Source organism: Streptomyces litchfieldiae (assembly GCF_031845365.1).
GTDB lineage: Bacteria > Actinomycetota > Actinomycetes > Streptomycetales > Streptomycetaceae > Streptomyces > Streptomyces litchfieldiae.
Genome location: NZ_JAVREL010000016.1, coordinates 113,998 through 168,888, shown reverse-complemented (window position 1 = coordinate 168,888; position 54,891 = coordinate 113,998). Strand labels below are relative to the sequence as shown.

Here is a 54,891-nt window from a genome sequence, read left to right as displayed (position 1 = left end):
CGCCTCGGCCGCGGCGCGGGATCCTGCTCGGAAGGCTTGCTGCTGGTCATACGGGCGATGCTCCTGTCGTGCCCGCCCACAATATCTGATCAATTCGGGGCGTCTCACCCAACGATGTCAGAGAGGGTTGAGCGGATCGGCGATCAGGCCCGGGGAGTTGACCGACACCTGGCTGCCGCCGGTGGTCCCGACGACGGTGCCCGCCGCGTTGGTCCAGGAGCGGCCCGCGTCGGTGCTGCGGACGTGGACCGTGTCGTGGTTGGTGAGCTTGCCTTTTAACCTGTGGGTGGCCTGATCGTGGTCGGTGTCGTGGTGGTGGTTACGCTCCGGTGGTGACTGGCGCTTGGTCTGATATGGATGTGTGGAGGCATGCTGATCTGCTCGTTGAGGAGGGGCGCCTGGTGATTGACCGTCCTGGCGGAACCTCTCATCCGGGGCACCCTGAGTTCGTCTATCCCGTGGACTACGGATACATCGACGGAACACGGGGTGGAGACGGAGAAGGCGTCGATGTGTGGGTCGGTACGGGACCGGCCGCGTACGTCACCGCCGTGGCGTGCACGATTGACCCGTTCAGGAAAAATGCCGAGGTCAAACTGTTCTGGCGCTGCACGCCCGAGCAGATCGACCAGGTCGAGGACTTCTACGCTCCACAGCCTCAGGCCGGACTGATCATCCGTCGGCCCGGGTTGTGATCCTCAGCCGGTGCGCCGTGGCTTGGTCCCTTGCTTGTGGTGGGTGGGGCCGCTGAACGCCTGTCCAGTGGCGAGGACTCTGCCGACGTTGTGACGGGTGGCGCGGCGCCGGTTCCTGGCTCCGGGCGGCGGCCGGGGCCGGACCGGGAAGGTTTCGGTGCACCGGCTGGGGATGCGGCAGTCGGGCGGATGTTCCTGAACCCCCGCCGGACCCGTGCTGGGGTAAGCCGTTCGGGCGGGGCCGGCTTCTCCCAGGGGTGCCGCAGGTCCTGGACGAGCGGCCGGGCGAGCCTGAGCTGGGTGTGTGCGGCGATGACGAGCCAGGTCCAGCGGTCGGCGGCTTGTGAGCTGCGAAGCTTCGGGACGGTCCAGCCCAGGGTCTGCTTCATCATGCGGAACGTGTGCTCGACGTCGAACCGTCGCAGGAACGCCTGCCAGCAGCGGTCGACGTCCGCTGTGGTGGCGCCGGTCTTCGACCACCACAGCCACAGCGGCTTCGGGGCGGCGCCGGAGGGCAGGTGGGAGACCTCCAGCCGGATCACCGTGCCCTCGATGATGGGCAGGTCGGCCGCGTGGTCGATCCAGGCAGCCCGGCGGGTCAGCCGCGGGTGGAGCCGGTCCCAGGCCCGGGCCGTCGCCTTGCCGTAGAGGCGGGTACCGGTCACGGTCACCACGCGCTCCGGGCCCCAGGTGTCGGGCAGGCCGAAGACGAACTCGCTGCCGTGCTTGGGCGGCCGGCCGACCTTGGGGTCGTAGACCCGCGGCGGCGTCGGCCGTCGCATCACACGGTCCGACCGCGTCCGGCCCAGGATCTCGACGGGCAGATCGGCCAGCAAGTGAGCCAGGCGCGGCGCGTCGTAACCGGCATCGACCACGACCAGGACATCTGGGTCGCCGTCCGTCCACTGGCCCGCGGTGACCAGCCGCTCGACGACCTCCCGGAGCTGCGCGGTGGTCACCGCCGCGACGTCGGCGCCGGGCGCCAGCCGCACGGCGTCCAGGATCGCCGTCCACGACGTCCGCCCGGTCTCCAGCGCGGCGACGACCGAGTACGGCCAGCCGGGGATCATCAGGTGCTTGTTCTCGCCGTATCCGTAGGTGTGGCAAAAGCACCGGTCAGGGGCGGTGTCCGCGTCGGGGCGCAGCCACGGGGAGACGTCCACCACCAGGACCAGGCGGCCGTCGGCCGCCTTCGGCAACGGCACGGAGACCAGGGCCCGCCGCAGCCGGCCCACGTCCACGCGTCCTTGGTTCAGCCCGTCGTACAAAGCGCCGTGCCCCCGGCGATGTTCCGGGGCCAGGGCAAGCCCGACCAGTGTCTTCACCGGCCCGTCTGCACACAGCATGGCGTCGGTGAGTTCGAACAAGGCGTCCGCACGCGCGGTCAGCGACGCGTACAGCTCGGCCCGGAAGCGTGACAGCAGCGCGAACGGCTCACGCCCGACGTCCTGATACAGCAGACTCACCCTCACGGCCTTCGTTGATTCGGTCGCCTCTGTGACGGAGCACAGGATCAGACGAAGGCCGTTCTCGCGTCCGGCGGATCCCTCCGCGAGTGATCAAGTTCGAGGGACCATTCGACCAGGGACGTTAAAAGGCAAGGTGAGAAGCTGTTTGAGAACCCGACCAGGGCACCGAATCGAAGGGCAGGCATGTGCACACTGCGTCTACTACAGTGCCTTGTGGGCCGTGACTGGCGCTGAGGTGGAGTACCACCGGGGAGCGGCCTGACGAGAGGTCGATGCCGTGCGCCTGGGCGAGTGGTCAGCAACGCCTGGGAGGCAATGATGTCTACGACTCGGACGGCCCAGCTCATGGAGGGCGCTGGCCTCGCCCGGCGCATCATCGAGGAGACCGCCACCAAGGCGGCCGAGATCTCACGGTTCACAGGGACCGCGCCTTGTCTGGCGACGGTGCTGGTGGGCGAGGATCCCGCCTCGGTCACCTACGTTCGCATGAAGCGGGCCCGATGCGCGAAGGCCGGCATCCAGTCCCGCCATATCCCTCTGCCCAGCACCACCACGACTGTGGAACTGGTTGACACGATCGCCGCGCTGTCCAGGGATCCGGGCGTGCACGGCATCCTGCTCCAGCACCCGTGTGGCCCACATATCGACGAGCGGGCGGCGTTCGAGGCCATCTCTCCGGAGAAGGACGTCGACGGGGTCACTATGCACTCCTTCGCCGCGATGAGCTTCGCACTGCCGGGCTTCGTGTCCTGCACACCCGGCGGGATCATGCAGCTGCTGGACGCGTACGACGTCGAACTCGCTGGCAAACACGCCGTCGTGGTCGGCCGCAGCGCCATCCTCGGCAAGCCGGTCGGGATGCTCCTGCTCGCGAAGGATGCCACGGTGACGTACTGCCACTCCCGCACCACGGACCTACCAGCGATCGTGCGCGAGGCGGACATCGTGGTAGCGGCCGTGGGACGGCCCCGGCTGATCCGCGGCGAGGACATCAAGCCCGGCGCGGTGGTGCTCGACGCCGGGTACAACCCGGGCAACGTCGGCGATGTGGACTTCGACGCCGCTCGCACCCGTGCCCGCTTGATCACGCCCGTTCCGGGTGGAGTCGGGCCGATGACCATCGCCGTCCTGCTGGCACAAACCGTGCAAGCTGCCGAGAACCAGCTCGGACTCCAAGAACGCTGAATCCAAACTCGGATCGACCCCGATGAGAGTCGGCGCCCACCGCCACGATGTCGATGATGACTGGTGAGACAGCCCTGTCAGGTACAGGGCTCGGGCGCCGGCTGATCGGACGGCGTGGGCTGGATCGGAGTCTTCTTCGTCCAGGCGATGGCGGTTCTTTTGCGGGTGAGGCGCCTGGTCATGAGGGTGATGAGGGCCCAGGTCAGGTGCGCTTCGGATTGCTCGGGCAGCCTCTCGTAGTCTCTGGCGTTGCGTCGGGCGTTCATCAGCCAGCCGATTGTGCGCTCAACGCGCCAGCGGCGGGGGAGAACGATGAAGCCCCTGGCGCCCTTGGGGCGGGAGACAGTTCGCAGGGTGAGCCAGAGGCGGTCCTCGGCCCAGCCGACCAGAGCGCCGGCGTAGGCGGAATCGGCCCAGACCTGGGTAATCTGCGGGTGGGTGAGACGAAGCCGCCAGAGGACTTCTTTGGCCGCGGGGCAGTAGCCCTCATCGGCGCGGCCAGCGCCGAACGTGGTCCGGCTGGACCCCGCCGACCTCGATGCGGTTCTCGTCAAGTCCGTTAGCGATCCGCAGACAGTTCCCGGCGAAGGCAAACTCCACCGCCACGGTTCCAGCCGCCAGGTCACGGCCTGCTGGCCGCCACTCAAGGAGCGCGACCTCGCGCAGTTCCTGGCCAACGAACGACTCAAGGCGCTCATCGCGCTGAGACCACTGGGGCGTCAGCTCGAACCACTCCCACCCGGCGATGCCCACCGCGGTGTCGATCGTGTCCCAGCCGATCGAGAGCTCGTCGAGCTTCCCGTGGCAGACCTCCACCTGGACGCCGTCGAAGTCCAGTACCACTGGGCAGTCGGAGAACCAGTCCCCGTCCTCGGCGAAACGCACCACGGCGAAGCCGGTCAACCGCCTACCGGCGAGCGTCGCCAGACGTGATCCGTGCGCCTGCCGAATCGCCTCGAACCCGACCAGGAAGGACGGCTCGAAACCGGAGATCCCCATGTCCACAGCCTGAGTCTCTCGGCCTTCTGTCCAAACGGCCAACACATATCGACCCGCAGGGATCCTCCGAGCCACTTGACGGATCGGATTCCACAGAAAGGGCGGGAAGTCCGCGGGCAGGCCCGCCATTTCGCCCCGTTGTCAACGATGTAGCGGATGGCGTCGACGATGGTGCGCCGCGGCCACTTCTCCGGCCTCCCGCCGGCCCTGGTCCGGCAGGCCGGGACCGGCAGGAGCGGCTCGATCAGTGCCCACTCCGCGGCGGTGGTGTCGGAGGGATAGCGGCGGCGGCGCACGTGCGGTTCACCGCGATCGGCGGGCGGTGACCAGCATGTCGAGCGAGGCGCGGACGCCGTTGAGCTGGGCGAGGACCAGGCGGACCCATTCGTCGTCCGGGTGCAGGGAGGCGTGCGGGGCGATCGTGCCGGTGATCAGCCGGCCGATCTCGGTCAGCTTCCGGCGGAAAAGCGCCCGCTCGTATGCCTTCAGCTCCAGCAGGTCCCCGCAGAACTGGTAGCCGTCCGCGTGGGTCCAGATCAGCGGGGGCAGGCCCTCGGCCGCGGCGATGTCCCTCAGCTCGGCCAGACCCCGGCGGAGCTGGGAGACCGAACGTAGTAGTAGCCGCTGCTGTGGGCGTCCATGACGAGGTGGAGCCGGCCGTCGGTGGGCGAGACCCCGGCGGAGATGACGTTGTGGGAGTTGTTGGCGCTGAGCGTGTGGCCGACGCGGACGGTGGCCCAGGTGGTGGAGCCGAGAGCGCGGCGGGCGACGACGGCGTTGCGGTCGCCGGTGTACCAGACGGCGTACTGGTGGCCGTTGTGGGTGAGCAGGCCGTTCTTCTGGAAGGCGTTGTTGTTGACCAGGCCGTCGTAGGAGGCGAAGTAGATGGCGGCAGGGTCGAGCAGGGTGCTGCCCCGGTGAGTAGCGAACGGGCCGGCCGCCGCGGCGGCGGCCGGGCGGTGGCCGGCCGGGAGTCCGGCCAGGGTGGCGGCGCCGAGGGCACCGCGGACGACGGTTCTGCGGCTCGGGGCGAGGGACATCGTGGGACTCCTCGTGGGGGATTCAGGCGCGTGAAAGGTTTCAACGAGCGCCCCTTCCCGGAAGGTAGGAGCGGAGGCGCGACGGGTCAAGGGTCCGGCCCGCTGACCGGCGCCGTTGTGCCCCGATGAGGGAACTACGCTGCGCTGCATGCGGATTGAGATACGCGAGATGACCGACGCGGATATCGAGGGGGTCGGGCGGGCCCGGATCGAGGGCTGGCGGCACGCCTACCGGGGCGTGGTGCCCAAGGACTTCCTGGACGGGATGCGGCCGGAGCTGTTCGCGGCCCGGCTGCGGGCGGCGCTGCCCGCCGAGCCGCCGGGGCGCGTTCACCTGGTCGCCGACCTGCGGGGCACCGGGGTGATCGGCTGGGCGCACCCGGGCACCTATCGGCCGGACGAGACCGTCGACAAGGAGGAGGAGGAAACGGAGAACTGGGGGGAGCTGTACGCCCTTTACTTAGTGCCCCGGTACATCGGCGCCGGGGTGGGCCGGGCGCTGCTCGACGCGTCCACGCGCTGGCTGGCCGGACAGGGGCACCGGCGGATGCGGCTGTGGGTGCTGCGGGAGAACGCCCTCGGCCGCGGCTTCTACGGGCGGTCCGGACTGGTGCCGGACGGTGCCGAGCGGTCGGAGGTCCTCGCGGGGGCCACGATCGACGAGGTCCGGTACTCCTGCCTGCTGACGGAGGAGGGCGCCATCCTGAAGTGACGCGCGCCACACCGAGAGAGGCGGACCCGGGGGTGGCGCCCCGGTTACCCGCGAGTTAGCCTGCTCATCAGAGCGGTTGTCCGCTCAGGCGGTTTGGTGACGCAGCCGTCAGGAGCGCCGTCGGTCCGGCGCTCGCCGCACGACTTCACCGGCAGGCCCCCGGGACGGGGCCGCCGCGGCCCCCTGCCGACAGCTCTGCTCGGCCTTGTCGTCACCCTGGAGTCCGCGATGGATGTCTCCGCCCCCGATCCACGTCCCGTTCCGCTGCCCACCGTCGCCGTCGTCGGCCTCGGTACCATGGGCACCGGCATCGCCGAGACCCTGGCCCGTTCCGGCCGCGGGGTCATCGGCATCGACATCAGCGACACCGCCGCCCGCCGGGCCGTGGCCGCCCTGGACGCCGCCACCGCCCGCTCGCTCGCGCGGGGCCGCCTCACCGAGGAGCGGCGCCGCGAGATCCTGGGCCGGCTGCGGGTGTTCTCCGACCTGCGCGCCGCGGCGGACGCCGATCTCGTCATCGAGGTGGTCCCCGAGGACTACGCGCGCAAGCTCGCCGTCCTCACCGAACTCGACGGCATCGTCAAAGCGACGGCCATCCTGGCCACCGGCACCAACGCGCTGCCCGTCACCCGCCTCGCCGCCGGCACCGCGCACCCCGAGCGCGTGGTCGGCCTGCACTTCTTCCATCCGGCCCCGGCGATGAAGCTGGTCGAGATCGTGTCCTGCGTCCTCACCGCGCCCAACGCCGTGGCCGCCGTCGCCGAACTCGCCCGTGACCTGGGCAAGGAGCCCCTGTTCGCCGGGGACCGGCCCGGACTCGTCGCCGATGGGCTGCTGTTCGGCTACCTCAACCAGGCCGCCGCCATGTACGAGTCGCGCTACGCCACCCGCGAGGACATCGACGCCGCGATGCGGCTGGGCTGCGGGCTGCCGATGGGCCCGCTCGCCCTGCTCGACCTGATCGGCATCGACACGGCGCGCACCGTTCTGGAAGCGCTGCACGAACGCTCCGGGGACCGGCTGCACGCCCCCGCGCCCGTGCTCGGCCAGCTCGCCGAGGCCGGGATGACCGGACGCAAGGCCGGCCGCGGCTTCTACACCTACCGGGAACCGGACAGCGCCGCCGTCGTGCCGGACGCCCTCACCCCCGGCGCGGAACCGGTCGCGGCCGAGCCGCGCCCGGTGGCGGCCGTCGGCGTCGTCGGCTCGGGCACCATGGCCGCCGGGATCGCCCAGGTCTTCGCCGGGGCCGGCTACCCGGTGGTCCTCACCGGCCGCGACCAGCGGAAGACGCTGGCCGCGCTGGACCGGATCGCCGCCTCGCTGGGCCGCTCGGTGGCGCGCGGCCGCCTCTCGGCCGGCGACCGCGACGCGGCCCTGGCCCGGATCGTTCCCGCCGGCTCGCTGGACGCGCTCGCCGACGTGAACCTGGTGGTCGAGGCCGTCGTCGAGGAACTGCCCGTCAAACAACGGCTGTTCGCCGCCCTGGACGGCGTCTGCCAGCCCGGCGCGGTGCTCGCGACCACCACCTCCTCGCTGCCGGTCATCGCCTGCGCGCGGGCCACCGGCCGCCCGGCGGACGTCATCGGCATGCACTTCTTCAACCCCGCTCCGGCGATGAAGCTGGTGGAGGTCGTGCGCACCGTGCTCACCGGCGACGCCGCGCACGCCACGGTCCGGTCCGTGTGCCGGGCCCTGCGCAAGCACCCGGTGGACTGCCGCGACCGCGCGGGCTTCATCGTTAACGCGCTGCTGTTCCCGTACCTGAACAACGCGGTGAAGATGGTCCAGGACCACTACGCCACGCCGGACGCCGTCGACACCGCGATGAAGCTCGGCGGCGGCTACCCGATGGGCCCGTTCGAGCTGCTGGACGCCGTTGGACTCGATGTGTCGCTGGCCATCGAGGACGTGCTGCACAAGGAGTTCCGCGATCCCTCGCTCGCCCCGGCCCCGCTGCTGCGCCAGCTCGTGGCCGCCGGCTGCCTGGGCCGCAAGACCGGCCGCGGCTTCCACGAGTACCCCGCGCGCGTCTGAGCACGTGATACGCGCGCGCACCGGAAGTGGCCCATGCAGTACGTTCGCTCCATGGCCCAGCCCGCGAAGACCGTTCGCCCACAGATCTCGTCCCAGCGCCTGAAGGTGCGCCGCCAGCTCGCGGCGGCGGCGATGGAGCTTTTCGCGACCAAGGGCTACGAGGCCACGACGGTGGACGAGATCGCCGCCACGGCGGGGCTGGCCAGACGCACCTTCTTCCGGCACTTCCGGTCCAAGGAGGAGGCGATCTTCCCGGACCACGACGACACGCTCGTGCGCGCGGAGGCGGTGCTGGAGGCCGCCCCCGCCCACGAGAACCCCATCGACACGGTGTGCCGCGGCATCAAGGAGGTCATGAAGATGTACGCGGCCTCCCCCGCCGTGTCGGTGCAGCGCTACCGGCTGACCCGCGAGGTGCCGGCCCTGCGGGAGCGGGAGATCGCCTCGGTGGCCCGTTACGAGCGGCTCTTCACCCGTTATCTGCTGGGCCAGTTCGACGAGAGCTCGCACAACGGCGACGAGCCGCTGCTCGCCGAGGTCGCCGCCGCCGCCGTGGTCACCGCGCACAATCACGTGCTGCGGCGCTGGCTGCGCCGCGAGGGACAGGGCGATGTGGAGGCCGAGCTGGACCACGCCTTCGCCATCGTCCGCCGCACCTTCGGTGCGCTGCCCGCCATCGCCGAGGCGGCGCCGGCCGCCGTCTCCTCCGCGCAGGGCGAGGTGCTGGTGACCGTGGCCCGGACCGACGCGCCGCTCAGCGAGGTCATGCGCACGATCGAACAGGCCCTGCACCACCGGTCGTAGCGCGGGCCGCGGACGTGTCGCGGGCGGGATCAGGCGCGGCGGGCCAGCAGGTAGGCCCGGCGGGTCTCGGCCTCGTGGGCGTAGGGGGCGCGTTCCATGCGCATCTCCACGGTGAACCCGGCCGTTCCGAGCAGTCCCGCGATGTGCGCGGGGTCGAGGAAGCGGAAGTCGACGTCCACCTCGTGCCCCCACCACTCGTCCAGGTGCCGGATCTCCTCGCCGACGTGGAAGGAGAGGAGCAGCAGTCCGGACGGGCGCAGGACGCGCCGCGCCTCACCGAAGGCGCGGCCGAGGTCGCCGGGACGCAGGTGGATGATCGTGTAGAAGGCGACAACGGAGCCGAACTCGCCGTCCTTCGCGGGCAGTTCCAGCAGGTCGCCGTCCCGGAACTCCACCTGCCCGAACCGGCTTCGGCGGCCTCGATCATGCCCGGTGACAGATCGATCCCCACCGTGCGCGCCCCGTTCGGCGAGCCAGGCGGCCACATGCCCCGGGCCGCAGCCGAGGTCGGCGATCGCGGCGTCCCGTTCGGTCTGTTCCAGGAGGGCGGCGAGAAGCCCGGTCCAGCGGCTTCCCGGCGAGCTCGTCGTGCAGCCGGGCCGCGTACTCCTCGGCCACGGTGTCATAGCTGCGGCGCACGGAGTCGTGCCGCGCGTGATCAGTCACGCGGGTCCTCCTGGGTGAGGTGGGTGACGAGGCCGGGGAGCGCGACGTCGATGGGGTGGTCGAACGCCTCGGCGGCCGCTTCGAGCGCGGACTCCCGCTTCGTTCCCGGCCACAGGTGGGTGAGCATGAGCCGGGCGACGCCCGCCTCGCGGGCATAACGGCCGGCCAGCCGTGCCGTCAGCAGATGGGCGGCGTCGGCGGCCGGCACCTCGTGGACGTAGGTGGCCTCCGACAGGAACAGGTCGGCGCCCCGGGCCAGACGCGGGATGTCGGGGCTCGGCCCGGTGTCGCCGGTGTAGGCGAACACGGCGTCCGGCGTGGTCAGCCGGATGCCGGCGTTGGGCACGAAGTGCGGCAGGAGCCAGGTGGCGGTCGTGAAGGGACCGATGTCGAACCGGTCGCCGGGCCGGAACTCGTGGAGGGTGTACGCGTCCGCGAGCATGCGCGGCTTGTCGAGCGCGAGAACGGCGTCGACCGCGCCGTGCGGGGCATAGACCGGCAGGGCGGGCGGCGGGGCCTCGCCCAGAGCCCGGGCGCGCAGCAGCGGGTTGAGGTCGGCGCAGTGATCGGGATGCCCGTGGCTGATCAGCACGGCGTCGACGGCGTCGACCGTACCGTGGTCGAGCAGACGCGGCAGCGTGGCGTACCCGGGGTCGATGAGCAGCCGGAATCCGGCGTACTCGACGAGGTAACCGCTGCACGCCTGCGCCGCGGTGGGCCACGCGCCACAACCACCCAGCACCGTCAGTCGCATGGCACCGGACACTAGCGCCGCGCCCGGCCCCGGGCAGGCGAATATCCGGCCGCCGGCAACGCCCCCCACTGCGCCACCTGGCATGGTGAACGCACCGGCAGCGTCTGGCAGTTACCGGCACCCGTTGTGGTTCCGCGGTGGGGAGCGGATCCTCGCGAGCCGGGGGCGGATGCGCGTCGTTCGCCGACCGCTCGACCGCGGCTGCCGCGCCGGGGCACCCCGCCGTGCCCCGGCGCTTTCAGCGGCGGCCCAGCACCTCCGCGACGCGGATGAACCCGTCCGTGCCATGGCCCAGTCCGATGACGCGGCGCGCCATGCCCTCCGCCGCCCGCATCACGCCCGCGTCTATGCCATGGGCCTCGGAGGTGTGGACGATGTGGGCCATGGACGACACCGCCGAGGTGATCGGATTGCCGTCGCCGGAGAAACTGCCGCTGTCCACTTCCTCCGCGAGCCCCTCGAAGATCGGCGGCAGGATCGCGCCGATGCCCTGGGCGAACGGGGCCAGCTCGCGCGCGGTGACGCCCTCCGCCCTCGCCACCGCCAAGGCGTGCGCATAGCCCGCCATCGCGGTCCAGAAGATGTCCAGCAGCGCGATGTCGTAGGCCGCCGCCCGGCCGATCTCCTCGCCGAGGTGGGTGTGGGTGCCGCCCAGCGCGTCCAGCACCGGCCGGTGCTCCCGGTAGAGCTCCTCCGGGCCGCTGTGGATGAACACCGCGTCCGGCGTTCCGATCGTGGTGGTCGGCGTCATGATGGCGCCGTCCAGGTACCGGATGCCGTGCCCGGCCGCCCAGGCCGCGGTGTCCCGGGCCCGGTCCGGGGTGTCGGCGGTCAGGTTCACCAAGGTGCGCCCCTTGAGCGCGTCGGTGACCGCGTCGCGCCGCACGATGGCGTCCGCCGCGTCGTAGTTCACCACGCAGATCACGGTCAGCGCGCTCGCGGCGACCGCCTCCTCGACCGATCGGGCGCCGACCGCGCCTCGTTCGACCAGCTCGCGGTCCCGGCCGGGCGTCCGGTTCCAGACGGTGGTCCGCAGGCCGGCGTCCAGGAACGCCCCGGCGAGGGCCCGGCCCATCGGCCCCAGACCGAGCACGGTGACGGCAGACTGTTCGGAGCGGGTGGACATGATTCAACTCCCGTGGAAAATCGACAAACAGTAACGAATGGGGCGAAGATGACGCGCAGTCGTGCCCAGGACACGAACGTCTGCGGAGTGACCGCCGCGATCGCCGTGATCGACGGCAAGTGGAAGACGGTTCTTCTCTGGCAGTTGGAGTCCGGCCCGCACCGCCCCGGCGAGCTGCGCCGACGGCTGCCGGGCCTCACGGAGAAGGTGCTGACTCAGGCCCTCCGCGAGATGGAGGCCGATGGACTGGTGCACCGGGAGGTGCACGCCGGGCTACCGCTGAAGACGGTCTACTCCCTGACCGCCTTCGGCCGCGAGCTCTCGGAGGCGTTGGCCCCTCTCTCCGACTGGGGCCATCGCCGCCTGGAGAAGCTCGCCGAGGCCCGATCGGCCTCCTGAACCATCGCCGTCCTCCGTCTCACACGATCCGGCGCGGCCCCGCGACCGCCCAGCACCAGATTCGCCCCGCCACCGCCCGGCGACAAGTACCCACAAAAAAGTGGCTACCGCCGGCGGCGCGGCGTCCGCCACGAGCGGCGCCGACGGGAGCGCCCGGTGTCCGAGAGGGCGCGGGCGCCCAGCTCACCGGCCGGGCGCCAGGGGACGTCGGAGGAGGACAGCGGGCTCTTGCGTTCGGCCTGGGCCTTGATCTCGTAGTGGGATTCCTGGGCGGACGAGTGGTACAGCGAGTCGTAGGTCCCGACGATCACCTGGAACGCGTCCCTGGCGGTCCCCCGGCGCCGGACACGGGCCGCGAGCCAGCCGAAGGAGCCCATGACCACGGCGAGGCAGCCGGTGATCACCAACAGGGAAACCAGCTCGTTCACGTCGTCATCTCTCCCTCGGCGGCGGCCCGTTGATAACGGTGCGGCGGATCCGCACGATGCCGGCGTCCAGGTCCACCTGGACGGGCGGCTCCTCGGCCGGCCGGACGCATCTGCGGACCCGCTCCTGCTCCATGGCGCGCCGCAGCGCTTGTGATCCGGGATCGCCCTCCCGCATGAGGTCGGCACCGATGGACGACAGTCCCTTGCCCTTGCGCCAGTGGACCCAGCCCCGCGCCTCCATCGCCAGCAGCAGACGGTCGGCCAGGAAGACGGCCGCCGCGCTCCCGGCGACGAGCCACGCCGCGTGCACCATGCCCCTCAAACGCGCACGGGCGCGCGCGGGTTCCGCCAGAGGTACCGAAGCGCGCTCAGGAAGTCGCCTTGAGTCGTGCCTCGGCCTCGGCCGGGGTGTCGTAGCAGCCGGGGCGGGCCACAAGGACGGAGTCGAAGTAATAGCCCTGCGCGTCGTCCGGTTCGTCGTCGGCCGCGAACGGCCGCCAGAGGCTCAGCAGCAGGTCGGGGGCGATGAACGAGGCGTCGTCGTCCGGGTCTTCCTCGACCCTGGTGTGTGCGCGCAGGAGCGTGACCACCTCGCGTGCCGGCGGCCCGAACACGTCCACGCCGCGGAAGCCGACCCGGTCCGTCGGGGTCTCGGGGCGCCCGATCTCGATCGCTATCAGCTCGTCGCGCACGCATTCGATGCTGATCATCAGCCCGCTCGGGCGGAAGACATGCTGCCCCGGCCGGTCGGAGGACGAGGGCGCGGCGGGATCACGAAGCGAGTCCAGGGCGGCGCCGGCCTCGTGCCGGGACATCCCGATCCGCAGCGGGCCGACGCCGGTGGGCGGGGCGAGGTGGAAATCCATGCGGGCATGATGCCAAGCGGCACTGTCAGCGGGGGTTTCACGGGGACGCCTCGCCCCGCAGAACGGAGTGGGCGGCGCCGAGACGTTCGGTGTCCGCGCGGTCCGAGCCGTCGCCGGAGACCGCGTCGGCCCAGGTGAGCAATCGGGACAGCCGGCGGTCCGCCGCGGCCGTGACGACGCGGGGTTTTCCGAGGACGACGTCTCCGCTGGTCCCGTCGATGGTGATGAGCACGCCCTCCGGAACGGTGTGCTCACCCGCCCGCACGCGGGCGTTGGGAACGTCAACGGTGAGTCGCGCGGCCGCGACGACGGCGGGTTTGCCCATCGCTCGCGCGACCACGGCCGCGTGGCTGGCCGGGCCGCCGCTGGCGGTGACGACTCCCGCGGCGGCGGCCAGGCCGTGCAGATCGAGCGGGGAGGTGTGCGGACGGACCAGGATGACCGGACCGTCCATGGCCATCCGGGCGGCGCTGTCGGCCGTGGTCGCCACCCTGCCGGTCGCGACCCCCGGGCAGGCGCCGAGCCCTCGGGTGAGGACGCCGATTCCGCCGGATGTGTCCACGCGCGGTGTGCGAGCGCGCTGAAGGTGCCGTGCCGAGACCCGGAGCAGTGCCTCGCCGCGGCTGATGACGCCCTGGTCGGCCAGGTCGACCGCGACGCGGACGGCGGCGCGCCCGGCGAGACCGCCGGGCCGCACCTGAAGGAGCCACAGTTGGCCGCTCTCGAAGGTGAACTCGACTTGGCAGATGTCGCGGTAGTGCTCCTCGACCCGGCGCAGGGCGTCGTGGAGGTCGGCCCACACCGCCGGTTCCCGGTCGGCCAGTTCGGACAGCGGCCGGGTCGCGGACCGCCCGGAGACGACGTCCTCCCCCTGGCGAACAAACAGCACCTCGCCGAACGGAACGTCCTCGCCCGTATTGGGGTCGCGGCTGAACGCGACGCCCGTGCCGCTGCGGCTGTCGCGATTGCCGAACACCATGGCCTGCACGGTGACGGCGGTGCCGAGTTCGTGCGGAATGTCGTGCAGGACGCGGTAGGTGGTGGCGCGCGGCGCGTTCCACGACGAGAACACGGCGGTGACGGCCAGTTCCAACTGCCGCCCGGCGTCGTCCGGGACGGGCCGCCCGGTCCGTTCCCGGACGAGGGCCTCGACCCGGTGAATCGCGTCGGCGAGGCCCATCTCCCCGGCTCCGGTGTCGCGTTCGGTCGCCGCGCGGGTGACGGCGTCCAGGCGCTCCGGCGGCACCCCGAGGACCGTGGCGGCGAAGCCGGACAGGAACCGCAGACGCGCGTCCAGCGCGAACCGCCGATCGCCGGTCTCGGCGGCCAGCCGCTCGGTGGCCCGCGTGGTGAGGCCGACGTTGAGGACGGTGCTCATCATGCCGGGCATCGACACGCTGCCTCCCGAGCGGACCGACACCGCCAAGGGCCGCCCCGGCCCGCCGAGGCGCCGTCGCGAGGCGGCCTCCAGATCGCGGACGGCGGCCGCCAGTTCACCGTCGAAGCCGTCCGGGAGCCGCCCGTCACGAAGGAACGCGCGGCACGCCGCGGTGCCGATGACGAACCCGGGCGGCACGGGCAGACCGAGGCGTCGCAACGTGACGAGGCCGTGCCCCTTGCCGCCGAGGACGCTCGCGGTCGCGTCAACTCCCGCCGAGAGCGGGTGGATCCAGGTCATCGGTAGCGCGGTTCGGTGGCGTGCCACGGCCGTGGAATGCCCAGGGTGGCGAGCAGGTCCTCGTGGAGCTGGAACCAGACGGTGTGGTACGAGTCGGTGCTGTCCGTGACATGGGCGCGCGAGCCGGACCGGGCGCGGGCGAGCGCGCCGGCGAGCCGCGTGCGGTACCGCCGGAACCGGAGCATGGTCGCGAACAGTTCCGCGCAGCCGTGCTCGGCGCGCCGGTGGAGGTCGGCGAGCCGGTCCAGGACCCGGGAGTCGTAGCCGGCGTCGGTGTGGTCGTTGGGGATCGTGGCGCCGTCGGCCGGCCGCGACTGCCACGCCGCGCACAGGTCGAGCAGCTCCGGGTTGAGCACGAGGAACTCGTCGTACGCCGCGGCCACCACGGGCCGGGCGCCGGTGGCGGCCAGCTCGTTCGCGATCCGTTCGGCGTCGGCGGCGCGGCCCGCCTCGGTCAGGCCCCAGCCGCCGAGGTCGCCCGGCACGTGCGTGACCAGGCCGGCCACCGCGAGGTCGATGAGCGCGGACTCCGCGTCGGGCTCGGGAAGTCCGGTCGCGTCGGACACGCCGGCGAGACCGGCGAACCCGCCGCACCGGAGGGCGTGGAGCACCAGCAGGTCGGCGCCGGTACGGTGGGGCGGGTCCGGCACGTCGACGCGGGTCATCGTGCGGCCTCCCCGGAGTGCCGGATGGCCAAGTCGCCCGCCGCCGCCACCGCGTGGCCGGCACCGCGCCCCTCGGCCCGGGCGAGGACCGTGCCCGCCCGGACGCGCACGGCGGCCTCGGTGTCGTCGCCGCCCCGGATGCCCAGGGCGGTGGCGAGGGCGGTGGCGTCGTCGTCGAGGACGAGGCGCAGGCACGGCCAGGCATCCGTTCCGAACACGCGGCGCAGGCACCCGGTGAGATCGCCGATCCTGAGCCGCACCAGACGCCCGATCTCGGCGGGGTCATCGGTGACCACGGCCACGGCGACCTGCTCGCCGGGCCGGGCGGCGCGGACGGCTTCCTCGGCCGCTGCCAGCCGGCCGGTGCCGAGAACGGCGATCACCCCGTCGTTGTCGAACGCGATCCGCCGGCCGGTGAGCCGGTCGGACAGCCCGGCCGGCGGCAGCCAGGCGTCCCGGACGGCCTGGGCGGGGGTGATGTAGGGCAGGTGCGGCGGGTCCCAGGCGTCGGCGAGGTCGAGTCCGGCCAGATGCCGGCAGGCGCGGACCGCGTCGAAGGGGTCGCCGAACCCCGGTGCCGCCGCCGCCAGATGACCGGCTCCGTTCAGCAGCGTGAGAACGAGCTCGGCCATCCGCACCCGCCGCGCGCCCGGCCGGTGCGCGGCACGGGACTCCAGGGCGCGCCCGAGCAGCAGCCCCTCCAGCCGGAGGACCCGCGCCAGCGCGGTCCGGCCCCGTTCGTCGTCGAACACCCCGGCCAGCGACCGCAGTCGGAGGTGCCCCCGGGCGTCCGTGTCGCCGGTCAGCGGCAGCCGTTCGAGCCAGACACGGGCGAACGCGCCCAGCGCCTCGGCCAGTTCGAGTGCGGGCGGCGGCTCGCTCCCGTCCGGGGGCTCGATCGAGTCGAGCAGCACCGCCAGGTAAAGCGCGCGCTTGCTCGGGAAGTTCGAGTACACGGCACCACGGGTCAGCTCGGCCCGCTCCGCGATCCGGTCGACCTTGGCCTCGGCATAGCCGCGCTCGCCGAACTCCTCCGCGGCGGCGGCCAGTACGGCCGCCCGGGTGCGTTTCTGCTGCTGGGCGCGTGTCAATCGGGCCATGAGGTCCCCCTCGCTCCACCCACACCGCCACGATACACTCACCATCCGGATGGCGAGAACATCCCAGTGGGAACTCGCGGTGAGCGAGGGCACCTTGGCAGCCCTTGCCGACCCCGTCGCGTCAGCGGATCATTCGCGGATGAGACCCGAAGTCCACGCCTTCGTCGCCGACGGCCCGCTCCCCAACTGGGACGCCGACGAATGGCATCGCACGCTGTGGAGTCGGTGGGGGCGACCACCCCAGCGGACAACACCCCTAACTCTTTTTAGCGAAACGGCAGTTGTCGACTCATGCAGGCAGAGCACCTCGACGAGCGGCCGGCGGCGCTGTTGCGTCGTGCCGGGCTGCTGCTCCTTTCGGGCGGGCTACCTCCCGCTCCACCGCCCCTGGCCGCCGTCCGGATGCTGGTCGCGTGCAGGCCGGACGAGGGCCGGCGGGACGGCTGGGTGGACGAGGAGAACCCGGGGCTTGTCGACGCGGCCAACGAGGGCTGGTTCGCGCTGGCGCGCGAACACGGCCTCTTCGATCCGACGGAGCGCGAGTTCCTGCTGGGCGTGCCGACCACGGAGGAGGACGCCGAGTGGCGCCGCGCGAAGCTCCTCGACACCTGGGACCTGTTCGGCGCGGGCGCGGCCACGGGCCTGCTGGGCTCCGCGGCGGGACGGCCGGAGTTCGTGATGTCCTCGCTCGATGGGCGGGCCGTCATGCAGGGCACCACCTATCACCACGGGGTGACGAGCATCGCGATGTCCGAGCTGTGGCGGGTGCCGACGGTCCGCGCCCACATGGAGCGGATCGTCGCCCAGGTCGCCCAGCCGAACAGGCGCGATGGGGCCGCCTGGTATCCGGCGACCGCGCAGGCGTGGCGGCGATACGTGCGGCAGCACAGGTAATTGGCGCGCGGGAGCGCGACGTGGACTCGTAGCCTGGCCTCATGCCTCGCTGGAGCCTGGACCGCTACCGCGCCGAGATCCTCGCCCAGACCGACCTGTTGCGTGCCCTGGTGAAGGACTCCGATCCCACCGTCCGCGTGCCCACCTGTCCTGAGTGGAATCTCGGCCAGTTGCTGCGGCACGTCGGCGGCACCCACCGGTGGGCGGAGACCATCGTCCGTACCCGGGCCACCGAACTCGTTCCCGACGATCTGGTCAACGATGTCTTCGGCTACGGCGACAAGGACCCGGCCGTGCTCGACGCATGGCTCGCGGACGGCGCTCGGGCGCTTGACGAAGCCCTGGCCGAGGCCGGCCCCGATGTCCGCGTATGGACCGTGGTTCCCGACCAGCCCCTGGCGTTCTGGGCACGGCGCATGCTGTTCGAGACCGTCGTCCACCGCGCCGACGCCGCCTGGACCCTGGGAGCCCGCTACGAGGTCGAGGCGGCGGTCGCGCGGGACGGGCTCGACGAGTGGATGGGGTTCGGCACGCTCCCCGAGGTGTACGACGTCGCGGCGGCCGAACCGCTGCTCGGCGCCGGCCGCACTCTCCACTTCCGGGCCACCGACCAGCCGGCCGACGAGTGGCTCGTCGACCTGACCGGTGACGCACCCACGTGGCAACACACCGGAGGCGACGCGGCCGTCACCGTCTCCGGTCCGCTCGCGGACCTGTTGCTGCTCGTCTATGGCCGCCCCGTCGACGAACGGGTCGAGGTCTCCGGCGACACCGCCCTGCTCGGCCTATGGCTGGAGCGAACGGGCTTCTGGCTCCACGAGTGAGCCACGCCGCGCCCGGCGTGCTGGCGATCGAGGACGGCTTGATCGGTCACGGTGGGATCCGCGTGGACGACACCGTGGTGTTGGCGTTCGAACGGGCCACCGCGGCCGGCGGGCAGGTCGTCACCGCGCCGGCGGGCAGCGCTTTCGGACAGCGTGGCGGGCGCGTCAAGGACCCCTTCGGCTCAGCGGTCGTCGCCGCGGACGCAGCCGCGCCCCCGAGACACGACAGGACGTGCTGGTGTCCGCTGGCATCGCGCGGGCAGGATCGGCGCATGCGGATTCTGGTGATGGGCGGTACCTGGTTCCTCGGGCGGGCTGTTGCCGAGCAGGCCGTGGCGCGTGGGTGGAAGGTGAGCACATTCAGCCGCGGGCGTTCGGGGAACGACGTGCCGGGCGTCGTCCCGGTCCGAGGTGACCGCACGGTGACGGCCGACCTGGCGCGGCTGGCCGAGGCCGGGCCGTGGGATGCCGTCATCGACACCTCGTCCGCCGACTTCGCTCCGCGCACCGTGCTGGCCGGGGCGCGGGCACTTGCCCCGGTAGTTGGGCGGTATGTGTACCTCTCGACGGTCAACGCCTACCGGGGCTGGCCCAACGAACCCCTCTCGGAAGCCTCGGAACTACTGGACGCGCCGGCGGACGCCGGTGAGGAGTTCGGCCGGACCGGTTCCCCGGCGGCTTACTACGGCACACAGAAGGCGGGTTCGGAACGAGCGATCGAGGAGACGTTCGGTGCCGGACGTGTGGTGCTCCTGCGGCCGGGCGTCATTCTGGGGCCCGGGGAGTATGTCGGGCGGCTGCCGTGGTGGCTGCGCCGGGCCCACCGGGGCGGCACGGTGCTCGCGCCCGGCGATCCCACACGGACCATCCAGCCGGTGGACGTCCGCGACGTCGCGGCGTTCGCCCTGGACCGGGCCACGGCCGGGGATGGCGGTGCGTACAACGTCGCCGCGCCGATCGGCCGGGAGACCATGGGCGGTTTCCTGACCGCCTGCCTGGAAGTGACCGGTGCGCGCGGTGAGCTGCGGTGGATGCCGGACGAGGTCCTGGTGGAGCACGGGGTGCGGCAGTGGACCGAACTACCGCTGTGGCGCACCTCCCCGGGGGCATGGGCGGTGGACTCCACCAAGGCGACGGCGGCCGGGCTGCGGTGCCGACCACTGGCGGAGACAGTCGCCGACACATGGGCCTGGCTGCGGGACGGGGGAATGCCGGTGGAACACCCACGATGGGCCGAGCACGGCATCACGCCGGAGCGGGAAACGGCGATCCTGTCCGCACTCGGCCAGTGACCGCTACCCGCCCAGAGCGGCCAACGGCGAACCGGGACCGAGACTGCGCGCCCCGGCTCCAGCGGTGAAGTCTTCGACTCGCTGGCCGAGTTCACGGGCGGCTGTGGCCCCGGCCAAGCCGCCGCTCGTCAGATCGGCCCTCAGGCCCACCATGCGTTGGACGAGACCGAGGGTGCGCCAGGACCCGTTGAGGGTGAAGACCGGCTCCACCGCTGCCAGGGCACCGTCGAGTTCGCCGCGCAGAACGCGGGCGCGAGCCAGGTCCACCGCCGCCTTCCCTCGCAGCCCGGGTTGCTCCTGCGATGGCTGGGCATCCATCAGATCCAAAACGTGGGAGGCAGTTTCTTCGGCGCCGGGTGCATCGCACAGCAGAAGATAGGTAGTGGCGGCGGACATCGCCGCCCGAGCCAAGGGCATGCCGAACTCGCCGCCCACATCGTCATGGAGGTCATCCCGGACGCCGGAATCGCACTCACCAGCCGCCCGGATGGCGCGCCGCGCGGCGTCAGCGTTTCCCAGGTGGGCGTGGGCACGTGCTGCAATGGTGGCCAGCCGCACGCCGGCTGTATCGCCAAGTCCCCCAAATTGCTGGGCGGTCGCCACCAGCCGGACGGCGTCGGTGGGGCGGCCGTCCCAGTAGGCCAGGTAGGCGAGCGCTCCGTGCGCGTATGCCTGGAGCGGGCCGTGGTCGATCACCTCGCCGTACAGCGCCGCGGTACGCGCTAGCTGAACGGCGGGGGACAGGGAACCCAGGTCGAACGAGGCCGAGGCCATCAACGCCGCCGTGGCCCCCGCCTGGAGATAGAGACGTTCCCGCTGGCGGGGACGCTGGGTGCGGTCCAGCATCGCCTGCGCCAGCCGCAGCAGCTCGCGTCCCCGCTGGTAGGAATCCAGCGGCGAGGTGCTCGGATACCGCCTCGCCAGCCCTCGAACGTCATCTTCGATCTGGTCGATGGTCAGGTCAGGCAAAGCTTGCGCGGCTGCCTCGCCGGCGTGGTCGGCTGCATCCCGTGCGGTCATCCTGATCTCCATTTCATCAATTGCGGGTGCGCTGGGCAGAGGCGGGATCTCCTCGGGCGGCGGTGCCAGAAGCTCAGTCGCCGGACGCTTGAAGAGGTGATGCAGGATCGCCGGTGCCGGGCTGTTCGGCAGAGTCCGGATCCGGCCGGAGGTCCACCGCCGGAACGTCTGCTCCGCCACGGTGACCGACGCGATCGACGGGTCGCCCGTCGCGACGGACACCTCACGGGCCGCCTGCTCGTAGGCCCGGCCGAACTGCATATACGTCCAACCGCGCCGAGCGCACAGCGCATCAGCGCGGCCCGGGTGGACCTCGAAGCCCTCGGCGTGACCAGAATCGGCGCCGATCACGTCCGCCCCTTCGGACGGGGCGCCCAGGACCAGGCCCCGGACCCCGCCGGCCTCTGTGGGCGCTGCGGTGACGGCAGGGCCGCGATCGGCCCCAACGGCGAGGTCTCCCCTTGCGTCCTCTCCGGCTGGATGACAGTCGGCAACGTCCACGACGATCCCCTGGCCACTATCCTCGGCGGCACCGCCATGACCAGCGCCAGCGCAACCATCCGCACCTCCGCCCGTGCGGAAAGGAAGTGTCGGCCCGACAAGGAAAAGTGCTACCCCGACCAGACCCCCTGTTACCCGGCTCAAGGCCCCTGCGCGCCGGACCAAGCCCCTCCCACGCCGTGCTCCCCCATGAATCAATGCAATCCTGGTTACGAAACCGATAAGTGCTTCCCAGACGGATACTGACAAGATGACCCGCAATCCCGGCCCGGAGTTCTGGGCGTTGATTCACCCGCACACCGGAGATCCAGCGGGCACAAGGCACACCTCGCGCGGAGACTTCTCCGACCTTACGACCGTGGTGGAGTGCGAGAAGGGACCGTTCTTCGTCAAGGCGATGCGGAACCGACCTGGAGGCCGCTATGACTCCATCATCCGCGAGAAGCTGATCAATCCTTTCGTTCAGCCAATCTGCCCAGCACTTCTGTGGACGGCGGAGGACGAGGAGTGGATCGCGCTCGGCTTCGAGGTCGTGGACGGCAGACAGCCGGACATCGGGCCGGGATCATCGGACTTGCCAGCGATCGTCGATCTTCTCAACCAGATCGGGGAACTCGGCTTGCCCGAGATCGCCCGAGACTGGCACGAGACCAGATGGGACCGGTTCACCGGTGATGAGACGGAAGCGGAGCTGTTCCGAGGAGACGCACTGCTCCACGCGGACATCAACCACACCAACCTGCTCATCGGGGAACGCGCCTGGGCGGTCGACTGGGGCTGGCCGACCCGGGGCGCGGCGTTCATCGACCCGGCCATGCTCGTCATCCAGTTCGTCGCGGCGGGGCACAGCCCTCGGGCCGCTGAGGCGTGGGCGGCGAACTGCGAGGCATGGGCGAACGCGGACCCGGAAGCCATCGATGCCTTCGCCGCCGCCAAGACGCGCATGTGGTGGCAGCTCGCCTGGCAGAGGCCCGACAGGCCGTCACGCAAGGCGCTGGCGGAGGCGGCCGAGGCGTGGGCCAACCACCGGGGCGTGACAGTGCTCTGAGGGCGGGAGTCCCGTGCCCGCATGGCCGTCGGCGTGGAAAAGCCGCCGGACGGCGTCGACTTCGACACGGCCCGCCGTCATCGGCATTCCGCGCGCGGGGACGGCCCCCGGCGCCCCGACGGGCCGGACCGTGCTCGTGGCGGGCGGCGCGGGAGCCGTGGGCCACGTGGCAACACACCGGCAGCGACGCCGCCCCCGGTCCGGGCAGGGGTTCTCACGGCACGGTGACCACGGCCTTGCCGCGGGCATGGCCCTGCTCCACGTGGCGCACGCCCTCGGCCGTGTCGGCCAAGGGGTAGGTCCGGTCGACCACCGGCGTGACCTTGCCGGCCTCGATGAGCGCGGTGACGGCGAGCAGGTCCGCGTGGGTCGGCCCGGACGGGGCCGACGGGATGATGGGGCGGAGCCGATGCCGGACGAACGGGTTGACCACCATCAGTCGCAACAGCGAACCCACCGCCCCGAATACGTGGCCGGGCGAGCCACCGCCGTTGGCCACCAGGGTCCCTGTCGGGGTGAGTACCCGGCGCAGTCGGCCGAGCGGGCGGTTGCCCACGTTGTCGAGGATCACGTCGTAGCGCACGCGCCCGTCGGTGAAGTCCTCCCGCGTGTAGTCGATGACGTGCGTGGCGCCCAGTGAGCGCACCAGGTCGGCGTTGCGGGCGCTGCACACCCCGGTGACCTCCGCGTCCAGGGCCGCGGCGATCTGAACGGCGAACGTGCCCACGCCACCGGCGGCCCCGTTGACCAACACATGCCGCCCGGCCCGTACTTGGCCCACGGTCCGAATGCCGCGCAGGGCGGTCACCGCCCCCATGGGCACGGCCGCGGCCTGTTCGAACGTCAGGCTCGCGGGCTTGGGCACCAGCAGATCCGGGGTGGTGCGCGCGTACTCGGCGAAGGAGCCCGGGCAGAAGCCCAGGACCTCGTCGCCGGGCCGGAGTCCTCGCACATCGGCGCCGACCGCCTCGACCTGTCCGGCCGCGTCGATTCCGGCCACCCGGGACTTCGGCCGGGTCAGCCCCACGGCTCCCATCAGCCGCGCCACGTACGGATCGCCGCGCATCATGTGCCAGTCATAGGGGTTCAGCGCGGCGGCACGCACCCGTATGAGCACGTGACCGGCCCCGATCTCGGGCCGGTCGGTGTCCGTCAGCCGCAGGATGTCCGGCGGGCCGAACCGCTCCTGAACGATCGCTTTCATCAGTCGTCCCCATCCCCTCCGGAGGTGTACGGCGTACACCTCTGATGCCACAAAGGTAGGTGTACGGCGTACACCCGTCAACGGGCAGGGAGAGATGGAACGGAGAGAGAGGCGCTCAGCCCTTGGACCCGGTCGCGCCCAGCAGCCGCTCAAGGCCGTCCAGGGTCAGGTCCAGAGCGAACTCGAACTCGAACTGGTCGTCGCAGCCCGAGCCGACGACGGACTCCTGGTCGTGGGCGACCGCCATGGCCAATTCGGTGATGTGGGGGTAGCGCGCGGCCATTTCCTCGGGCGGCAACGCGTCCGGATCCGGCTCGCGGCCGGAGCTGTCCTCGAACAACTCCTGGGAGAAGCCCAGCAGACGGCTGCCCATCACGTGCATCGCGTGATGGACGAGGTCGATCGAGAATCCCCCGGCACGGAAAATCCCGATCATCGAGTCCAGGTACTCCATGACCGCGGGGGTCGGGGCGGCCCGCGCCTTCATCCGCGACTCGATGACTCCGGGCGCCCACGGGTGGCGCAGCAGCATGCGGCGGGCCGACAGCACCCGCTGGCGAACGGTGGTCTTCCAGTCGGTGTCGCGGGCGGGCGGGTCGATCTCACCGACGAGGACGTCGATCATGCCGTCCAGCAGCTCGTTCTTGTTGGCCACGTGCTTGTACAGCGCCATGGGCACGACGCCGAGCGCCTGCGCGATCTTGCGCATGCTGAGCGCGTCGACTCCGCCTTCGTCGGCCAGGGCGACGGCGGCGCCCAGAACCCGCTCCCGGTTCAACGGTGCGCGGGGCCGCGGGACGGCACCGGCCTGCGTGGCCATCTCCACCATCTCCTCTCGCGCGAGCAAACTCCGAATGTACAGCGCCCCGATGTGGGCCGGATCCGCCGGCGGCGACCTGCTCATCTGTGCGCGACGTGGTGACTGATGAGCGAGATTGTTGGCACGCAGTGTCTTGTCGACTGGCACGCCGTGCCATAACGTGAGGGTGTCCGGGCGCAGTCCCACCGCAACTCGCGGGCGCCCGGCACGGCTTGCGTCACAGGCCCCCCGTGCGATCCCGCACGGCCACAGCAGCTCCGCCGGACCGACGGCACAGCGGTTCTCGCGGCAGCGCGCCGCGTTCCTGTCGTCAAAGCCTTGCGTTCGGAGGCACCCGTGAAGCACATCCTGGACGCGATCACCGCGTTGGACAGCTCGGACAGCACACCGGAGGACTTCGCCGCGCTGCCGCTGCCCGAGTCCTACCGCGCGGTGACCGTGCACAAGGACGAGGCCGCCATGTTCGACGGCCTGCCCACCGAGGAGAAGGACCCGCGCGAGTCGTTGCACCTGGACGAGGTCCCGGTGCCCGAACTCGGGCCCGGCGAGGCGCTGGTCGCCGTGATGGCCAGCTCCGTCAACTACAACTCCGTGTGGACCTCGATCTTCGAGCCGGTCCCCACGTTCGCGTTCCTGGAGCGCTACGGCAGGCTCTCGCCGCTGGCCAAGCGCCATGACCTGCCCTATCACGTCATCGGCTCGGACCTGGCCGGGGTGGTGCTGCGCACCGGCGCGGGCGTGCACTCCTGGCGCCCGGGCGACGAGGTCGTGGCCCACTGCCTGTCCGTGGAGCTGGAATCCGCCGACGGGCACGACGACACCATGCTCGACCCGGAGCAGCGCATCTGGGGATTCGAGACCAACTTCGGCGGCCTGGCCGAACTGGCCCTGGTCAAGGCCAATCAGCTCATGCCCAAGCCGGCCCACCTCTCCTGGGAGGAGGCCGCCGCACCGGGCCTGGTGAACTCCACCGCCTACCGGCAGTTGGTCTCCCGCAACGGCGCGGCCATGAAGCAGGGCGACAACGTCCTGATCTGGGGCGCCAGCGGCGGCCTCGGGTCCTACGCCACCCAACTCGCGCTGGCCGGCGGCGCGACGCCGGTGTGCGTGGTGTCCAGCCCGGAGAGGGCCGGCATCTGCCGCGCCATGGGCGCCGAGGCCATCATCGACCGCTCCGCCGAGGGCTACCGCTTCTGGAAGGACGAGCACACCCAGAACCCCCGGGAATGGCGGCGGTTCGGCGCCCGCATCCGCGAACTGACCGGCGGCGAGGACGTGGACATCGTCTTCGAGCACCCCGGGCGGGAGACGTTCGGCGCCAGTGTCTACGTCGCCCGCCGCGGCGGGACCGTGGTCACCTGCGCCTCCACCTCCGGATATCAGCACGTCTACGACAACCGTTACCTGTGGATGAGCCTCAAGCGCATCGTCGGCTCGCACTTCGCCAACTACCGCGAGGCGTGGGAGGCCAACCGCCTCGTCGCCAAGGGCCGCATCCACCCCACCGTCTCCCGCACCTACCCGCTGGAGCGGACCGGGCAGGCCGCCCACGACGTGCACCGCAACCGCCACCAGGGCAAGGTCGGCGTCCTGGCCCTGGCCCCGGCCGAGGGGCTGGGCGTCCGCGACCGCGCGATGCGCGAGCGCCACCTCGCCGCCATCAACCGCTTCCGCGCCGACGGAGGCGAATGACATGGCCGGGAAACGCGACCGCCCCTGGCTGATGCGGACCTACGCCGGGCACTCCAGCGCCGAGGCGTCCAACGAGCTGTACCGGCGCAACCTCGCCAAGGGCCAGACGGGCCTGTCCGTCGCCTTCGACCTGCCCACCCAGACCGGCTACGACCCCGACCACGTCCTCGCCCGCGGCGAGGTGGGCCGCGTCGGCGTGCCGGTCGCGCATCTGGGCGACATGCGGCGGCTGTTCCAGGACATCCCGCTGGACCGCATGAACACCTCCATGACGATCAACGCCACCGCCATGTGGCTGCTCGCCCTCTACCGCACCACCGCCGAGGAGCAGGGCGCCGACCCCGCCGCCCTGGCCGGCACCACGCAGAACGACATCGTGAAGGAGTACCTCTCGCGCGGCACGTATGTGTTCCCGCCCGGGCCCTCGCTCCGGCTGACCACGGACACCATCGCCTACGCCCTGCACCACCTGCCGCGCTGGAACCCCATCAACATCTGCGGCTACCACCTCCAGGAGGCCGGCGCCACACCCGTCCAGGAGATCGCCTACGCCCTCTCCACGGCCATCGCGGTCCTGGACGCGGTGCGCGACTCCGGCCAGGTGCCGCCGGAACGGCTCGGCGACGTCGTCGGGCGCGTCTCGTTCTTCGTCAACGCGGGCGTGCGCTTCGTCGAGGAGATGTGCAAGATGCGGGCGTTCACCACGCTGTGGGACAGCATCACCCGCGAACGCTACGGGGTCACCGACCCGCGGCAGCGGCGGTTCCGTTATGGCGTGCAGGTCAACTCGCTGGGCCTGACCGAGGCGCAGCCGGAGAACAACGTCCAGCGCATCGTGCTGGAGATGCTGGCCGTCACCCTGTCCCGCGACGCCCGCGCCCGGGCCGTTCAACTGCCCGCCTGGAACGAGGCGTTGGGCCTGCCCCGGCCCTGGGACCAGCAGTGGTCGCTGCGCGTTCAGCAGGTGCTGGCCGAGGAGAGCGACCTGCTGGAGTACCCGGACCTGTTCACCGGCGGCGAGGTGGTGACCGCCCGCACCGAGGAGTTGGCCGCGCTGGCCCGCTCCGAGATCGGGCGGATCGAGGAGATGGGCGGCACGATGGCCGCCGTGGCCTCCGGCTACCTCAAGTCGGAACTGGTCGCCGCGCACGCCGCTCGACGGGCCCGCATCGAGTCCGGCGAGGAACGCGTCGTCGGCGTCAACTGCCACCGTTCGACGGAGCCCAGCCCGCTCACCGCCGACCCCGTCACCGCGGTCCACACCGTGGACCCCACCGCCGAGGCCGGGGTGATCGCCGCCCTCGGCGACTGGCGGGAACGGCGCGACGGCCCCGCCGCGCGCCGGGCGCTGGACGCGCTGCGGCGGGCCGCCGAGGGCCCGGACAACCTGATGCCCGCGTCCCTGGCCTGCGCCCGGGCCGGCGTCACCACCGGCGAGTGGGCCGGGGCGCTGCGCGAGGTCTTCGGCGAGTACCGCGCCCCCACGGGCGTCGGCGGCGCGCCGGTGACCGCGCCGGCCGGCGGACTCGGCGACGGCCTGGCGGAGGTGCGGCACCGGGCGGCCGCCACCGCGCGGGAGCTGGGCGTCGGCCGGCTCCGGCTGCTGATCGGCAAGCCGGGTCTGGACGGCCACAGCAACGGCGCCGAGCAGATCGCGGTGCGCGCCCGGGACGCCGGCTTGGAGGTGGTGTACCAGGGCATCCGGCTCACACCGGCGGAGATCGCGGGCGCGGCGGTGGCCGAGGACGCCCACTGCGTCGGCCTGTCCATCCTGTCCGGCTCGCACGCCGAGCTGGTGCCCGATGTCCTGGCCCGACTGCGTGCGGCCGGCGGCGGCGACATCCCCGTGGTGGTCGGCGGGATCATCCCGGCCGCCGACGCGGCGGCGCTGCGCGCGGCCGGCGTCGCGGCCGTCTTCACCCCCAAGGATTTCGGCATCACGGAGATCATCGGCCGTATCGTCGACGAGATCCGCGCCGCCCACCGGCTCGACCCCCTGGAGGTTTCCCCATGAGCACCAACCGGCTGCGACCCCGGCGTTCCTGCCTGGCCGTTCCCGGCAGCAACCCCCGTTTTCTGGAGAAGGCCCAGGGCCTGCCGGCCGACCAGGTCTTCCTCGACCTGGAGGACGCCTGCGCCCCCCTGGTCAAGGAGAGCGCCCGGACTTCCGTCGTCAAGGCGCTCAACGAGGGCGACTGGAGCGGGAAGACGCGGGTGGTGCGGGTCAACGACTGGACGACGCACTGGACCTACCGCGATGTGATCACCGTGGTGGAGGGCGCCGGGGAGAACCTGGACTGCGTCATGCTGCCCAAGGTGCAGGACGCGGGCCAGATCTCGGCGCTGGACCTGCTGCTCACGCAGATCGAGAAGACGATGGGCCTGCCCGTCGGCCGCATCGGCATCGAGGCCCAGATCGAGAACGCCCGGGGCCTGGTGAACGTGGACGAGATCGCCGCCGCCTCGCCCCGGCTGGAGACGATCGTGTTCGGCCCGGCGGACTTCATGGCGTCGATCAACATGAAGTCCCTGGTGGTGGGCGAGCAGCCGCCCGGCTACCCGGCCGACGCCTACCACTACATCCTGATGCGGATTTTGATGGCCGCCCGCGCCAACGACCTCCAGGCCATCGACGGCCCCTATCTCCAGATCCGCAACGTGCCCGGTTTCCGCGAGGTCGCCGGCCGCTCGGCGGCGCTCGGCTTCGACGGCAAGTGGGTGCTGCACCCGGGCCAGATCGACGCGGCGAACGAGGTGTACTCGCCCTCCCAGGAGGACTACGACCACGCCGAGATGATCCTCGACGCCTACGCGCACGTGACGTCGCACGAGGGCGGCGCCAAGGGCTCCGCGATGCTCGGCGACGAGATGATCGACGAGGCGAGCCGCAAGATGGCGCTGGTCATCGCCGCCAAGGGCCGCGCCGCCGGGCTGCGGCGCACCACCGTCTACGAGCCGCCCACCGAGTAGGTTTTGTCCGGAGGAACGATGCGATTCGGCCGCACCTTTGACGAGTTCACCGTCGGGGACGTCTACCGGCACTGGCCCGGCAAGACGATCACCGAGTACGACGACCACCTGTTCTGTCTGCTCACGATGAACCACCACCCGCTCCACCTGGACGCCAACTACGCGGAGTACTCGGCCGAGTTCGGGCGCAACGTCGTGGTGGGCAACTACGTGTACTCGCTGCTGCTGGGCATGTCCGTGCCCGATGTGTCCGGCAAGGCCATCGCCAACCTGGAGGTGGAGTCGCTGCGGCACCTGGCCCCGACCTACCACGGCGACACGCTCTACGGGGAGACCACCGTGCTCGCCAAGACGCCGTCGCGCTCGCGGCCGGGCCGGGGCGTGGTCTCCGTGGAGACGCGCGGCCACAAGCAGGACGGCACGCTCGTGTGCGTCTTCCGCCGCAAGGTAATGGTGCCGACGGCCGCGTATGTCGCCGCGCACGGCGGCGAACAGCCGGGGCGGCCCGAGCCGCGCGGGGAGGAGTGAGATGGGCAGGCTGGCGTACACCGAGGGACTGACCGACATCCAGCGCGACATCGTCGCCACCGTGCGGGAGTTCGTCGACAAGGAGATCCTGCCGGTGGCCACCGGGCTGGAGCACCGCGACGAGTACCCGACCGAGATCGTCGCGGGGCTGCGGGACCTGGGGCTGTTCGGGCTGATGATCCGCGAGGAACACGGGGGCCTGGGCGAATCGCTGCTGACCTACGCGCTGTGCGTGGAGGAGCTGTCCCGCGGCTGGATGAGCGTGTCCGGCATCATCAATACGCACTTCATCGTGGCGTATCTCATCGACAAGTACGGCACCGACGAACAACGGGCGCACTTCCTGCCGCGGATGGCGACCGGCGAGGTGCGCGGCGCGTTCTCGATGTCGGAGCCGGGGCTCGGCTCGGATGTGGCCGCCATCACCTCGCGGGGCGTGCGGGCCGGCGGCGGGGACGACGCGTTCCTGCTGACCGGGCAGAAGATGTGGCTGACCAACGGCGGCTCCTCGACGCTGGTGGCCGTGCTGTGCCGCACCGACGAGGGCCTGCCCGCGGACGCGCCGCCGCACCGCTCGATGACGACGTTCCTGATCGAGAAAGAGCCGGGTTTCGGACAGATCGCGCCCGGGCTCACCATCCCCGGCAAGATAGACAAAATGGGCTATAAGGGCGTCGACACCACCGAGATGATCATGGACGGCCTGCGCGTTCCGGCCGACCGGGTGCTCGGCGGCGCCACCGGGCGGGGTTTTTACCAAATGATGGACGGGGTGGAGGTCGGCCGGGTCAACGTCGCGGCGCGCGGCTGCGGCGTCGCACAGCGCGCCTTCGAACTCGCCATCGCATACGCACAGCAGCGTCACACCTTCGGCAAACCCATCGCACAGCACCAGGCGGTGCAGTTCCGGCTGGCCGAAATGGCCACCAAGGTCGAGGCCGCGCACGCCCTGATGGTGCGGGCGGCCCGGACCAAGGACTCCGGCAGGCGCAACGACCTGGAGGCGGGGATGGCCAAATATCTCGCGGCCGAGTACTGCAAGGAGGTCGTGGAGGACGCGTTCCGCGTTCACGGTGGTTACGGGTTCTCCAGGGAGTACGAAATCGAGCGCCTCTACCGGGAGGCCCCAATGTTGTTGATTGGTGAAGGAACGGCCGACATACAGAAAATGATCATCGGCCGGCGGCTGTTGGAGGAGTATCGGACGCCGGGCTGAATATCCCCTTTTGGCACCGCCGGAAGACCGCCGCACATGGGGTTTCCGGTCTTGACCGGCCTGCTGGCTTGCCGAGTTGCGGCCCGAAACCTATAGCATCGTCGGTAGCCGCTTCGCTTCGGACAGGTGCGGCTTCCCACGCTACGAAGGTCATCCATGCCTCACCGCTCATCTCCCCTATCCGGCGGCCGGGTACGTCTGGCACGCGGCGCCTCCCCCTGGCTCGTGCCGGCCCTCGCGGCCGCCACGGTCAGCCTGGTGAAGGCGCGCCGCTCCGGCCGCTGGGCCGCGGCGGCCGTCCCCACCACCGCGCTGGCCGCGAGCATGCTGTGGTTCTTCCGCGACCCCGAGCGGGAGATCGGCCGGGGCCGGGTGATCTCCCCGGCCGACGGCGTGGTGCAGAGCATCACGCCGTGGCACGACGGACGCATCCGGGTGGCGATCTTCATGAGCCCGCTCAACGTCCACGTGAACCGCGCCCCCGTGGCCGGGACCGTGGCGTCCGTCGAACACATCCCCGGCGGGTATGTGCCGGCGTTCGACAAGGAGAGCGAGAACAACGAGCGCGTCGTGTGGCGCTTCGGCAGTGAGCTGGGCGACATCGAGATGGTGCAGATCGCCGGCGCGGTGGCCCGGCGCATCGTGCCCTACGTGCCGCAGGGCTGCAAGGTCGAGCAGGGCGACCGCATCGGCCTGATCCGTTTCGGCTCGCGCGTGGACGTCTATCTTCCGGAGGGCATCGAGCCCGCCGTGGAGGTCGGCGAGCGCACCACAGCGGGAGTGACGCGCCTTGACCGTGATTGACCGCAAGTCGCGCGCCGCGTGGGCCGAGGCCGACGACGAGGAGGCGGACGACGACGGCATGCCGTTGTCCATGAGACTGTCGATAGCGGACACTCTCACCCTGTCGAACGCCACCTGTGGCTTCCTCGCCGTCTACTTCACCACCACCGGCATCCTGATCCCCCACCTGACCAACAGCGGCGACGCCGGAGTGGTCCGCAACAACGCGGCCACCGCCGTCCTGCTGATGCTGCTGGCCTCCGTCTTCGACCTGTTCGACGGGCTGGTGGCGCGCAAGCTGCGGGCCTCGCCCATGGGCGCCGAGCTGGACAACCTCTCGGACCTGATCAGCTTCGGCCTGGCCCCCGCCTACTTCGTGCTCGTCTGGGGCATGGTCGTCGGCGACGTGCACGAACCGCTGTCCGCGCTGGCCGCGACGGTGGTGCTGCTCGCGGTGATCCTGCGATTGGCCAGGTTCTCGTGCGTCACCATGCCCAACGGCGTCTTCCAGGGCATGCCCAGCCCCTTCGGGGCGCTCACCGTGGTCTCCATCGTGCTGCTGGAGCTGCCCTTCACGCCGACGCTGCTGGCGATCGTCGGGGTGGCCTGGCTCATGGTGAGCCGCGTCGAGTACCCCAAGCCGCGCGGCACCCTCGCGGTCGCCATGCTGTGCTGGATCGTGCTGAGCATGGCCCTGCTGACCGCCTGGGCGTTCGACGCCCCCGGCGGCCTGCTGATGCTCCAGACCGGCTGCTCGCTCCAGCTCGTGCTGGGCGCGGTGATCCCGCTGTTCGCCATGGTCCGCCGCGTCTACGCCTTCCGCGACAACCGCCGCGAGGCCCGGGCCGCGGCCGACACATAGTCTCTCCGGGGCGTGCGGGCGGCTGTCAGTCGCCCGTAGCACAATGGCCCGCATGGAGCTCATCAAGAAGGGCCACGCCTGCGTCCGGCTCACCAAGGACGGCCGCACGCTCGTGATCGATCCGGGCGCGTTCAGCGAGGAGGACGCCGCGGTCGGGGCGGACGCCGTGCTCATCACGCACGAGCACCCGGACCACTTCGACGAGGGGCGGCTGCGGGCCGCCCTCGACGCGGCCCCCGGCGCCGAGATCTGGACGCTGCGGAGCGTCGCCGAGCAGCTTTCCGGCGCCTTCCCGGGCCGCGTGCACACGGTCGGCCGGGGGGACACGTTCTCGGCCGCCGGCTTCGACGTCGAGGTGCACGGCGAGCTCCACGCCGTGATCCACCCCGACATGCCCCGCATCACGAATGTCGGTTATGTCGTGGATGGCGCGCTCTTCCACCCCGGCGACGCGCTGACCGACCCCGACCGCCCGGTCGGGACCCTGCTGCTGCCCGTGCACGCCCCGTGGAACAAGTTCTCCGAGATCGTGGACTATGTGCGCCAGGTCGGACCCGACCGCGCGCTGGCCGTGCACGACGGGCTCCTCTCCCCCGCCGGCCTCGCGGTCTACGGCCGCAATCTGAGCCCCCAGGGCCCCGGCATCGGCGCCACCGAGTACGCCCGGCTGGCCCCCGGCGAGTCCGTCACCGTCTGAAGAGAGCCGTCATGCGCATCGCCACCTGGAACATCAACTCGATCACCGTCCGCATCGACCGCCTGCTGGCCTGGCTGGAGCGCAGCGGCACCGACGTGCTCTGCCTCCAGGAGCTCAAGTGCGACGCCGCGGCCTTCCCCACCGAGCGGCTGCGGGAGCACGGCTACGAGGCGGCCGTGCACGCCGACGGCCGGTGGAACGGCGTGGCCGTGCTCTCCCGGGTCGGCCTGACGGAGGTCGAGACGGGCCTGCGGGCCGGCCCCGAGTTCGACGGCAAGGCGGAGCCGCGGGCCGTGGCCGCCACCTGTGGCGGCGCCCGGGTGTGGTCGGTCTACGTGCCCAACGGCCGCGAGGTCGGCCATCCGCACTTCGCGTACAAGCTGCGCTGGCTGGCCGCGCTGAAGGACACGGTGGCCCAGGACGCGGCGGGCGAGCGGCCGTTCGCGGTGCTCGGCGACTTCAATGTGGCGCCCGCCGACGAAGACGTCTACGACCTGGCGCAGTTCGAGGGCGCCACCCATGTCACGGATGTGGAGCGGGCCGCGCTGGAGGCCCTGCGCGGCACCGGCCTGTCGGATGTCGTGCCGCGCCCGCTCAAGTACGACAAGCCGTTCACCTACTGGGACTACCGCCAGCTCTGCTTCCCGAAGAACCGGGGCATGCGCATCGATCTCGTCTATGGCAACGCGGCGTTCGCCGGCGCGGTCAAGGACGCGTATGTGGACCGCGAGGAGCGCAAGGGCAAGGGCGCCTCGGACCACGCGCCGGTCGTCGTGGATCTGGACGCGTAGTCCGGGGGGCCGGATTGAGCCGGGGACGCGCGCCCTGTGGTGCCCCGGGCCTCCAAGATGCGACCCTGGAACACATGAACATCCCTTTCCTGGACAACTGGCGCAAGAGGCCCGTCGCTGAGGCGACCGGTGCCTGGTCCGATCCCGAAGGGGTGGCCGAGCTGCTGTCCGAGTGCGAACTCCTGCGCAACCGGGCGAAGCAAGCCGGAGTCGTGCTCGGCGACAGCCCCGTCTCACTGGAGGCCCTGGACCAGCTCCTGCCGCGCTGGCGGGACGATCCGGAGGAGCTGCCCTGGCTCGCCAACGATGTCGGGCTGTATCTGGGCACCGTCATCGTCCGCACCGTGCCCGGCGCCCACTGGGGCCCGGGGCCCGACGGGCGTCCCGTCGTGGTGATGGCCTCGGGCCGGGAGGTGGACGTGGTCACCACCGGCCAGGAGTGGGCGGACACCGGCGCCCCGGAGCTGTCCCAGGTCTACGCGGAGGTCGCCGAGTCCTGACCCCGGGGCGCGGCGACGGCCTCAACCGCCGAAGGAGATGGCGTACTCCAGCCGCCAGCGGTCGCCCAGCACGATCGTGTCGGACGTCTCCACCGGGCGGTCGTCGGCGTCGTAGTGGGTGCGCTCCACAGCCGTCACGCACTGGCCCGGGGCGCAGCCGAGCGCCTCCGCCTCCGGGCTGGTCGCCGGGCGGGAGCCGACGACCTCCTTGGCGTGCACCACGCGGATGCCGATCGCCGCGAACCGGCCGCGCACCCCCCGGCGGGCGTAGGGACCGCGCTCGGGGAAGACCACGTCCGTGCCCTCCGTGAGGGCCAACGGCTCCCAGCTCGTGGCCAGTTGGAGCGGGCGGTGGTCGGCCAGGTACTCGTACTGGGTGCACATCACGCGCTCGCCCGGCCGGACCCCGAGCCGCTCGGCGATCCCGGGCGGCGCCACCGTGGTGGTCGAGGTGGCCTCCCACGCGAGGTCCGGCTGTCCGTTCACCCGGCCGCCCGCGACGCTGATCCGGGCGGCCAGCGGCGTGTCCACCGCGTCGGTGGACCGCACCAGCGCGCCGATCGGCGCCCGGTCGCTGACGAACACCCCCCGCCCGAACTGGCCGGTGGCGTACCCGGCCGCCTTCAGCACCCGCACCGCCCGGTCCACCGTCTGATCACTCGCCCGGTAGGACCGCTTGAGCTCGGCGCGGGAGGGAATCCGCGCCCCGACCACAAGCACCCCCTCGTCGATCTGCCGCCGGAGGTCGTCGGCGATCCGCTGGTACATCGGCCGGGTGTCGCCCATCCCCTGTCTCCCTTCCGCAGGCTGCGCTGCCCTACGTACCCCTGGGCCAGGCTACGTCACACGGTGTCAGACGTCCTTACTGGTGGTGAGCTTCGGCTGAGGACTGGTGGCCGTGCGTGTCACATCCTTGAGCAGTTCCACCACGTCGGGTCCGTATGCCTGGGAGTTGACCACCTTCAGCAGCAGGCAGAAGTTGCCGCCGGAGCCGTACTTGCGGGCCAGTCTCGTGTGGTACTTGGCGAGGTAACGGGTGGCGGCCTGGTTGGTGATCGAGCGCTGGCCGCAGGCCAGGAACACCGGCCGCCCCTGCTGCCCGGCGGTGAGGCGCGCCAGCAGCACGTGCTCGACCGAGCCGTTCTCCAGCCGGTAGCGCTCGCTGCCGATGAGGAACGCGCCCCGGTCCGGCCCCGGGTCGGGGTCGGTGTTCACCGCCACGCCCGGCAGAAGACTGTGCAGGTGGGCGGCCATGCGGCGGTTGCTCACCGGTCCCCCGATGCAGAACTCGGTGCGCTCCCCGAAGCCCTGCTGGGCGGTCTCCCCCGATATCACCTGTGCCTTGGCGCCACAGTTCTTGACGACCGCCGCCAACTCCAGCAGCGCGAAGACGTCGTTGCGCGCCACCGCGCCGTCCGCGCCGGTTTCCCGGCCGACCACGACGAGGCATTCGGAGTTGTCGGGCAGCCCGAAGAAGCCCTGGAGGCGGCGCAGCGAGCGGTTCTGGCGGTAGCCGCGCAGGAACCAGCCGAGGATGAGCGCGGCGACCGCTGTCGCGGCCACGGCGATGAGGAGCGAGCGGACGTCGTCATTCATGGCCGGGAATCTACCGGCGCGAGCGGAGGCGGACGAGCCCCTTCTGCGCGACGCCGGGCGCTGGGCGGCCGCGAGCGGAAACCCAACCGAAGCGGCGACGTTACGCCCACGGTCTTGCCACGGTGAGTGACGGAACCTACCGTCGATCTACGCGTGTCAAGCCCGCGCCCCTGCCACGACGACGGGAGCAGACCATGGCGGAAGCAGTCCGTGCCGCGCTGGTGCAGACGACCTGGACCGGCGACACCGAGTCGATGATCGCCAAGCATGAGGACTACGCCAGAGAGGCGGCCCGCCAGGGCGCACGGGTCATGGGGTTCCAGGAGGTGTTCAACGCGCCCTACTTCTGCCAGGTGCAGGATCCGGAGCACTACCGGTGGGCGGAGGCGGTGCCGGACGGCCCGACGGTCAGCAGAATGCGCGAACTCGCCCGGGAGACCGGCATGGTGCTGGTGGTGCCCGTCTTCGAGCTGGAGGACTCGGGCCACTACTACAACACCGCCGCGGTCATCGACGCGGACGGCACGTTCCTCGGCAAGTACCGCAAGCACCACATCCCGCAGGTGCACGGCTTCTGGGAGAAGTTCTACTTCCGGCCGGGCAATCTGGGCTGGCCGGTGTTCGACACGGCCGTGGGCCGGATCGGCGTCTACATCTGCTACGACCGGCACTTCCCCGAGGGCTGGCGGGAACTGGGCCTGGCCGGCGCGCAGTTGGTCTTCAACCCCTCGGCGACCTCGCGCGGGCTGTCGGCGTACCTGTGGAAGCTGGAGCAGCCGGCCGCCGCCGTGGCCAACGAGTACTTCATCGCCGCGATCAACCGCGTCGGCGCCGAGCCCTACGGCGACAACGACTTCTACGGCACGAGCTACTTCGTCGATCCGCGCGGCCAGTTCGTGGGCGAGGTGGCCAGCGACAGCAAGGAGGAACTGGTCGTGCGCGACCTGGACTTCAGCCTGATCGACGAGGTACGGCAGCAGTGGGCGTTCTACCGGGACCGCCGCCCGGACGCCTACCGGGGACTGGTGCGCCCGTGATCGGGGCGAACGACCCGCACGAGGGGCTGCTGAGCCGGCACGAGGCCGTGCTGCCGGAGTGGCTGGCGCTGTACTACGAGCGGCCCATCGAGCTGACGCACGGCGAGGGCCGGCACGTCTGGGACGCCGAGGGGAACCGCTATCTGGACTTCTTCGGCGGCATCCTCACCACCATGACCGCGCACGCCCTGCCGGAGGTCACCAAGGCGATCGCCGAGCAGGCGGCGCGGATCGTGCACTCCTCGACCCTCTATCTGAACCGGCCGATGATCGAGCTGGCCGAGCGCGTCGTCGCGCTGTCCGGCATCCCCGACGCCCGGGTCTTCTTCACCACCTCGGGCACCGAGGCGAACGACACCGCGCTGCTGCTCGCCACGGCCCACCGCCGGTCCAACCAGGTGCTGGCCATGCGCAACAGCTACCACGGCAGGTCGTTCTCCACGGTCGGCATCACGGGCAACTCGGCCTGGTCGCCCACGAGTCTGTCGCCGCTCCAGACGCTGTACGTGCACGGCGGCGTCCGCACCCGGGGCCCGTTCGCGGCGCTGCCGGACCAGCAGTTCATCGAGGCGTGCGTCGCGGATCTGCGGGACGTCCTGGCCCAGAACCGGGGCGGGGTGGCCGCGCTCATCGCCGAACCGGTGCAGGGCGTGGGCGGGTTCACCTCGGGGCCGGACGGGCTGTTCGCCGCGTTCCGCGAGGTGCTGGCCGCCGAGGGCATCCTGTGGATCAGCGACGAGGTGCAGACGGGCTGGGGCCGGACCGGCGACCACTTCTGGGGGTGGCAGGCGCATGACGCGGCCGGGCCGCCGGACATGCTGACGTTCGCCAAGGGCATCGGCAACGGCATGTCCATCGGTGGCGTGGTGGCGCGGGCCGAGGTGATGAACTGCCTGGACGTGAACTCGATTTCGACGTTCGGCGGCAGCCCGGTGACCATGGCCGCGGGCCTGGCGAACCTGGGGTATCTGCTGGAGCGCGACCTCCAGGGCAACGCCCGGCGGGTGGGCGGGCTGCTCATCGAGCGGCTGCGGGCCGCGACCGCCGGGCTGGACCTGGTCCGCGAGGTGCGCGGGCGGGGGCTGATGATCGGCGTCGAGCTGGTGGCGCCCGGCACCGACGAGCCCTGCCCGCCGGCGGCCTCCCTGGCGCTGGAGGCGGCCCGGCGGGCCGGGCTGCTGGTGGGCAAGGGCGGCGGCCCGGGCGGCAGCGTGCTGCGGATCGCGCCGCCGCTGAGCCTCACCGTCCAGGAGGCGGAGGAGGGTGCGGCCCTGCTGGCGGGGGCGCTGCACGAGGCGCGCGCGGAACTGGCGGGCTGAGCCCGCCGCCGGGGGCGGCGAAAGCCGTCGCCCCCGGCCCGGCCGCCTGGCTAACCTGCCCCCATGACATCGGTCCCGGCCCGCCCGTTTCCGCCCCGCCCGCTGCGCGGTGTCCGGGTGCTGCACAAGAAGATCAACTGTGCTCCGCAGTTCGCGGAGATCACCGTGGACTTCGAACCGGCCGCCGAGGGCTTCGCCTTCGAGACGGCGGCGGACCTCGACGTGGCCTACGAGCCGGCCGCGGACATACCCGGATTCCTCACCGCGGCCGCCGAGGGCATCCGGGACCAACTGAGCTTTCCCGAGCACGGGTTGCTGGTGGCCACCCGCGTGGTGCTGGTGGCCGCCCGGGCCCACCCGGAGGGGTCCAGCGAGCTGGCGTTCCGGATAGCGGGGGCGCTGGCGGCGCGCTCGGCGCTGGAGCTGGCCCGGGAGGACGGGCCCGACGGCAGCTAGTTCACGTCCTCCAAGCGGCTGGAACGGCAGGACCGGGGCGCGTTCACCGGGTTGCAGCGCACGGCCGTGTCGCCGGGGAGTTCGGCGGTGTAGTCCGATCCGTACCGCCCGGCCAGTCCGGTCACCGGGAAGTCGGTGCTGATGATCTGCGCTCCCGAGTCCAGGGCGGCGCGCAGCCGTTCGGTGGTGCCCGAGGACGCCTCGGTGAACGGCACGTCGGAGCGGGTGCGCACGTAGTAGCCGCGTTCCACCATGGACCGGATCACGGCCTCGTTCTCGCCGGTGGGGTCGTTCCAGCCGACGAACGCCGCGTCGGCGCGCCCGGGACGGGAGTTGGTGAACAGCACGCGGCCCTCCAGGCTGGGGCGGCCGGTGCGGTAGGCGGCCTGGAGCGCCGGGTCCTGATTGTCCATCAGGAATATCAGCCGGCCGCGCGAGTCACCGAGGCTCGGCCAGCCGTGCCGCAGCACCGACTCCTCCAGGGTCAGGCCGGGCCGGCGCACGTCGTCGGGGGTCACCATGCCCGACTCGGGCACGATGGAGCGGATCTCCGCGTCGAGCGCGTCCAGCAAGGCGGGCGTCCAGTCCGGGCCCACCGCGCCGCCGCGCGCCTCGCGCGCCGGGTCGGTGGTCTTCAGCTCCAGCAGCACGGGGATCGGCGCGTGGTCCGGGTGGGCGTCGGACCACTCCTCGACCTGGGTCAGGCACAGCCGCAGCGAGGCGCAGGAGGTGCCGTAGTCGTGGTCGGCCCAGTGCAGCACCTTGAAGCCGGGCTCCTGGAGTTCGGGGTCGGTCAGCGGGCCGAGGCCGGCGTCCGTGCGCACCAGCGGTCGGCCGTACAGCCCGCCCTCGGGGTCGGCGAAGACGTCGAGTTCGATACCGCGCACGCGCTGCGTCTCGAACTGGGCGGGCAGCGAGGCGTGGGAGTACTCCAGGTTCCAGAAGTTGGCGTCGGTGGCGCTCTGAGCCGCCTTCTCGGCGAAGCTCAGCTCGCGGTGGTAGCTGTTGTGCGTGCCGATGGCCTGGATCTCGTTCATCCGCACCTCCGGTGCCGCGCTCCCGGCCGGGGCGGCGCCCGACAGTGCCGGGGCGACGGCGGCGAGAGCGGCGAGGACGGCCGCGGTCCGGCGGAGGCAGACGGCTGGGCGGGGCATGGGCTCCTCCTGGGGGCGATCGTGCGAGCGAGGCCCGACCCTGCCCGCGGCGGGTGACCGGAGGCTGCCCGGTGGCCACCGCCCCGGTGAACATCCGGAACGCTCCCGCCGCCGGGTCGTGAACGGCGGGCCGCTCCGGGGGGCGCCGCCGCTGTCCGGGAGCCGGTCTTCTCGGATCACTCGCCAACTCGACCGACTTACACTGCCGTTCATGTGGTTCACGGTGCTCGGGCCGGTGCGGGCCTGGTCGGACGGTGTCGAACGCGACCTGGGGCAGCCCAAACAACGGGCCCTGGTGGCACTGCTGCTGGCCCGCGGCGGGCAGCCGGTGAGCATGGCCGAGATCGTCGGCGTGCTGTGGGGCGACAATCCACCCAGCAGCGGGGTCAATGTGGTGCACCGTCATGTGGGCGTGGTGCGCCGGCTCCTGGAGCCGGGGCTGCCCGCCCGCGCGGCCGGGCACTGGCTGGTGCGCGGCTCCGGCGGCTACCGGCTGAACGTCACGGCGGGCACCCTCGATCTGCTGCATTTCCGCCAACTTCGCGACCGCGCACGCCGCGTGGCGCAGGCCGGGACGCCCCAGGAGGCGCTGGAGCTGCTGGCCGAGGCGCTGGAGCTGTGGCAGGGCCCGGTCGCCGCGGGGATCCCGGCGGAGGTGCGGGAACATCCAGTGTTCACCGCCGTGGAACGGGAGCACACCGCCGCCGTGCGCGAGGCGGCCGACGCGGCGCTCGCGGCGCGCGACCCCGAACGGGTGCTGACCGCGCTGGCCGGGGCCGCCGCCCAGCACCCGCTGGACGAGACGTTACAGGCCCGGCTGGGGCGGGTGCTGGCCGCCGCCGGACAGCAGGCGGAGGCGCTGGACGTCTTCCGGACGGTGCGGTCCCGGCTCGTCGAGGAGCTGGGCATCGAGCCGGGGCCCGAGCTGCGCCGGGCCCATCAGCAGGTGCTGCGACAGGGCTCGGCCGGCGCCGCCCCGGCGGGCCCCGGGCGGCGCCCCGACGAGTGCCCGTTCCCGGAGCGCCCGGCGCAACTCCCGGCCGACCTGCCGGTCTTCACCGGCCGGCGCGCGGAACTGGCCCGCGTGCGGGAGCTGTTGCCCGCCGAGGGCGAGCAGTCGGCGACGGTGGTGATCAGCGCGATCGGCGGCGCGGCCGGGGTCGGCAAGACCACGCTCGCGGTGCACTGGGCCCACGAGATCGCGCACCGCTTCCCGGACGGTCAGCTCTACGTCGACCTCCACGGCTTCGACCCGCGCGGCTCGGCGCTGGACCCCGGCGAGGCCATCCGGGTCCTCCTCGACGCGCTGGGCGCGCCGCCGCAGCGGGTCCCGGCGACGCTGGACGCGCGGGCGGCGCTCTACCGCAGCCTGCTGGCCGGGCGCCGGGTGCTGATCCTGCTGGACAACGCGCGGGACACCGAGCAGGTCCGCCCGCTGCTGCCCGGCAGCCCCGGCTGCCTGGTGATCGTCACCAGCCGCAACCGGCTGCACGGCCTGGTCGCCGCCGAGGGCGCCCACCCGCTGCATCTGGACCTGCTCAGCGCCGAGGAGGCCCGGGAAACGCTCGCCCGCCGGCTGGGGGCCGAGCGAATCGCCGCCGAACCGGCGGCCGTTGAGGAGATCATCGCGCTGTGCGGGCGGCTGCCGCGCGCGCTGGCCCTGGTCGCCGCGCGCGCCGCCGTCGGCCCGGGCTTCTCGCTGGCCGAGATCGCCGCCGGGCTGCGCGAGGGCCGTGGCGCGCTGGACGCGTTCGAGGACGCCGATCCGGCGACCGACACCCGCGGCATCTTCGGCTGGTCCTGTCCGGTGCTCAATCCGGCCGCCGCGCGATTATTCCGACCGTCGTCCCCACTCCCGGTCCGCAGGGGACCGGGAGCGACCGGCCGGGCCCACCCGGTGCCGGCGGGGCGCACCGGCGGCTGTCCGACCACGTTCGTCAACTCGCCGGGTCCGCCGCCCGGTTGCGCCTCTTCCCGGCGGCCGTGCTCGACCTCGCGGCGGCCCGGCCGGGCGGCGCCGGGGTGGTTGTTCACGGCTCCTCGCGAAAGGCGGTCTCGGCGTCGAGGAGGCCGGTAAGGGCGGTGCGGGTGGCGACGCCGGTCTTGGCGTAGACGGTGTCCAGGTCTCCGGCCACGGTGCCGGGTGACAGCGCCAGGCGGCGGGCCACCTCCTGGTCGGAGCGGCCGTCGGCGACCAGCCGCGCCACGTCGGCCTCGCGCGCGGTCAGCCGGTAACGGGCGGCCCAGGGCCGGGCGTTGGGCGGGGCGCCGGCGGCGCGAAGCTCGTCGTCGGCGCGGCGCTGCCAGACGTCGGCGCCGAGTGCGGCGAATGTCTCGCGGGCGCGGGACAGGTGGGCGCGGGCGTCGGTGAGCCGGTGGCGGCGGCGCAGCCAGGTGCCATAGACGAGGTGGCTGCGGGCCGCCTCGAAGGGCCAGTTGGTGACGGCGTGCCGGACGAGCGCGGCGCGGTACCAGCGTTCGGCGGTGGCGCCGGGGGCCAGCAGCGCGCGGGAGCGGGCCAGCAGGCCGGCCAGCAGCGGCGAGGCGAGGGTGCTGTTCTGCCGCGCGGCACGGGCGATGTGGCCGCGGGCCTCGGCCTCGCGGCCCATCAGGTGCGCTGCGGTGACAACGTCGGCCAGCGCCCACCGCGCCACGGTGTCGTGGCCGGTGCCGTCGTAGTCCGGGGGCAGCGCCCGGAGCCGGGCGTACGCCTCCTCGACGCGGTCCTCCCCCAGCGCGGCCAGGCCGCGCGCCCAGCGGGCGCGGGCGATGAGCAGCCGCTGCGGGCCCGTGAGCGCGAAGTCCAAGACGTCCTGGGTGAGTTCGGTGGTGGCGGCGGTGTCGCCGCGCCAGGCGGCGCGGTGGGCGACGCCGGCCCGCAGCGTCATGGCGGCGGTGCGGTCCCGGGCGGCCTTGGCGAGTTCCAGGCCCTGGGCGGTGTGGTGTTCGAAGTCGCGCAGCCGGCCGAGGTGGAGTTCGGTGTGCTGGAGCGTGGTCAGCAGGGACAGCGCCGGTCCCCACCGGCCCTGGGCGTGCAGATCGGCGAGCGCGGTCCGGGCCGCGGGCACCAGGGGCGCGGCCTCGTCCACGGCGCTCGCCGCCGCCAGCGTGCCGGCCAGCCCCGCGAGGTCGGGGGTGCGGGCCTCGGCCGCGAGGGCGGCGCGCAGCCGCCGGGCGTGCCGGGGGGCGTGGGTGAGGGTCAGGGCCGCCACCAGCCGGGGGTCGCGGCCGCGCGGCCGGGTGCCGGGTTCGCCGGTGAGCGCGCCGGCGAACCGGGCGGCCCACACCGGGTCGCCGAGGCTGTCGGTGACCCGGCCGGCGGCGGCGACGAGGTCCGGCGGGAGGCCGTCGGCGCACCGCACCGCGTCCAGGAGCAGCGGCATCGCGTCGCCCGAACGGCCTTGCGTGGCATGGGAGGTGAGGCCGCGCAGGGCGAGGAGCACGGCCGCGGCGCGGCCGTCGGCGGCCGGCCCGGCGGCCCGGTCGAGGAGTTCGGCGAGCCGGTCGGCGCGGCCGGCCTCCCAGGCGGCGTGGGCGGCGCGGGCCAGCCGGGCGGCCCGGGCACCCTCCTCGGCGCTGAGCTCGGCGGCGGCCTCCCAGTCAGCGGCGGCCTCGGCGACGGCGCCGCGGCGGCGCGCGTGGGCGGCGCTCTCGTCGAGCGCGGCGGCGGCGTCCTCGTCGGGCCCGGCCGGCGCGGCGGCCAGATGGCGGGCGCGCCGGACGGGCTCCGCGGCGGTGACGTCGGCGAGCGCGCGGTGGGCGGCGCGGCGTTCGGCCCCGTCGGCGGTGAGCCGGGCGGCGGTGCGCAGATAGGGGTAGTGGAAGCGCAGGTCGGCCCGGTCCGGGTGCAGCCAGCCGGTCGCCTTCGCCCGCTCCAGCCCGCCGGCCGGGAGCCCGGCGGCCTCGGCGGCGGCGCATACGACCGCGCGCTCCGCCGGTTCGCAGACGGCGGCCAGGAGGAGTAACCGCCGGACGTCGGCGGGTAGTTCGGCCAGTTCTTCGGCGAGCGCGCGGTGCAGGCGGTCGCCGAGCGGGAGGTGCGCCGAGGGCGTCGGCGCGTCGGGGTGGGTGTCCGGCAGCGCGGCGGCGAGTTCGATCAGGGCGAGCGGGTTGCCGGCGGCCTCGGCGGCGATTCGGGCGCGGGTGCGCGCCGTCAGCGCCCGGGGCTGGGCGCGCAGCAGCCGGTCGGCGGCGCCGCTGGTCAGGGGCCGCAGCCGCAGGGTGCGCGGGGCGGGCACGTCCGGGCCCGGGGGCAGGTCGTGCCGGGCGGCGATGAGGAGGCCGGCGCCGGGGGGCGGCCGGTGCGCGGCGGCCCGCAGCGCGCGCAGCGACGCGGCGTCCCACCGGTGGGCGTCGTCGATGACGGCGAGCACCGGGCCGTCGCGGGTGGCGGCGGCCAGCGCCTCGGTGAGCGTGGTGGCCGCCGGGTCGAACGTGCCGAGGAGGCGGCGCAGTCCGGCGCCCGGCAGGGACGTTTCGGAGCGGTGGCCGGTGGCGCGCAGCACGCGGGTGCCGAGATGTCTGGTGGCCGACGCGAGCAGGGTGGTCTTGCCGATGCCGGTGTCGCCGGTGAGCAGCAGGGCCGCGCCGTGCTCGCGGGCCCGGTCCAGGAACCGGCGCAGCGCGGCTTGTTCACCGCCGCGTCCGATGGGCTCGATGTGCTGAGGTATGGCCACGGCTGCCTCTCCCCTGTCGCTGACGCCTCGGAGAGTAGGCCGGGAGCACTGGACAAACAGTGACGAAAAAGTGACCGCGGCCCACCGCGCGCGGGGGCCGCGGCGGGGGGCCGTGGAAAACGTCAGTCCGCGAACATCTCTCCCCGCGCGGCCCGTTCGGCAAGCGCGGCGGGGACCTTGAATCGGGTTCCGTAACGGGCCGCCAGCTCGGCGGCGCGGGCGGCGAACCCGGCGGGGCCGCCGCGGTAGCCGTTGATGTACTGGAGGGCGCCGCCGGTCCATGCCGGGAAGCCGGTGCCCAGCAGCGAGCCGATGTTGGCGGCGGTGACGGAGGTGAGGACGCCCTCGTCGAGCAGGCGCACGGTGGTCAGGGCCTCGGCGAACAGCAGCCGTTCCTGAATGTCTTGGAACGGCAGGTCCGGGGCGCCGGGCCGGGGCGCGAAGTGCTCGCGCAGACCGGGCCACAGCCGGGGCCGGGCGCCGCTCCCGGCGCCGGCGGGACGGGTGTAGAAGCCGGCGGCGCGGCCGGGGCGGTCCAACTCGCCCAGCATCCGGGCCAGTACGCGGTCGGCGGGGTGGTCGGGCGCGATGAGGCCGGCCTCGGCCAGCTCGGTGATCAGCGTGAGGGTCAGCTCGTCGGCCAGGGCCAGCGGGGTGGCGCGGAACCCGGCCCGCGCGGCGGCCTGTTCGACGCTGGCGGGCGGCACGCCCTCGCCGAGCAGCGCGATGCCCTCCTTGACGAGGTTCCCGGCGACGCGCGCGGTCGCGGTGCCGCGCGGGTCGTTGACGACGATCGGGGTCCGGCGCAGCCGGCGGACCAGGTCGAACGCGCGGGCCAGCGCCGCGTCGCCCGTCTTGGGGCCGCGCACGATCTCCACCAGCGGCATGGTGCCCACCGGCAGCGCCAGGCCGAGCCCGAGAAGGTCCTCCTGCCGCTGCACGTCCTCGGGCAGCGCGGCGGGGGCCGGGCCGAAGGCGGCGGCGCACAGCAGCGCGTCGGGCGCGGCGTCCCGCTCGGCGGCGGCGAGGCCGGCCGGCTCGCCGACGACGATGTCGCGGTCGGTGGCGTCCGCACCGGGGGCGGTGTCCAGGCCGGCCTCGGCGCAGCAGCGGGCGAACGCGGCGGCCGGGCCGGTGCCGAGGACGGCGATCCGGCCGAGGGGGCGCCGGGGGATGCCGCCGGGTCTGCCGCGGCCGGCGGTGACGGCCTGGAGGTCGTAGAAGAACGCCTGGATCATGTTCTTGGCGGTCTGGCCGGTGGCCACCTCGGTGAAGTAGCGGGCCTCGATGGTCCCGGCGGTGTCGAAGCCGACCTGGGCGCCCTCGACGGCGGTGGCGAGGATGGCGCGCTGGGCCGGGGTGGGCGCGCCGCCGGCCCGCCGGATCAGGGCGGGGGTGAGGGTGGGCAGCACGGCGGCGAACGCGGGGTCGGCGGGGGTGCCGCCGGGGATGCGGTGGCCGGGGACGTCCCAGGGCTGCCGGGCGTCGGCGCTGGTGGTGATGAAGTCGCGGGCGGCGGCGAGCAGTTCGCGTTCGGTGGGCACCAGCTCGTGGACGAGCCCGACGGCGCGCGCCTCGGCGGGGGCGTAACGGGCGCCGTGCAGCAGCACCTTGTCCAGGGCGTCGGTGATGCCCAGCAGCCGCACGGCGCGGGTGACGCCGCCGCCGCCGGGCAGGAGGCCGAGGGTGACCTCGGGCAGTCCGAACCGGATGTCGGGCCGGTCCAGGGCCACGCGGTGGTGGCAGGCGAGGGCGATCTCCAGGCCGCCGCCGAGCGCGGTGCCGTTCAGCGCGGCGACGACCGGTCGGCCCAGGGTCTCGATGCGGCGCAGGTCGCGCTTGATGCCCATGCTCAGGTCGAAGAGGTGCCGCGCGTCCGCCGGCCCGGCGGACCGGAAGTCGTTCAGGTCGCCGCCGGCGCAGAAGGTCCGCTTGGCGGAGGTGATGACGACGCCGGTGACGGTGTCGCGTTCGGCCTCCAGCCGGTCGGCGGCGGCGGTGAGCGCGGCGCGGAACGCCGTGTCGAGGGTGTTCGCGGACCGGCCGGGGGCGTCGAGGGTGAGGGTGATGATGTCGTCGGCGTCCCGGTGCCAGCGGATCGGTGCGGACGGCGGCGTGGGCTCAGGCATGGTCGGTGTTCTCCAGGAGGTCAGACGCGCTCGATGACGGTGGCGATGCCCATGCCGGCGCCGACGCAGAGGGTGGCGAGGCCGTAGCGCAGGTCGCGGCGTTCCAGTTCGTCGACGAGGGTGCCCAGGATCATCGCGCCGGTGGCGCCCAGCGGGTGGCCCATGGCGATGGCGCCGCCGTTGACGTTCACCTTCGCCAGGTCGAGGTCCATCTCGCGCACGAAGCGCAGGGCGATGGCGGCGAACGCCTCGTTGATCTCGACCAGGTCGATGTCGTCGATGGTCAGCCCGGCCTTGGCCAGCGCCTTGCGGGTGGCCGGCGCGGGCGCGGTGAGCATGATGGTGGGCTCGGAACCGACGACGGCGGTGGACAGGATCCGGGCGCGGGGCGTCAGGCCATGGCTCTCGCCGACGGCCGCGCTGCCGACCGCGACCAGCGCCGCGCCGTCCACGATGCCGGAGGAGTTCCCCGCGTGGTGGACGTGCTCGATCGCGTCCAGCCAGTGGTACTTCTGGAGCGCGACGGCGTCGAACCCGCCCTGCTCGCCGATCGCGGCGAACGAGGGCTTGAGCTTGGCCAGCGACTCGGCGGTGGTGCCCGGCCGCAGGTGCTCGTCGTGGTCCAGCACCACCAGCCCGGCACGGTCGGTGACGGGCACCACGGAACGGCCGAACCGGCCGTCCTTCCACGCCTCGGCGGCCCGTTCGTGGGACCGCGCGGCGAACTCGTCGAGCCGGCGCCGGTCGAAGCCCTCCACGGTGGCGATGAGGTCCGCGCCTATGCCCTGCGGCACATAGCCGGTGGCGAGGCTGGTCATCGGGTCGCTGTGCCAGGGCCCGCCGTCGGAGCCCATGGCGACGCGGGACATGGACTCCACGCCACCCGCCAGGATCAGCTCGTCCCAGCCCGAACGAACCCTGGCCGCCGCGATGTTGACCGATTCCAGGCCGGAGGCGCAGAAGCGGTTGACCTGCACGCCGGCGACCGTGTCGGGCAGACCGGCGGCGATGGCGGCGATCTTGGCGATGTCGGACCCCTGGTCGCCGACGGGGGCGACGCAGCCGAGCACGACGTCGTCGACGGCCGCGGGGTCGAGTCCGGGGAAGCGGCGCAGCAGTTCATGGAGGAGGCCGACGACGAGGTCCACGGGCTTGGTGCCGTGCAGCGCGCCGTTCGGCTTGCCGCGCCCGCGCGGGGTGCGGATCGCGTCGTAGATGAAGACGTCGGTGGTCACAGCCAGCCCTTGACCTTCTCGATGAGCCGCGCCGGATCGGGCCCGACGAGGCGGACGTTGAGTTGGGTGACCCCGGCCTCGCGGAACGCCTCGATGCGCTCGCGGACATAGCCCTCGGGGCCGCACAGCGAGACCAGTTCGGCGAACTCGGCGGGCACGGCGGCCTCCGCGTCTCGCTTGCGCCCGTCGAGGTAGAGGTCCTGGACCTTCTCCGCGGCCTCCTCGTAGCCGTAGGCGCGGGCCAGGTCGTTGTAGAAGTTGCGGCCCTTGGCGCCCATGCCGCCGATGTAGAGGGCGATGATCGGGCGGGCCAGGTCGCGCGCGGCGGCGGCGTCCTCGCCGACGGCGAGGATGGTGCCCGCGGCGATCTCCAGCGGGCCGAGCTCGGGGGCGCGCTTGGCGCTCCCCTCGGCCAGCGGCGCCGCCCAGACCTCCTTGGCCTTCTCGGGGACGAACAGGTGCGGCAGCCAGCCGTCGGCGATCTCCGCGGTCAGGCGCACATTGGCCGGGCCCAGCGAGGCCAGCCACACCGGGATCTCCTTGCGCACCGGCCGGTTGAGCAGCTTCAGCGGCTTGCCCAGCGTGCCGCCCTTCTCCGGCGGCAGCGGCATGTCGGTGATCCCGTGGTGAACGATCGTCTCGCGGCGCCAGATGCGGCGGCACAGGTCGACGGTCTCGCGGGTGCGGCCCAGCGGCTTGTCGTAGCGCTTGCCGTGCCAGCCCTCGACGACCTGCGGCCCGGACGCGCCGAGCCCGATGAGGGCGCGGCCCTCGGAGACCGCGTCCAGGCCGGCGCCGGTCTGGGCGATCAGCGCGGGGGTGCGGGAGTAGACGTTGAGGATGGAGGCGCCGATCTTCATCCGGCGGGTGCGGGCCGCCAGATAGCCCATCGTGGTGGGCGAGTCGAAGCCGTAGGCCTCGGCGACCCACACGGCGTCCAGGCCCGCGTCCTCCAGCCGCGCCACCTCGTCGGCGGCCTCGCGGGGGTTGCCCGCGTAGTTGAGCATGGTGGCGAGTTCCATCAGTCACTTCCCTGCCTGGTCGGAGCGGAGGCGCGGTCGCGGGTCACGTGCTGCATGCGCAGGGCGCCGTCGAGCCGGATCGACTCGCCGTTGAGCATCCCGTTGCCGATGACATGCCCGACGAACGAGGCGAACTCGTCGGCGACACCCATCCGGGGCGGGTGCGGAATCCGTTCGACCAGCAGATGGCGGACGCGTTCGGGCACGGCCGCGAAGAGTTCGGTGTCGAACAGGCCGGGCGCGACGTTGACGACGCGGATCTGGTACTCGGCCAGTTCACGGGCGAGCGGCAGCGTCATCCCGGCGACGGCGGCCTTGGAGGAGGCGTAGGCGGCCTGGCCGGACTGGCCGTCCCAGGCCGCGATCGAGGAGGTGGTGACGATGACGCCGCGGTCCTCCTCCACCAGCGGCTGGTCGATGATGCGGGCGGCGGCGAGCCGCACCGTGTTGAACGTGCCGATCAGGTTCGTCTGGATCACCGCGCAGAAGTCGGCCAGGCTCATCGCGCGGCTGCCCGACATGCGCTTGGTGTGCGGCACACCCGCGCAGCACACGACGGTGCGCAGGCTGCCCAGTTCGGCGGCGACGTTCAGCGCCCGCTCGATGTCCTCCTCGTCGGCGACGTCGCCGGCCACGAACGCCGCGCCGGGCCCCAGTTCCTCCGCGGCGGCCTTGCCGGTCGCCTCGGTGCGGCCGGTGATGACCACCTTCGCGCCGGAGTTGAGCAGCAGCCGGGCCGTGGCGAGGCCGAGGCCGGCCGTACCGCCCGTCACCAGCGCCACCGTGTCAGTGAGCCGCACAGCAGACTTCCCTTCTCGAGTCCGGTGTTCCCCGCGGCGGAACGAGCGTCACGCCCGGGGCCCCTCGTACCAGCGCAGGACGACGGCGCCCGCGGTCATGCCGGCGCCGACGGCCACCAGGGCGATGAGATCGCCGTCGCGGAACGGCCGTTCCTCGTGGGCGAGTGCGAGGGTGACGGGCACGGACGCCGACGCGGTATTGCCCGTGCGCTTGCCATAGGTGGGCATCACCTCGTCCGCCAGGCCGACGTACTCGCTGAGATTCCGCACCAGCCGCGGATTCGCCTGGTGCACGACGACGCGATTGAGCTGATCGAGGCGGACCCCGGCCTTGGCCAGCGCGGTATTGAGCAGCTTCGGGCCCATCTCCATCACGACGCCGGCGACTCCGCGGCCGTCCATCACGAACCAGTTGCCGCCCCGGGGAACGGCGGCCAGGGAAGTCTGCGTGCCCTCCGCCCACAATTCGGTGGCGAGAATGCCGTATCCCTCGGGCACCGGGCCGAGCTGCACCGCGCCGGCCCCGTCGCCGAACAGCGGCGCGGTGCGCCGGTCCTGCGGATTGATGAACCTGGTGAATACGTCCGCGCCTATCACCAGGGGGGTCTGGGAGACGCCGGAGTGCACCAGGCCGGTCGCGGTGGCCAGGGCGTAGACGAATCCCGAGCAGGCCGCGTCCACGTCGAAGGCCGGCACGCCGGTCAGGCCGAGCCGTTCCTGGACGAAGGGCGCGGTGGCCGGGCACTGCCGGTCGGCGGTGAAGGTGGCGAGCACGATCATGTCGGGCGTGACCGGTGAGCCCTCGGCCGCGCGCTCGGCGGCGCGAACGGCCAGGTCGGCGGTGGTCTCCTCCGGCGCCGCGTGGTGCCGGTACTCGATTCCGATGCGGTCATGAATCCACTGGAGCTCGACTCCCGCGCCCTCGGCGATGGAATCGTTGGGCACTGGCTCGCCGGGCAAATAGGCCCCGAGGCCGACGATGCCTAACGAGGTCTTACTTCCGGTGACAGTCACGTCCCAACCCAGCCCTTCTCCTTTAATTCATTTCCCTGTCCGCCGAGATACGCGACGGGCACTCCGGAGAATATTCGCAGCTCAACACCCTGGTCGGTCAATAACTATAGGGAGGGTCCGTCAGGTCCCCCGGAGTGTCCGGTGGACCTGACATATCCTGTCGACTTTCCCGGGGTTAATACCGTGAATTCAGCACGGGCTGTGCGGATATGGCCCGGCGGCCGGGCCGGCGCCGGGCCCCGACTTGACAATAAACGCGCCCGGTCGGCGCGGGTGCGGACGTGCACGGAACGGAACGAAGGCCCTCCAATTCGCTGACGCTGCGTAACCAAGGCCGTCTCGGGGCGACTTGACAGATAACCGACCCGGCGCATTACCGGACGAGTTCGGCACGACTAACGTCGCGGCCAACGACATGTTCATACATCGCCCGGCAAACCAGTGGGCACTGCCAACGGAGGAGTTCCATGAGCGAGTCCGAGCAGGAGTTTCAGGATCGCGTCGAGAAGCTGTGCGAAGACATCTTCGGCTTTCTCTTCCCGTCCGCTCTCCGCACCGCTATCCGGCTCGACGTTCCCGACCACCTGGCCAAGGGGCCGCGCACGGCGGCGGAACTGGCGGAGCTGAACGGAGCCAACGCCGCGTACCTGGAGCGGGTGCTGCGTTACCTGGCGACCCGCAACGTCTTCCGTGAGGACGAGGCCGGCCGCTTCCACATGACGCCCGAGGCGGAGCTGTTCCGCTCCGACGCGCAGCCGTCCCTGCGGGACTTCGCGCTGGTCGCCGCCCACGAGGTGGTGCTCGGCGCCGCGGCCCGGCTCTACGACGGCGTCGTCAAGGGCAAGACGGTGTTCGAAGACGTCCACGGCGTCGGCCTGTTCGAGTACATGTCCGGCAACCCCGAGTTCGCCCAGTCCTTCGACAAGGGCATGTCGGCGTTCTCCGACACCGAGAACCCGGTGATCGCGGCCAGCTACGAGTTCCCCGCGGGGGCGACCGTGGTGGACGTCGGCGGCGGGCGCGGGGGTCTGCTGCGGTCGGTGCTGGAGCAGCACGAGGGCGTCAAGGGCATCCTGCTGGACCGGGACCACGTGGTCGCGGGCCACATGCTCGACGTCCCGGAGCTGGCCGGCCGGTGGGAGGCCGTGGGCGGCGACTTCCTGGAGTCGGTCCCGGCCGGCGGCGACTACTACGTCATCAAGCACGTCCTGCACAACTGGTCGGAGGAGGACGGCCTGCGCATCCTGGACGCCTGCCGGCGGGCCATGGCGGAGGGCGGCCGGATCCTCGTCGTCGACGCGGTGATCCCGCGGGACAACGCCTTCCACCCCGGCAAGACCCAGGACCTGATGATGATGCCGATCGTCGACGGGCAGGAGCTCACCAAGGAGGGCTTCCAGGCCCTGTTCGCCAAGGCCGGCTTCAAGCTCACCCGCATCATCGACACGCCGTCGCACTCGTCGATCGTCGAGGGGATCACCGAGTAGGACGAGACGGCAACGGCCATGCCGGCCCCCGGGAGAAGTTCGGCGAACCCGCCGAACCCCGGGGGCCGGTCCGTTGCCGGTGGCCCCCGGATGACGGGGAGGGGGAAGGGCGGGGAAGGGGCGGGGAAGAGGTCACATCCCGTGCAGACAGGGGATGCGGTCGTACATGCCCTCCTGGGACACGGCGCACAGCACCCGCTTGCGCGCCTTGGTGGCGAGGGCGTCCCGGCGCACTCCGTAGCTCCGGAAGACCTGCGGGAAGTCGGCCGCGTCGCAGTCCATCAACTCGCCGAGGCGCACGGCGTCCTCCACCGCCAGATGGCATGTGTGGTGCGAGATGAACGGGAGGGGGAGGTGGAGGGCGTCCCCGGTCAGCACCACCCGGCCGTCGGCCCACTGGCTGACGGGCGTGGTGTCGCGGGTGACCCACATCTTCCAGTCCCCGCCCAGGCCGATCAGGACGCGCACGTCCTCGGCGGCCTCGAGGCAGTCGCTCAGCACGCGCTCGGCGGGGACCGGCGTGCCCGGGTCCGCGTCCTCGGCGTCGTTGTCGCAGTTGACGGAGAGGTCGTAGTAGCCCCCGGTGTCGATGGGGCAGACCACGAACTGCCAGCGGGGCCGCGCCCATACCGTGAGGGCGTTGGACTTCAGGCTCTCGGGCATGTGCTCGGCGGGGACGACGGCGTGGTAGTAGGTGCGCCGCGAGTCCGGGGGTGTGCGGCCGGCCAACTGGCGGCCGATCGTGGAGCAGGCGCCGCCCGCCCCGATCAGGGCGTCGGCGAAGCGGCGTTCGCCCGACTCCAGGAACGCGGTGACTCTCTCGCCGTCCTGCTCGTAGTGGGTGACGCCGGAGTCCGTCACCAGATCGATGTGCGGGATGCGGCGGCAGGCATCCAGCAGGATCTCGAACAGGTCGAGCCGCCGGATCACCACCGGGCTGCCGGCACCGTGGCCGCACTCGTCGGTGGCCGTCGATAAACTGACCAGCCGCTGCCCGGTGTTGCCCTCGACCAGGCTCAACTCGTCGAGGCTCGCGGCCCGTTCGCGCACGGCGTCGCCGATGTCGAGCCGGTCCAGGGCGTCCAGGACACCCGAGGACAGCCGGATGCCGGCCTCGACCTCCTGGTAGGCGCCGGCTCTCTCCAGAACCGTGACCCGGTGGCGCTGCCGCGCCACGCTGAGCGCGGCGGTGAGTCCGCCGATTCCGCCGTCGGCGACGAGGACATCAGCCATGGGGACCGACATGTTCGCCCACTCAGCCAACGCCGGTGTCGTGAGAACGCTGGCGACCGGGCGATATGGACCGTCGTGAATCCCGGCGCGGGCAGAACCGAGGATTGCCGCACGGCAGCGGACGCGGGTAATACCGACGGTGCATCACATCTCATTCCAACTCGTGGTGGTCGATTCGCAGATGATCTCCGCGGCAGTGCGGAGGCGTCAGCTCATCGGGGTGCGCGGACAGCGGCCGAACGCGGCGGTGGCCGCGGAGGCGCAGTCATAGGATCTCCTCACCGTGCGCAAAAAGCGGACCGGGGCGGGGTAAAGCTTCGCCCGGCCTTACTACGATTACCGTATCCCGCAACTCACTTAGCAGTCAAGTATCTCATTCAGAAAGTAATTTACCTTTTGGCGAGTTGGGCACGCAGGTTCGCCCCAGTGTCACGACCGGAACACGGTCCGCAACCATCCGTTACCCACGCCTGCCCGGGTTCGAAACCGGAAGCGCAGTAGAGCAAGGGACCTGACAGATTCTGTACGAATAAGCATGGTGAATGGCTGGGCCAATGACAGGCTGTGGTCCGGCACGCCGGACACCCCGACCGGCCGGCCGGGGAATACCGGACGAACCCGCAACGGCCGGTGGCCCGTTACATGAAGCGGCTACCGCCGCGGGAACGCGCGGACGCAGGCGTCAAGCCGCGGCATCGCGCGTGGAGATGGGAAGGAATCGCCGCCGATGGCGCGGCCGTCTTCCGCGCGGCGGGTCGGCCCGGTCAAACCGGAGACCGACCCGCGGCGACAACTTCGCGGGCCCGGCCGGGTCCGCCTGTCGAGAGCGAGAGCTCGAGAAAGGGGTCAGCCTTTCCCATGACGAACCGGCGGCAGGGAGTCGTGCAGTGAGCTCCTGATGCGCTGAAGTCGCAGCGCGAGCTGGATTTCGAGAGCGCGGCCCGCCTCCTGCCAGTCGGGGCCGAGCAGTTGGGAAATGCGTTCCAGGCGCCGGGCCACCGTGTTGGGGTGGACCTGAAGCGCCTCCGCGGCGTGCGTGGGACTTCCGCCAGCGGCGAAGTACGCCTCCAGCGTGTTGCCCAGATCGGTGGAGCGTTCGGCGTCGTAGAGGATGACGGGACCGAGGGTGGCCTCGATGAAGCCGCCCACGTTGCGGTTCCCGCCGAGCAGCATCCCGACGAAGCCCAGTTCGTCGACGGTGGCCGCCGTGCCGTGCTGGCCCAGGCTCGTCAGCGCCTCCAGACAGCGCAGGGCCTGCTGGTAGCCACGGGACACCGCGTGCTGCTCGCCCCAGGCCGACGCGCCGCCGGACGTTACCGGCCGGCCCAGCATCTGCCCGAGCTGCCGGGTCACTTCGGTGGCCGCCGCCTTCGGGTCCGCACCCGGCAGCAGCAGGACGAGAGCGCCCTCGCGCATCGTCTTGGCGCCGCCGCACCGGGAGACGTAACGCGCCGCCCAGGCCAGGGTC

50 protein-coding genes, 5 pseudogenes and 1 riboswitch (1 of these 56 only partly in view) are annotated in these 54,891 nt (G+C 72.2%); of the genes and pseudogenes, 26 read left to right on the top strand and 29 right to left on the bottom strand.

Annotated features, from left to right (window positions below; all coding sequences use genetic code 11):
- Positions 1–117 precede the first annotated feature (117 nt).
- Positions 118–264: pseudogene (locus tag RM590_RS25265) on the bottom strand (BNR-4 repeat-containing protein); the annotation flags it as partial.
- Positions 265–332: 68 nt separating this feature from the next.
- Between RM590_RS25265 and RM590_RS25260 the strand changes: the two are divergent.
- Positions 333–695, top strand: coding sequence for a hypothetical protein (locus RM590_RS25260; protein WP_311707008.1), 363 nt, complete (start codon positions 333–335; stop codon positions 693–695).
- Between the two features lie 3 nt (positions 696–698).
- Here RM590_RS25260 and RM590_RS25255 read toward each other — a convergent pair.
- Positions 699–2,161 (bottom strand): annotated as a pseudogene (locus tag RM590_RS25255) (NF041680 family putative transposase).
- A gap of 213 nt (positions 2,162–2,374) precedes the next feature.
- Positions 2,375–2,460, top strand: a riboswitch (ZMP/ZTP riboswitch).
- 22 nt (positions 2,461–2,482) lie between these two features.
- Here RM590_RS25255 and RM590_RS25250 point away from each other — a divergent pair.
- Positions 2,483–3,349 (top strand): bifunctional 5,10-methylenetetrahydrofolate dehydrogenase/5,10-methenyltetrahydrofolate cyclohydrolase, encoded by an 867-nt coding sequence (locus RM590_RS25250; RefSeq protein WP_311707007.1) that lies wholly within the window; start codon positions 2,483–2,485, stop codon positions 3,347–3,349.
- A 77-nt stretch (positions 3,350–3,426) separates the two neighbouring features.
- Here RM590_RS25250 and RM590_RS25245 read toward each other — a convergent pair.
- The 4 genes and pseudogenes from RM590_RS25245 to RM590_RS25230 form a co-directional block, all read right to left on the bottom strand.
- Positions 3,427–3,819 (bottom strand): annotated as a pseudogene (locus RM590_RS25245) (transposase); the annotation flags it as partial.
- 16 nt (positions 3,820–3,835) lie between these two features.
- Complete coding sequence (locus RM590_RS25240; RefSeq protein ID WP_311706998.1) at positions 3,836–4,348, bottom strand: hypothetical protein; 513 nt, start codon at positions 4,346–4,348, stop codon at positions 3,836–3,838.
- A gap of 96 nt (positions 4,349–4,444) precedes the next feature.
- Positions 4,445–4,644 (bottom strand): annotated as a pseudogene (locus RM590_RS36260) (transposase); the annotation flags it as partial.
- 306 nt (positions 4,645–4,950) lie between these two features.
- Positions 4,951–5,388 (bottom strand): annotated as a pseudogene (locus RM590_RS25230) (BNR-4 repeat-containing protein); the annotation flags it as partial.
- A 148-nt stretch (positions 5,389–5,536) separates the two neighbouring features.
- Here RM590_RS25230 and RM590_RS25225 point away from each other — a divergent pair.
- The 3 genes from RM590_RS25225 to RM590_RS25215 all read left to right on the top strand — a co-directional run bounded on the left by RM590_RS25225 (position 5,537) and on the right by RM590_RS25215 (position 8,941).
- A complete protein-coding gene (locus RM590_RS25225; protein WP_311706997.1) occupies positions 5,537–6,100 on the top strand; it encodes a GNAT family N-acetyltransferase in 564 nt (187 codons plus the stop codon).
- Positions 6,101–6,328: 228 nt separating this feature from the next.
- Complete coding sequence (locus tag RM590_RS25220; RefSeq protein ID WP_311707006.1) at positions 6,329–8,137, top strand: 3-hydroxyacyl-CoA dehydrogenase family protein; 1,809 nt, start codon at positions 6,329–6,331, stop codon at positions 8,135–8,137.
- A gap of 33 nt (positions 8,138–8,170) precedes the next feature.
- Entirely contained in the window at positions 8,171–8,941 is a 771-nt protein-coding gene (locus RM590_RS25215; RefSeq protein ID WP_311706996.1) for a TetR family transcriptional regulator, read from the top strand.
- A gap of 29 nt (positions 8,942–8,970) precedes the next feature.
- Here RM590_RS25215 and RM590_RS25210 read toward each other — a convergent pair whose 3' ends face one another.
- From RM590_RS25210 to RM590_RS25200, 3 genes are all read right to left on the bottom strand, one after another.
- A complete protein-coding gene (locus tag RM590_RS25210) occupies positions 8,971–9,567 on the bottom strand; it encodes a class I SAM-dependent methyltransferase (RefSeq protein ID WP_311706995.1) in 597 nt (198 codons plus the stop codon).
- Positions 9,568–9,599: 32 nt separating this feature from the next.
- Complete coding sequence (locus tag RM590_RS25205) at positions 9,600–10,361, bottom strand: MBL fold metallo-hydrolase (RefSeq protein ID WP_311706994.1); 762 nt, start codon at positions 10,359–10,361, stop codon at positions 9,600–9,602.
- A gap of 238 nt (positions 10,362–10,599) precedes the next feature.
- Positions 10,600–11,487 carry an NAD(P)-dependent oxidoreductase gene (locus tag RM590_RS25200; RefSeq protein WP_311706993.1) on the bottom strand — a complete coding sequence of 296 codons (888 nt, stop codon included), beginning with the start codon at positions 11,485–11,487 and terminating at the stop codon, positions 10,600–10,602.
- 48 nt (positions 11,488–11,535) lie between these two features.
- Here RM590_RS25200 and RM590_RS25195 point away from each other — a divergent pair, with 48 nt between their 5' ends.
- Positions 11,536–11,886 carry a winged helix-turn-helix transcriptional regulator gene (locus RM590_RS25195; protein WP_311706992.1) on the top strand — a complete coding sequence of 117 codons (351 nt, stop codon included), beginning with the start codon at positions 11,536–11,538 and terminating at the stop codon, positions 11,884–11,886.
- Between the two features lie 104 nt (positions 11,887–11,990).
- On the opposite strand, the gene RM590_RS25190 is transcribed toward RM590_RS25195, so the two are convergent.
- The 6 genes from RM590_RS25190 to RM590_RS25165 are packed head-to-tail and all read right to left on the bottom strand — an operon-like array spanning position 11,991 to position 16,623.
- Positions 11,991–12,314 carry a hypothetical protein gene (locus RM590_RS25190; RefSeq protein WP_311706991.1) on the bottom strand — a complete coding sequence of 108 codons (324 nt, stop codon included), beginning with the start codon at positions 12,312–12,314 and terminating at the stop codon, positions 11,991–11,993.
- A gap of 4 nt (positions 12,315–12,318) precedes the next feature.
- A complete protein-coding gene (locus tag RM590_RS25185) occupies positions 12,319–12,627 on the bottom strand; it encodes a hypothetical protein (RefSeq protein WP_311706990.1) in 309 nt (102 codons plus the stop codon).
- A gap of 55 nt (positions 12,628–12,682) precedes the next feature.
- Entirely contained in the window at positions 12,683–13,180 is a 498-nt protein-coding gene (locus RM590_RS25180; protein WP_311706989.1) for a hypothetical protein, read from the bottom strand.
- Between the two features lie 37 nt (positions 13,181–13,217).
- Positions 13,218–14,858: a pyruvate, phosphate dikinase gene (locus tag RM590_RS25175; protein WP_311706988.1), complete on the bottom strand. Its 1,641-nt coding sequence runs from the start codon at positions 14,856–14,858 to the stop codon at positions 13,218–13,220.
- Complete coding sequence (locus RM590_RS25170) at positions 14,855–15,523, bottom strand: transcriptional regulator (RefSeq protein ID WP_311706987.1); 669 nt, start codon at positions 15,521–15,523, stop codon at positions 14,855–14,857. The genes RM590_RS25175 and RM590_RS25170 overlap by 4 nt, the downstream gene beginning before the upstream one ends.
- On the bottom strand, positions 15,520–16,623 hold the full coding sequence (locus RM590_RS25165; RefSeq protein WP_311706986.1) for a TetR/AcrR family transcriptional regulator: 1,104 nt from the start codon (positions 16,621–16,623) through the stop codon (positions 15,520–15,522). Before RM590_RS25165 ends, RM590_RS25170 begins: the two co-directional genes overlap by 4 nt.
- A gap of 291 nt (positions 16,624–16,914) precedes the next feature.
- Here RM590_RS25165 and RM590_RS25160 point away from each other — a divergent pair, with 291 nt between their 5' ends.
- The 3 genes from RM590_RS25160 to RM590_RS25150 all read left to right on the top strand — a co-directional run bounded on the left by RM590_RS25160 (position 16,915) and on the right by RM590_RS25150 (position 19,633).
- Complete coding sequence (locus RM590_RS25160; protein ID WP_311706985.1) at positions 16,915–17,517, top strand: hypothetical protein; 603 nt, start codon at positions 16,915–16,917, stop codon at positions 17,515–17,517.
- A 41-nt stretch (positions 17,518–17,558) separates the two neighbouring features.
- On the top strand, positions 17,559–18,341 hold the full coding sequence (locus RM590_RS25155) for a maleylpyruvate isomerase family mycothiol-dependent enzyme (protein ID WP_311706984.1): 783 nt from the start codon (positions 17,559–17,561) through the stop codon (positions 18,339–18,341).
- Between the two features lie 272 nt (positions 18,342–18,613).
- Positions 18,614–19,633, top strand: a complete 1,020-nt coding sequence (locus RM590_RS25150; protein WP_311706983.1) for an NAD-dependent epimerase/dehydratase family protein — start codon at positions 18,614–18,616, stop codon at positions 19,631–19,633.
- Between the two features lie 3 nt (positions 19,634–19,636).
- On the opposite strand, the gene RM590_RS25145 is transcribed toward RM590_RS25150, so the two are convergent.
- Positions 19,637–21,004, bottom strand: a complete 1,368-nt coding sequence (locus RM590_RS25145; protein WP_311706982.1) for a hypothetical protein — start codon at positions 21,002–21,004, stop codon at positions 19,637–19,639.
- On the opposite strand from RM590_RS25145, the gene RM590_RS25140 reads away from it, so the two are divergent.
- Both RM590_RS25140 and RM590_RS25135 read left to right on the top strand, forming a co-directional pair.
- Positions 20,960–21,400, top strand: coding sequence for an SPASM domain-containing protein (locus tag RM590_RS25140; RefSeq protein ID WP_311706981.1), 441 nt, complete (start codon positions 20,960–20,962; stop codon positions 21,398–21,400). The genes RM590_RS25145 and RM590_RS25140 overlap by 45 nt on opposite strands.
- Positions 21,401–21,404: 4 nt before the next feature.
- A complete protein-coding gene (locus tag RM590_RS25135; RefSeq protein ID WP_311706980.1) occupies positions 21,405–22,202 on the top strand; it encodes a protein kinase in 798 nt (265 codons plus the stop codon).
- A gap of 214 nt (positions 22,203–22,416) precedes the next feature.
- Here RM590_RS25135 and RM590_RS25130 read toward each other — a convergent pair whose 3' ends face one another.
- The gene (locus tag RM590_RS25130; RefSeq protein ID WP_311706979.1) at positions 22,417–23,406 is read right to left on the bottom strand and encodes an NAD(P)-dependent alcohol dehydrogenase; all 990 of its coding nucleotides are present in this window, start codon (positions 23,404–23,406) and stop codon (positions 22,417–22,419) included.
- Between the two features lie 115 nt (positions 23,407–23,521).
- On the bottom strand, positions 23,522–24,226 hold the full coding sequence (locus RM590_RS25125) for a TetR/AcrR family transcriptional regulator C-terminal domain-containing protein (RefSeq protein ID WP_394813970.1): 705 nt from the start codon (positions 24,224–24,226) through the stop codon (positions 23,522–23,524).
- A 336-nt stretch (positions 24,227–24,562) separates the two neighbouring features.
- Here RM590_RS25125 and ccrA point away from each other — a divergent pair, with 336 nt between their 5' ends.
- From ccrA to RM590_RS25075, 10 genes are all read left to right on the top strand, one after another.
- A complete protein-coding gene (gene ccrA / locus RM590_RS25120; protein WP_311706978.1) occupies positions 24,563–25,918 on the top strand; it encodes a crotonyl-CoA carboxylase/reductase in 1,356 nt (451 codons plus the stop codon).
- A 1-nt stretch (position 25,919) separates the two neighbouring features.
- Complete coding sequence (locus RM590_RS25115; RefSeq protein ID WP_311706977.1) at positions 25,920–27,932, top strand: protein meaA; 2,013 nt, start codon at positions 25,920–25,922, stop codon at positions 27,930–27,932.
- Positions 27,929–28,888: an HpcH/HpaI aldolase/citrate lyase family protein gene (locus tag RM590_RS25110; protein WP_311706976.1), complete on the top strand. Its 960-nt coding sequence runs from the start codon at positions 27,929–27,931 to the stop codon at positions 28,886–28,888. Before RM590_RS25115 ends, RM590_RS25110 begins: the two co-directional genes overlap by 4 nt.
- A gap of 18 nt (positions 28,889–28,906) precedes the next feature.
- Positions 28,907–29,416 (top strand): MaoC family dehydratase, encoded by a 510-nt coding sequence (locus RM590_RS25105; protein ID WP_311706975.1) that lies wholly within the window; start codon positions 28,907–28,909, stop codon positions 29,414–29,416.
- Position 29,417: 1 nt separating this feature from the next.
- Complete coding sequence (locus RM590_RS25100) at positions 29,418–30,632, top strand: acyl-CoA dehydrogenase family protein (protein ID WP_311706974.1); 1,215 nt, start codon at positions 29,418–29,420, stop codon at positions 30,630–30,632.
- Positions 30,633–30,788: 156 nt separating this feature from the next.
- Entirely contained in the window at positions 30,789–31,436 is a 648-nt protein-coding gene (locus RM590_RS25095) for a phosphatidylserine decarboxylase (protein WP_311706973.1), read from the top strand.
- The gene (pssA, locus tag RM590_RS25090) at positions 31,423–32,277 is read left to right on the top strand and encodes a CDP-diacylglycerol--serine O-phosphatidyltransferase (protein WP_394813967.1); all 855 of its coding nucleotides are present in this window, start codon (positions 31,423–31,425) and stop codon (positions 32,275–32,277) included. Before RM590_RS25095 ends, pssA begins: the two co-directional genes overlap by 14 nt.
- A gap of 52 nt (positions 32,278–32,329) precedes the next feature.
- Positions 32,330–32,974 carry an MBL fold metallo-hydrolase gene (locus RM590_RS25085; protein ID WP_311706972.1) on the top strand — a complete coding sequence of 215 codons (645 nt, stop codon included), beginning with the start codon at positions 32,330–32,332 and terminating at the stop codon, positions 32,972–32,974.
- An 11-nt stretch (positions 32,975–32,985) separates the two neighbouring features.
- The gene (locus RM590_RS25080; RefSeq protein ID WP_311706971.1) at positions 32,986–33,765 is read left to right on the top strand and encodes an exodeoxyribonuclease III; all 780 of its coding nucleotides are present in this window, start codon (positions 32,986–32,988) and stop codon (positions 33,763–33,765) included.
- Between the two features lie 74 nt (positions 33,766–33,839).
- A complete protein-coding gene (locus tag RM590_RS25075; protein ID WP_311706970.1) occupies positions 33,840–34,265 on the top strand; it encodes a DUF6278 family protein in 426 nt (141 codons plus the stop codon).
- A 21-nt stretch (positions 34,266–34,286) separates the two neighbouring features.
- Here the strand turns inward: RM590_RS25075 and RM590_RS25070 are convergent, their stop codons facing one another.
- A complete protein-coding gene (locus RM590_RS25070; RefSeq protein WP_311706969.1) occupies positions 34,287–35,051 on the bottom strand; it encodes a GntR family transcriptional regulator in 765 nt (254 codons plus the stop codon).
- A 66-nt stretch (positions 35,052–35,117) separates the two neighbouring features.
- A complete protein-coding gene (locus tag RM590_RS25065) occupies positions 35,118–35,861 on the bottom strand; it encodes a hypothetical protein (RefSeq protein WP_311706968.1) in 744 nt (247 codons plus the stop codon).
- Positions 35,862–36,055: 194 nt separating this feature from the next.
- Here RM590_RS25065 and RM590_RS25060 point away from each other — a divergent pair, with 194 nt between their 5' ends.
- The 3 genes from RM590_RS25060 (at position 36,056) to RM590_RS25050 (ending at position 38,673) form a co-directional block, all read left to right on the top strand.
- A complete protein-coding gene (locus tag RM590_RS25060; protein WP_311706967.1) occupies positions 36,056–36,898 on the top strand; it encodes a nitrilase-related carbon-nitrogen hydrolase in 843 nt (280 codons plus the stop codon).
- The gene (locus RM590_RS25055; RefSeq protein WP_311706966.1) at positions 36,895–38,217 is read left to right on the top strand and encodes an aspartate aminotransferase family protein; all 1,323 of its coding nucleotides are present in this window, start codon (positions 36,895–36,897) and stop codon (positions 38,215–38,217) included. Before RM590_RS25060 ends, RM590_RS25055 begins: the two co-directional genes overlap by 4 nt.
- 63 nt (positions 38,218–38,280) lie before the next feature.
- Positions 38,281–38,673: a hypothetical protein gene (locus RM590_RS25050; RefSeq protein WP_311706965.1), complete on the top strand. Its 393-nt coding sequence runs from the start codon at positions 38,281–38,283 to the stop codon at positions 38,671–38,673.
- Here the strand turns inward: RM590_RS25050 and RM590_RS25045 are convergent.
- Positions 38,670–39,827 carry a phosphatidylinositol-specific phospholipase C1-like protein gene (locus RM590_RS25045; protein ID WP_311706964.1) on the bottom strand — a complete coding sequence of 386 codons (1,158 nt, stop codon included), beginning with the start codon at positions 39,825–39,827 and terminating at the stop codon, positions 38,670–38,672. The genes RM590_RS25050 and RM590_RS25045 overlap by 4 nt on opposite strands.
- Positions 39,828–40,038: 211 nt before the next feature.
- Between RM590_RS25045 and RM590_RS25040 the strand changes: the two genes are divergently transcribed.
- Positions 40,039–41,904 (top strand): AfsR/SARP family transcriptional regulator, encoded by a 1,866-nt coding sequence (locus RM590_RS25040; RefSeq protein WP_311706963.1) that lies wholly within the window; start codon positions 40,039–40,041, stop codon positions 41,902–41,904.
- Here RM590_RS25040 and RM590_RS25035 read toward each other — a convergent pair.
- From RM590_RS25035 to RM590_RS25010, 6 genes are all read right to left on the bottom strand, one after another.
- Positions 41,858–44,503 carry a helix-turn-helix transcriptional regulator gene (locus tag RM590_RS25035; RefSeq protein ID WP_311706962.1) on the bottom strand — a complete coding sequence of 882 codons (2,646 nt, stop codon included), beginning with the start codon at positions 44,501–44,503 and terminating at the stop codon, positions 41,858–41,860. The genes RM590_RS25040 and RM590_RS25035 overlap by 47 nt on opposite strands.
- 122 nt (positions 44,504–44,625) lie before the next feature.
- Positions 44,626–46,632 (bottom strand): enoyl-CoA hydratase-related protein, encoded by a 2,007-nt coding sequence (locus tag RM590_RS25030; protein WP_311706961.1) that lies wholly within the window; start codon positions 46,630–46,632, stop codon positions 44,626–44,628.
- A 20-nt stretch (positions 46,633–46,652) separates the two neighbouring features.
- Entirely contained in the window at positions 46,653–47,867 is a 1,215-nt protein-coding gene (locus tag RM590_RS25025; RefSeq protein ID WP_311706960.1) for an acetyl-CoA C-acetyltransferase, read from the bottom strand.
- On the bottom strand, positions 47,864–48,889 hold the full coding sequence (locus tag RM590_RS25020) for an LLM class F420-dependent oxidoreductase (RefSeq protein WP_311706959.1): 1,026 nt from the start codon (positions 48,887–48,889) through the stop codon (positions 47,864–47,866). Before RM590_RS25020 ends, RM590_RS25025 begins: the two co-directional genes overlap by 4 nt.
- Entirely contained in the window at positions 48,889–49,689 is an 801-nt protein-coding gene (locus RM590_RS25015) for an SDR family NAD(P)-dependent oxidoreductase (protein WP_311706958.1), read from the bottom strand. The genes RM590_RS25020 and RM590_RS25015 overlap by 1 nt, the downstream gene beginning before the upstream one ends.
- 48 nt (positions 49,690–49,737) lie before the next feature.
- Positions 49,738–50,703 (bottom strand): 3-oxoacyl-ACP synthase III family protein, encoded by a 966-nt coding sequence (locus tag RM590_RS25010; protein WP_311706957.1) that lies wholly within the window; start codon positions 50,701–50,703, stop codon positions 49,738–49,740.
- 467 nt (positions 50,704–51,170) lie between these two features.
- Here RM590_RS25010 and RM590_RS25005 point away from each other — a divergent pair, with 467 nt between their 5' ends.
- Positions 51,171–52,190, top strand: coding sequence for a methyltransferase (locus RM590_RS25005; RefSeq protein WP_311706956.1), 1,020 nt, complete (start codon positions 51,171–51,173; stop codon positions 52,188–52,190).
- 132 nt (positions 52,191–52,322) lie between these two features.
- Here RM590_RS25005 and RM590_RS25000 read toward each other — a convergent pair whose 3' ends face one another.
- Both RM590_RS25000 and RM590_RS24995 read right to left on the bottom strand, forming a co-directional pair.
- On the bottom strand, positions 52,323–53,423 hold the full coding sequence (locus RM590_RS25000) for an FAD-dependent monooxygenase (protein WP_311706955.1): 1,101 nt from the start codon (positions 53,421–53,423) through the stop codon (positions 52,323–52,325).
- Between the two features lie 846 nt (positions 53,424–54,269).
- Positions 54,270–54,891, bottom strand: partial view of a helix-turn-helix domain-containing protein gene (locus tag RM590_RS24995; RefSeq protein WP_311706954.1) — the 3' end only. It continues 1,154 nt past the right edge of the window; 622 of the gene's 1,776 nt are visible here — the last part of the coding sequence; the start codon falls outside the window, past its right edge; its stop codon occupies positions 54,270–54,272.

What these genes read in the sequence shown, in the direction of transcription:
- RM590_RS25205 (WP_311706994.1), bottom strand. Translation starts at nt 10,361, where the DNA reads ATGCGACTGACGGTGCTGGGTGGTTGTGGCGCGTGGCCCACCGCGGCG.
- RM590_RS25165 (WP_311706986.1), bottom strand. Translation starts at nt 16,623, where the DNA reads ATGGCCCGATTGACACGCGCCCAGCAGCAGAAACGCACCCGGGCGGCC.
- RM590_RS25125 (WP_394813970.1), bottom strand. Translation starts at nt 24,226, where the DNA reads ATGGCCACGCAGGCCGGTGCCGTCCCGCGGCCCCGCGCACCGTTGAAC.
- RM590_RS25155 (WP_311706984.1), top strand. Translation starts at nt 17,559, where the DNA reads ATGCCTCGCTGGAGCCTGGACCGCTACCGCGCCGAGATCCTCGCCCAG.
- RM590_RS25105 (WP_311706975.1), top strand. Translation starts at nt 28,907, where the DNA reads ATGCGATTCGGCCGCACCTTTGACGAGTTCACCGTCGGGGACGTCTAC.
- RM590_RS25070 (WP_311706969.1), bottom strand. Translation starts at nt 35,051, where the DNA reads ATGGGCGACACCCGGCCGATGTACCAGCGGATCGCCGACGACCTCCGG.
- RM590_RS25240 (WP_311706998.1), bottom strand. Translation starts at nt 4,348, where the DNA reads ATGGGGATCTCCGGTTTCGAGCCGTCCTTCCTGGTCGGGTTCGAGGCG.
- RM590_RS25150 (WP_311706983.1), top strand. Translation starts at nt 18,614, where the DNA reads ATGCGGATTCTGGTGATGGGCGGTACCTGGTTCCTCGGGCGGGCTGTT.
- RM590_RS25085 (WP_311706972.1), top strand. Translation starts at nt 32,330, where the DNA reads ATGGAGCTCATCAAGAAGGGCCACGCCTGCGTCCGGCTCACCAAGGAC.
- RM590_RS25220 (WP_311707006.1), top strand. Translation starts at nt 6,329, where the DNA reads ATGGATGTCTCCGCCCCCGATCCACGTCCCGTTCCGCTGCCCACCGTC.
- RM590_RS25080 (WP_311706971.1), top strand. Translation starts at nt 32,986, where the DNA reads ATGCGCATCGCCACCTGGAACATCAACTCGATCACCGTCCGCATCGAC.
- RM590_RS25050 (WP_311706965.1), top strand. Translation starts at nt 38,281, where the DNA reads ATGACATCGGTCCCGGCCCGCCCGTTTCCGCCCCGCCCGCTGCGCGGT.
- RM590_RS25175 (WP_311706988.1), bottom strand. Translation starts at nt 14,858, where the DNA reads ATGACCTGGATCCACCCGCTCTCGGCGGGAGTTGACGCGACCGCGAGC.
- RM590_RS25225 (WP_311706997.1), top strand. Translation starts at nt 5,537, where the DNA reads ATGCGGATTGAGATACGCGAGATGACCGACGCGGATATCGAGGGGGTC.
- RM590_RS25075 (WP_311706970.1), top strand. Translation starts at nt 33,840, where the DNA reads ATGAACATCCCTTTCCTGGACAACTGGCGCAAGAGGCCCGTCGCTGAG.
- RM590_RS25210 (WP_311706995.1), bottom strand. Translation starts at nt 9,567, where the DNA reads ATGACACCGTGGCCGAGGAGTACGCGGCCCGGCTGCACGACGAGCTCG.
- RM590_RS25250 (WP_311707007.1), top strand. Translation starts at nt 2,483, where the DNA reads ATGTCTACGACTCGGACGGCCCAGCTCATGGAGGGCGCTGGCCTCGCC.
- RM590_RS25130 (WP_311706979.1), bottom strand. Translation starts at nt 23,406, where the DNA reads ATGAAAGCGATCGTTCAGGAGCGGTTCGGCCCGCCGGACATCCTGCGG.
- RM590_RS25110 (WP_311706976.1), top strand. Translation starts at nt 27,929, where the DNA reads ATGAGCACCAACCGGCTGCGACCCCGGCGTTCCTGCCTGGCCGTTCCC.
- RM590_RS25170 (WP_311706987.1), bottom strand. Translation starts at nt 15,523, where the DNA reads ATGACCCGCGTCGACGTGCCGGACCCGCCCCACCGTACCGGCGCCGAC.
- RM590_RS25005 (WP_311706956.1), top strand. Translation starts at nt 51,171, where the DNA reads ATGAGCGAGTCCGAGCAGGAGTTTCAGGATCGCGTCGAGAAGCTGTGC.
- RM590_RS25135 (WP_311706980.1), top strand. Translation starts at nt 21,405, where the DNA reads ATGACCCGCAATCCCGGCCCGGAGTTCTGGGCGTTGATTCACCCGCAC.
- RM590_RS25040 (WP_311706963.1), top strand. Translation starts at nt 40,039, where the DNA reads ATGTGGTTCACGGTGCTCGGGCCGGTGCGGGCCTGGTCGGACGGTGTC.
- RM590_RS25215 (WP_311706996.1), top strand. Translation starts at nt 8,171, where the DNA reads ATGCAGTACGTTCGCTCCATGGCCCAGCCCGCGAAGACCGTTCGCCCA.
- RM590_RS25185 (WP_311706990.1), bottom strand. Translation starts at nt 12,627, where the DNA reads ATGGTGCACGCGGCGTGGCTCGTCGCCGGGAGCGCGGCGGCCGTCTTC.
- RM590_RS25060 (WP_311706967.1), top strand. Translation starts at nt 36,056, where the DNA reads ATGGCGGAAGCAGTCCGTGCCGCGCTGGTGCAGACGACCTGGACCGGC.
- RM590_RS25020 (WP_311706959.1), bottom strand. Translation starts at nt 48,889, where the DNA reads ATGGAACTCGCCACCATGCTCAACTACGCGGGCAACCCCCGCGAGGCC.
- RM590_RS25000 (WP_311706955.1), bottom strand. Translation starts at nt 53,423, where the DNA reads ATGGCTGATGTCCTCGTCGCCGACGGCGGAATCGGCGGACTCACCGCC.
- RM590_RS25030 (WP_311706961.1), bottom strand. Translation starts at nt 46,632, where the DNA reads ATGCCTGAGCCCACGCCGCCGTCCGCACCGATCCGCTGGCACCGGGAC.
- RM590_RS25195 (WP_311706992.1), top strand. Translation starts at nt 11,536, where the DNA reads ATGACGCGCAGTCGTGCCCAGGACACGAACGTCTGCGGAGTGACCGCC.
- RM590_RS25045 (WP_311706964.1), bottom strand. Translation starts at nt 39,827, where the DNA reads ATGCCCCGCCCAGCCGTCTGCCTCCGCCGGACCGCGGCCGTCCTCGCC.
- RM590_RS25095 (WP_311706973.1), top strand. Translation starts at nt 30,789, where the DNA reads ATGCCTCACCGCTCATCTCCCCTATCCGGCGGCCGGGTACGTCTGGCA.
- RM590_RS25100 (WP_311706974.1), top strand. Translation starts at nt 29,418, where the DNA reads ATGGGCAGGCTGGCGTACACCGAGGGACTGACCGACATCCAGCGCGAC.
- RM590_RS25180 (WP_311706989.1), bottom strand. Translation starts at nt 13,180, where the DNA reads ATGGATTTCCACCTCGCCCCGCCCACCGGCGTCGGCCCGCTGCGGATC.
- RM590_RS25160 (WP_311706985.1), top strand. Translation starts at nt 16,915, where the DNA reads ATGCAGGCAGAGCACCTCGACGAGCGGCCGGCGGCGCTGTTGCGTCGT.
- RM590_RS25200 (WP_311706993.1), bottom strand. Translation starts at nt 11,487, where the DNA reads ATGTCCACCCGCTCCGAACAGTCTGCCGTCACCGTGCTCGGTCTGGGG.
- RM590_RS25115 (WP_311706977.1), top strand. Translation starts at nt 25,920, where the DNA reads ATGGCCGGGAAACGCGACCGCCCCTGGCTGATGCGGACCTACGCCGGG.
- RM590_RS25065 (WP_311706968.1), bottom strand. Translation starts at nt 35,861, where the DNA reads ATGAATGACGACGTCCGCTCGCTCCTCATCGCCGTGGCCGCGACAGCG.